Raw genomic sequence first — 40,488 nt, forward strand, 5'->3', positions numbered from 1 at the left:
GGATGGAGCTGTTCGGCGTTTCCGTGAAGAACCGTTCTAGTCCAGGGCTGCGTCGGGTGGAGGGGGGGTATCACGTCCCTCTGGTGGTGCCGATGACCGCTCGCGCATTTGCCTGACGGTCTGGAGGACACGATCGGCAAGAGATGCAAGCGCACCCTGTGCCGTGCGCGTCCCGATGACGGATTCCAACGTAACCGCCTGCGTTGAGAATTTGTGTTTGAACGACTCTGCTCCACAGAGGAAATCGACCATGCTCAAGCCGTGATCGATCGACCACTGCACGTAATCCATCAACAGGATCACACCCGGCGACGCCCGGGCGAAATCCGGATCGAATGTCGTCACGAAGGCCATCATTACGTCGTGCTGGACGAAGTTGATCGACACCGCGACCATCACGCCATTGCATTCGAGGACGAAGATATGCAGCACGCCGGCGCGAGCCAACGCATCGACGAGCGCGGCGAGTACCGGCACGCCCTCTTCGAACAGGTCTGACTCACGCATGCGCTCGGTCAGCCATTTCCGCTTCAAGGCCGCGAGGCGCTCCAGTACCGGTTGCAGCGGCTCGTCGGGGGCAAGCAGGCGAAATCTCACCTCTCCGGTTTCTTCCAGCGCTTTGATGCCGCGCCGATAGTTCTGGCGCGTCTTTTTCGACTGGTCCGCGAACCATGCCGCTCCGCTTTCCCATTGTCCGGCAACGCGATAGCTGACTTCCGTTCGGTGAAAGTGACGAAGCCTGATGCCGCCGAAAGCTCCCGGCGTGAAAATTTTGCGGGCCGCCGCATCCGGCGAGAGACGACTGATCAAGGCAAGATCGAAGCCGCCTGCATCGCAGAGTTGGGTCCATAGCTCCTGCAACGCCGATAACGAGCATTCTGGAGCAACGAGAATATCCCCATAGTCGGTATAGCTGCCGGCCGCCCATTCGAGAAACCGCAGCCCCCTGCGCCTGCCGATCGCCAGCGGAACGACGGCAACGAGTTTCTCGCCCTTCCAGACCAGGCCGATCCGCAACGCACGCTGGTCACGGCGTTGTACGGTACTCCACCATGCCGAAATCCAGGCATGGCTTTGAAAGATCAGCCCGTCGGTACGATGCCAAAGGTCCATCCAAGCGGCTTCGACCGCAGCCAGGCGATCCGCCGACCGGACGATTTCCAGGCGCTCCGCGCCTAGGACGTCGATGGAAACAACAGTGTTCATGAAGGAGAACTGTCCTGTGGCTGCGCGACTACATTGGGCCGCCTGTGAAACAGTCGCATGACATGCCTTGCCATCTTCTTGAGCGGCAGGATGTAGAGCCCAAAGAGCGACTGATAATCGCGCACATCGCGATCGATCAGGCCAAATTTCAGGTCTTCATCCGGTTCCGGGACAAATTGCGTTCCGAACAGACGATCCCAGAACGAAAAAAGCAGGCCGAAATTCTTGTCATAATGACGAGGGTCGATGCTGTGATGCACCTGGTGCCAGTGCGGACACAGAATGATGTTGTTCAACGGGCCGAACGAGATCTTGAGATGCGTATGACGAACAAAGTCCATCATCAGGATGTTACGGATGACGTAGACGTTGATGCCGAAGATAGCGACCTCTACCGGATCGAGTGCGATCAGGCTCCAGATGCCGAAGCAGATGCCCGGAATGACGCCATCCCACATGCGGTTCATCAGATCGTCCAGCGGATGAACCCGGTCCTTGGTGATCCCCACCATCACTTCGGCCGAATGATGTACCTTGTGCAATTCCCACAGGAACGGGAAACGGTGCTGGGCGACGTGGTAGAGGTAGTATGAGATATCATAGGCGACCAGCATGGTTGCGGTGAAGATGACGATCGTCACTGGTCCCGCCGGGCCGCCGAGAAGCGGCGCGTGGATGTTAAGGAGCCAGCCGATTGCCTCGCGTGTGCCATAGCCCATGGCGACGACGAAGGTGACGCCGGCAGGAATAAGCAGGAAAGGCATCATCGCCCGTTTCGTGATCCAGAACAGGGCGTCGGCTCGCGCCGACGGGTGCAGGATGACTTCCTGGGGGAAGGCGAAGTCGAAAAAATCCCTGAGAGACTTATGTTCGGCAGTTCGCCAGTAGGCGACCACCGCGCTGCCCAGTGCGGTGAGGAGAAGCAGGCCGAGCGTGGTCAGATTGACGTTCGACAGCTTTTCCACAATCGCTCTGGCAAATTCGGAAAACATCGTTGCAGCGGCTCCTGGTCGTAAGAAGGCAGTCTGGGGTCGTACGAAGGCGATCTGGCGAATAGCAAAGCACAAAATTCCCGCCAAACCCGCTACGCCGCCTGCAACCAGTGGCTGTTGCGGACGCAGCGGGCAAAGCAGGCTGGATGGTGCGAGACTAGCAGATCAACGGTAACGAAACCGCTAAATGTCCAAACGTAATTAATGTCGAATACGGCTGGAACTCGCCCGGCAACTCTACGTTGGCGCCGGTTTTTGCCGTTGTGGCGGGTGAATTGGGGCAAGATGGATATGGATTCCGGCTTCGCCCACTTCACCGTGCCAGGCGAGGCGTTCGGCCTGCTGCCTGGTGCCAAAGCGCAGTGAAACCCAACCGCCTTGCCCCGGCATGTCACCGCCGGCGCCGACGTCGAGCGCAGCGTCAGGAAAGCGGATGGCCAACAGCGCCTCGTCGCCGCGCAATACCGTGACCGTATCTTCGTGCCGGTCGGCATGGAGGCCGGCGGCCAGTTGGAAGACGATCTCGGACTGACGCCCGCCGCCGAGCAGTTGGTCGGTGATGAGGATGCCATCGGCCTGGCGCGCCAAAGTGCGCTGATGCACGACGCCGAAGCGGCTTCTGTAGCCATCATGCCGGGCGCTCAGCCTCCAGTGCGGTCCCGGCTCGCTCTCCACCAGCGCTGCGACTGCCTTGTGCGACCAGTTGAAATTTCCAGCGATGGTACTTTGGCTCTTGCCCTCGATGTTCAGCGTGTTGTGCGCTGGTGTGGAGCGGAACCAGTCGCGCCATGCGCCTCCCGAACCGTAGAGCCAGGTGCCTGGATCGACCAGCACCGGCTCACCGTCGATGCACAGGGTGAGCGACAGCGCGTCGGCATGGCCGTGCGCCGCTATCGAGAGATATCCGAGCGGTCCATGGTCGAACGTCACTTCGACATTGCGGCCATTCATTGCTCCGCGCCAGACTGAGAGCCCGCCTTGCGCGAATGTCTGCAAGCCATGCACCGCGGGCGCCGGACCCGACGGCGTACCAAAGAAAAGCGAACGAAAGTCGTCGGGCTCCGGCGCGTTGCCCGGCGTCCCCAGTAAGCCTTGGATGGCGGACGCGACGGATCGGATATAGTTCGGCTCGTCCCCCAGCTTCAGCACGTGGCCCTCATCGTCGTCGCCGAAGCGGGCGGCTTTCTGTGGCAGCCAGCCGACGAAATTGGCGAAGGCGCCCAGACGCGCTTCGACAGCCGAGGGAAACGGCGTTCCCGCCTGGCGTGCCGCGGCGGCGCACAGCAAGATGAGTTCGGCGCTGAAGGCTGCATAGGTCGGTGTTTGCTCGGCACCTGCGCCATCGGCAAGTATCTGCTTGTGCGTCTCATTCAGGAGGGCGCCGCGGGCGATTTCGGATCCGGCCCCGAGCGCCAGGCCGACCAGATATTCGCCGGCCAACTCTGCGACCAGATGGTTGTTGGCGGAGGAATATCGCGACGGAAACCGCGGCAGCCAATAGGCGCTTGCCGCTAGTATCTCACCAGCTTTCCGCAGCGTCGCCGGGTCAAGCTGGTCGCCGACGAGGTCCAGGGTGACGATCAGGCTGATGGCCCGCAGCGCTACTTCGATGCCGGACGCCCAGCCGATGCCTCGGAACGGTGGATTGGCGGAGTGCCAACTGCCGATTGCCGCCTCGATGGCACTCCGGGATAGATCGTCCTCGCAGAGGAGCAGGTGTGCAGCCAGTGGCGGCAATTGCTGCAGCCGGTTGATCTCCCATACATACTTTATATCGCCAAGGTCGCCGCCATGGCGAAAATCGATGTCGAAAGTATGAGCCTCGGGGCCAGGCCAAAGCCTGCCGGTCACCGGATCAAGACGCCAAAGCTCGGCAGGAAACAACAGTTCAGGCTCACGCTTTGGCCATGTCCGCCCGAGTGCAGAAAACCGGCCATGAAGCATCTGTTGCGCGGCCGCCGCTATGGCTTGCCGTTGAGCGTCGGTCGCTGCCAGCGCAGCATGGCGAAATCCGGGCAGCACTGGGTGCAACCGCGGCGATGGATAGCGCTCCCACCCATCATCGCGGCGGCGCGACGCGATCCTTCGACGTTGCTCCACCAGCCGGTGCAGCACCTCGGCCGGTTCCATGCTGCGCAATCGGTTGATGTACCAGCCGATTCTCATGCACGCCCCGTCAACGTTTCGGTCCTTGTATACCATGCCGTCGAAAAGCTGCGGGCCGGCAATCTTCTTTCCCGTTCGTTGCGGTTAATATCTCCGGCGACCATACGGAGAGAGCGATGCGAAAAGCGGCGTGTGTTGTTGCCTGGGTGCTCGCCTTGCTTGTGGCGGCCGACGCAGCGCCCATCCCTCTCAAACGCGGCATTGGCGTGCATCAGTGGCTCAACTGGTCGCCGGTGGAGAAGGACGGAACCTACGTTTGGCCGCCCTATCGCAGCGAAAAGGAGTGGCTTGCGGAAAGCAGGCCGCTCACCGACTGGCCGTCGGGGGAGGTGTTTGCCCACATCCGATCGATGGGCTTCGACTTCGTCCGGCTGAGCGTCGATCCCGGCCCGCTGCTTGCCAGCGAGGGCGTCAAGCGGCAACAGGCGCTGGACATACTTGCCGCCGCCGTCGAGCGGATCACGTCGACCGGCCTCAAGGTGGTTTTCGACCTGCATGGCGTCACTCAGGTTCCCGACTACAGCATGGAGATGATCTATGGCGGTGCCGACAGCGAGGGCGTTGCCCGCTATCGTCAAATGGTTGTGGCGGTCGCCGCCATGCTGGTCAAGATAGGCACCGACAAAGTCGCCCTCGAACCTTACAACGAGCCCGCATACTACCCTTGCGATGCGAGCGGCAGCGATGACTGGCAGCGGATCATGGCAGGGACCGTCCACGACATTCGATCGGTCAGCAGTGAACTTACCATCGTTGCAACCGGCGCCTGCGGCGGCAGCATTGCCGGATTGGTCAACCTCACCCCCGGCTTTGATGACCCCAACCTCTATTACAGCTTCCATATGTATGAGCCGCACAGCTTCACCCACCAGCGGCCCGATGACACGATCAGCTTTGCTTCGGGACTTCCCTGGCCGGCCGACAGCAGTACACCCGAAGTGGTGTCCGAAACCCTTAAAGCGCGGATGGAAGCTGCCGGCTTGAGCCGGGTGGAGCAGATGATGAACATGGCCACCGCGCGCCAAGCAATCGCGAAGTATTTCGAGCAGAACTGGGGCCAGGGCCAACTGAAGGCGAGCTTTCGCCAGGCTGTCGACTGGGCTGAAGGCCATGGCATTCCCAGCCGGCGGCTCTTCATGGGCGAATTCGGCGCTATCCTCATGTCCGCGGACGGCCGCATGGGCGCCTTTGAGGCCGACCGTTCGCGCTATCTCAAGGCAGTGCGCGGAGAGGCCGAACGCTTTGCGATCCCATGGTCTGTCTGGGAGTTCTCCAATCCCTATGGGATGAGCCTCATCCTGCCCGATGGCCCCCCGGTACCCGACCCGGAGATGCTGCAGGCATTGGGCCTGCCATAGGTGCCGTCACTCGCCCTCACCAACGAACAACCGGTGGCAACCCCTGACCGCCAGGCTCCATCGACGATGGCCCGTGGCAGCTTTCTCCCGGTTGGGTTGTGTCGGCACGAAGTGTTTAACACATTTGTTGTACTGAAGTGAGGAATGCGCGCGCCTAGGGGGAACAATGTGTGGAATTGCCGGATGGATCGGTCGAAGGGCTAAAAATCCACAAGAGCGGGCCGCCAGAATGTCAAACGCATTGCGGCATCGCGGTCCCGATGCCGAAGGCACCGAGATATTGGACCTGAATACCGGCGAGCAACAATTGGCATTGGTCCATCGCCGCCTAGCGATCATTGACTTGGCGCCCGAGTCGAATCAGCCGATGCAGATTGAGGACGGCCGTCTCAAAATAATTTTCAACGGAGAGATATATAACTACATCGAGTTGCGCCAGGAACTGATCGGCCTTGGCCATCAATTTCGAACGCGCTCCGATACCGAGGTGCTGCTCCGAGCCTACGATCAATGGCGCTTGTCCATGTTCGACCGGCTGAGCGGCATGTTCGCCTTTGCACTCTGGGATGCTCAGAGGCAGGAATTGATTCTCGCCCGGGATCCCTTCGGGGAAAAGCCGCTTTACCTCATGCAAAGCGAAAAATTGCTGCTGTTTGCCTCGGAAATCAACGCATTGTTGTCGGCGCAGCAAGATGCGCAGCAACTCGATCTGGATGCCGTGGACGAGTATCTGAACTGGCGTTACGTGCCGGGACCACGCACGCTTTTTAAACAGATCCGCAAGCTCAATCCCGGAAGCTATGCTGTCTGGTCGCAAGGGGTAGTCAAGGAAACGCGCTACTATACGCCTCCGGACCAGGCGGCCGTGACCGAGCGGGTCGACGGAAAAACCGCCAAGCGGCGATTTCTGGAACTGCTCGACCATTCCGTCGAGATCAGGATGCGCAGCGATGCACCTTTTGGGGCCTTTCTCTCCGGAGGGCTCGACTCCTCGGCTATCGTCGCGCTGATGGCCAGGCACAGCGCCACGCCCATTCGCACGTTTTCTGTCGGGTTCGACGACGCAGCCTATAGCGAATTTGCATTCGCCCGACGCGTTGCCGATCATTTCAAAACCGATCATTGCGAACTTGTAATCCAGCCAGGCGATCTGATGGATCACCTGCCGGCGATGGTTCGCCAACGCGGGGCACCTGTTTCGCAAAGCAGCGATATTCCAATTTACCTAATGTCGGAGCGAGCCTCGCAAGACGTCAAGATGGTGCTCACCGGCGAAGGAGCCGACGAGATTCTCGGCGGCTATCCCAAGCATCGCGCGGAATCACTGGCCGGGATCTACCAGTCGCTTGTCCCAGCCTCGCTGCACGATAACGTCCTTTCCCCTGTGGTACGCGCGATGCCGGGCGCGTCGGCCAAGGTCGATACGTTTGCCCGCACCGCGGGCGAAAGGGACTTTGCCGCCCGGATGGTCTCCTGGTTTGGAGCCGTTTCCGCGCAGCAGCGCGCTTGCCTGATCGGTGCGTCCGCAAATCGCCGTTATGAGCGCAACGAGTTTCCGTTCTCGTCAAGCGCTGCGGCCTCCCATCTTCGCCGCGTGCTGTTTTTCGATCAGACGTCGTGGCTGCCTGACAATCTCCTGGAACGAGGCGACCACATGATGATGGCCGGTTCAATCGAAGGAAGAATGCCGTTCCTCGATCGCGACCTGGTTTCGTTCGTCAGCAAATTGCCCGATCGCTACAGGCTGGGTTGGTTGCACAGCAAGCAGATCCTGCGCGACAGCATGGCCAATATCCTCCCGGAGGAAATTCTCAGCCGCCGCAAGGTCGGGTTCAAGGTACCGGTCGCCGAATGGTTTCGCGGATCGATGAGGAACTACGTGCATGACCATCTTTGCTCGCCTCACTCCGTCATTCGCAGCTATCTGAGTCCGAAACAGCTTGATCAAATCGTCTCCGAACACACCACGCGTGCCGCTGACCACGAAAAACTGATATGGGCGCTGTTGAATTTGGAGATATTCCACCGCGAATTCAGGCTCGAAGCGCCGCCGCGATCGTCGGCCTCAGCGCTTGACCGGTTGACGGCTTGACGCGGCCGACCGCCAGACATCGCAGATTGCGCCGACAAACGGGGCGAGCTCAAGCCGTTCCCGATGCACGGCCATGGCACCGGCACCAAGCCTTGCCCTCAGTGCCGGGTCCTCCACGAGGCAGCTCAACGCGTCGGTCAACGCTGTAACATCGCCTGGCGGCACCAGCAGCCCGGATTGCCCGTCGGTGATTATGTCTTCGACCGCGCCAACCGGGGTCGCCACCACCGCCAAACCGGCTGCCATGCCTTCGATCACCGACATCGGCAGATTTTCGGCGAAGGAGGGAAGAACCAGAATATCGGCCGAAGAAATCAGCGATGCGACATCGTCCGGTCCCACCCAACCCGGAAAGGCGATCCGGTCTGCAATCCCCAGCGCGGCTGACTTTGTCCGTGCCGCCTCGACCTCGCCATCGCCGGCAATCGTGGCGCGCCAATTCTTGACAGGGCTCATGCGGTGCAGTGCCTCCAGCAATTGCGGTACGCCCTTGCGGTCGCCGATGCGGCCCAGGAACAGGATATGCACATGGTCGCCGCCGCCGACATGCGCCAGCGAGGGGACTTCGGTCGCATTGGGCACGATCACGATATTGCCGGCTGCGCCCGGCGCCCGGCTGGCGACGAAATCGCGCCAAAGCCTGCCCAAAACGATCACCCGATCGGCGTGCTCGAACAGAGCTTTGATACGGCGGCTTATGACACCGCGGTCGGCTTTCCAGAATGTCTGATACTGCGCCCCGTGCAAATGCAGGACATAGGGTATCGACAGCAGCCGTGCGCAGGCGGCGATCACCATCTTGCGGTAGGTGCTGCCGGAAACTGAGATGTTGATGTGAATGACATCGGCACGTCCAGCCACACGCGCTTTAAGCATCCGTAAGCAAAAGCCGAGCATATAGAAGATCGAAAGTCCGACATGCCCCGGGCCACGGCTGGCAAGGAAGCACACATCGATGTCGGCGATTTCTTGCCGTTCGAACTCCTGCTTCAGCGCCCCCATGATGCGGTCGATGCCGCCCTGCCCCGAAACGCCCGACGGCGTCGCGACCAGGACATGTATTTTTCGATCGGATATGAGGCGCTGCAACATGATGGTACCCTAAATAACACAGACCGGGTAACTGCAAAGCAAACGTTCCCAATAAGGTTTACGGCAAATCTTTTAGTTCAAACTGAATCTGTTCACCCTTCGCCGTCATCGCGCTGGATTTTCCGCCAGTCGGCGGCTAGTCGAAGGTGAGTTTTCCAGGGACACGCCCTTGCTGCTCCGTTCCACGCTCATTTATGCTCCGGCGATCCTGCTGACGCGAATTTCGGCGCTGCTCCTGCTGGTCGTCGTGACCCGTTTAATCGACCAGACCGAGTATGGCCTGCTCACCCTGGTGGTGACCGTCGGTGAAATGACCGACATTGCCGTCACCAACTGGCTGCGTATCGCCTTGCTCAGGCTTGGCGGAAAGGGCGAGGTCAGCGGCGGCAGCCTGATGCTGGCGGGGCAGGTGTTGCTTGCGACCACGGCCCTGGCGCTGGTCATATCGGTAGGCGCGTCGGCGGTGATCGTGCCTGAACGCTGGGTCGAGTTCGCGATCGCGGTCTGCGGCTATCTGGTCGCTGGGTCCATCAGCCGCTTCGCCTTGACGGTGCTGCAGATGCAGCAGCGCCATTCGGTCTATTCGATGCTAGAAGCCCTGCGTGCCCTGCTGCAACTCGCGTTACCGATCGGCGCTATCCTTGTCTTTCAGGACAGCTTTCTGACGGTGTCGCTCGGTTCGAGCCTCGGCGCCTTGATTGCCGGCATCGTGGCGGGGATCATGGCATCCCGACGCGTCGTTACCGGTCCGCCGCGTTTCACCCACAGAGACTTCTTTGCGCTCGGTGTGCCGCTGATCATCATGGCGCTGGTTGGGTTCGGGCTCAACAGCGCGGAGCGTCTGTTCCTCAAGTTCTATTACGATGCCAGCGCCGTGGCGATCTTCGCCGCAGCCTATGCGTTAGCCCGCCAACCGATCGACATGGTCGCCAACGCCATCAACATGGGCGCCTTTCCCGAGGTGGTCAGCCGCTTCGACGAGGACGGGCCCGCGGCATCGGGTCTGCTGCTGTCGCAGTTGATGGCCTTGATGATGCGGCTTTGCCTGCCGATTGCAGCGATGCTGGTCGCGCTCAGCAGCGATATCACCGAGCTCATGCTGCCCTCGCAATATCACGGCCGCTTCGGCCTGCTGTTTCCGATCATTGCCTTCAGCGTGCTGTGCGCCAACCTCACCAGCTTCGTCTATGGCGTCGTGGTGCACGCGCACAAGCGGCCGTGGCTGCTGATCATCGCCAATCTCTTCGGCTCGGTGGCAACAATCGCATTGTCCCTGCTGTTGATCCCCCCGATGGCCGAGATCGGTGCGGCTTTGGCGCTTGCGGGCGGCTCGGTGGTTGGCTCCATAACCTGCATCATCATCAGCGAGCGGCTTACGCCGGTGCCGGTGCCGTGGCGCGACATCGGTGTCTCGGTGATCATCTCGCTCAGCACGGGGGTGGCCGCCAAGCTTGCCAGCATGGTGGCCGGCGACGTGCCGGCAATCTTCCCGCTTATCGCCGGCGGCACCGTTGGCGCTGCGGTTTTCTTCGGACTGACCTCGTTGTTCCATCCTGTAGCAGCGACGCAATTCGTCGCCCAGCTGCGGGCGCGGCTGCGGATCGCGTAAGGCGGAGTCCAGGGCCGACGCCTGTTTGTGAGGGAACGCGAATCTATAAACCGGCGTTTCGGCGCCAGCGACGCTCCCAGAACTCCCGGCAGAGCAGCCCGGCATAGGCGGTGTTGGCATCGTAGTAGCGGCGCCACAAGCGTCGCGGCTCCTGGACGACGCGGAACAGCCACTCCAGGCCGGCCGCTTGTATCAGCCTCGGCGCACGGGCAACCTTGCCGCCATAGACGTCGAAACTGCCGCCCACGCCCATCACGAAGCTTGGGGCGAGTTCATCGCGGTAGCGTTTGAGAAAGCGTTCCTTCCGCGGTGTCGGCATGGCCACCAACAGGCAGTCGGCATCAGAGGCGTTGATCGCCGCGACGATCCCGGCCTCGTCCTCCGGCTTGAAATAGCCGTTGCGCGTTCCCGCTATGCTGAGGCTCGGATGCTCATTGGCAAGTCTCGCTACGACCGCATCGAGAACGTGCTGTTCGGCCCCCAGCAGATACGGCCTGAATCCACGCATCGCGCAGAGGCTCAGCAGATTGATCATGATGTCGACGCCCGCCACCCGCTCGGGCAACGCGACGCCGCACAAACGCGCGCCCCAAAGCACGCCGATGCCATCGACATTGACCACGTCCGCCCCGGCCACGTCCTCGCGCAGTTCGGCATTCTGGCGCATGGTCACCAGCTTGGCGACGTTAACCACCACATGATGCAGCGGCCGCCGCAGGGTCATCGCCTCTTCGGCGATGGCCAGCGTCTCTGCCATGGTCAGCGCATGGATAGGTGCGCCAAGGAACTCCCGGCGCCGTGACGCCAACAGGGAATGCTGCGCCCATGCCGGGGCGTGCGCGCTCATGCGGCCTGCTCCCTTGCAAGCGGCACTTGTGCGATCTCTGGTTTCTTGCCTTCGATGCGGGCGTCCGGCTTGCGCGCCTTGCGCCACGTCCACAGGCCCCTCGTATCGACGAGCTTCTTGTCCTTGAGCGCTTCGGGGTCGACCAGATTGAATTGCCGATGGTCGACCAGCAGGACGACGATATCGGATTTGTCGATGGCTGAAAGTGCATCGGTGAACACGATGCCTCTGCCCTCGAGCTCGTGCGGCAGCGCATTTGTGTTGGGTTCAGCCGCAATGATCTTCACATTGGGGATATCGGACAGAAGCTTCACCACTTCGACGGCCGGGCTCTCGCGCAAATCGTCGATGTTGGCTTTGAAGCTGAGGCCAAGACAGGCGATCGTCTGTTTGCAGGAGGGATCGAGCAAGGCCTCGATATCCCTGACCACCGACATGGGCCGCTCGGAATTGATCCGGCGTGCCGAAGCCATCAACCGCGTGCTGTTGGGTGCGGCATCGATGATAAAATATGGATCGACCGCAATGCAGTGACCGCCAACGCCCGGGCTCGGCTGGAGGATGTTCACGCGAGGGTGCCGATTGGCGAGATCGATCACTTCCCATACATTGAGAGACAGATCCTGACACACTGCGGCAAGCTCGTTGGCAAAGGCGATGTTGACGTCGCGGAATGCGTTCTCCGTCAGTTTCACCAGCTCAGCACTTTCGGCCGTTGTCATGAACAGGTCGCCGGTGACGAAGGTCGAATAGAGTGCCGCGGTCCGTTCCGACGATTTGCGGGACAATCCACCGATCGAGCGATCATTGTTGATCAGCTCGGTCAGCACCTTTCCCGGCAGCACGCGCTCCGGCGAATAGGCGACCAGCACATCGGCGTCTTCGCCATGCTGGACAGGAAATTTGAGATCGGGCCGCAATTCGGCAAGCAGCCCGGTCATGATCCGCGTGGTTCCGACCGGCGATGTCGACTCCAATACCACAAGGTCTCCCCGCTTCAGCACTGGGGCGATGCTTCGTGCCGCCGCGAGCACGTAGGTGACGTCCGGCTTATGGTCGTGGGTCATCGGGGTCGGCACGGCGATGATATAGGCGTCCGCCGGCTGCGGCGTGCTGTAGGCCATGAGCTTGCCGTTCGCCACGACCTTCTGGATCAGACCGTCAAGGTCCGGCTCGACGATGTGGATTTCGCCGCGGTTAACCTTCTCGACCACCGCTCCGTTGACATCGACGCCAATGACGTTGAGCCCGCGGCTGGCGAAAATGGCGCAGGTCGGCAGGCCGATATAGCCCATGCCGATTACGGAAACGGTTTTGATTTCAGCCATGATGCAGCAGTTCCTCAACAATCCGGTTACTGGCCCGGCCATCGCCATATGGGTTGTGTCGTTCCGCCATGCCGCGATAGGCAGCCTGATCGTCGAGCAGGCGATTGGCGTTGAACAGGATTTTCTCGACATCGGTGCCGACAAGACGGGCGGTGCCGGCCACGATCCCCTCGGGTCGCTCGGTATTTTCGCGCATTACCAGCACCGGCTTGCCGAGTGAAGGCGCTTCTTCCTGCACGCCACCGCTATCGGTAAGCACCAGATAGCTCTGCTTCTGCAGGTACAGGAACGGCAGATAGTCCTGCGGCTCGATCAGGTGGATGTTCGGCACGCCTTCCAGGTCTGCGTTGACCACTGAGCGCACATTGGGGTTTGGATGGACAGGGTAGACGATCTGCACGTCTCCGCGCGCCGCCAATCCCTTCAACGCCGTACAGATGCGCTGGATGCCGCCGTCGAAATTCTCGCGGCGATGGCCGGTGACGAGGATCATCTTCTTGGAAGGGTCGAGGAAAGGGAAGCGGGCAGCGAGCTTCGCGTTCATCAGCCTGTCGGCATCGATCGCGCTTGAAAAATGCAACAGTGTGTCGATCACCGTGTTACCGGTCACGAAGATGGTGCTTTCGGCTTTTCCTTCGGCGATGAGGTTGTCGCGCGCCTGAACGGTCGGCGCAAAATGCCAGGTGGCGATGTCGCCGGCAATCTTGCGGTTCAGTTCTTCAGGAAACGGCGAGTTGATGTTGTGGCTGCGCAATCCTGCTTCGACATGAGCGACCGGGATACGCTTGTAGAAAGCAGCCAGAGCCGCGGCCATCGCCGTGGTGGTGTCGCCCTGTACCATGACGATATCGGGCTTGGCCTTGTCCAGCACCTCGGCCATGCCCAGGAGCACGCGCGAGGTCACGTCGAACAGCGACTGGCCGGGTTGCATGATGTTGAGATCGTGATGCACAGGCAGGCCGGTCAGCTCGACAACCTGGTCGACCATTTCGCGATGCTGGGCGGTTATGCATATTTCGGTGATGAAGCCTGGATGAGCAAGGGCGGCACGCGCCACTGGAAAGCATTTGAGTGCCTCCGGCCTCGTGCCGAACACGATCAGCAGTCTCTGCCTCGATGGCAGTTTTGGACGGGAAAGGACGTTCATCGCTGATCCTGGTCGCCTGCAGCCTTCGGGACATGCCGACTATTGCCCGCACGAGTTATAATAGCGTCGAGAAGCGCCTTCGTGATCTCAATTCTTAATATATGATTAACAACCAAGGCCGCGTTCTCCCGGGTTAACTCTTGTGAAAGGGTTGGGCTGACAAGTAGTCTATGGCAGTAGTCTTGAAAAAGAATATATTGGATTGACTAATATTTTAATCATCGGCCACGCCGACGCATCCCGGCGCTGGGAAAATGAGCTTCTGGCGCGGTTGAGTGCGGCTGGACATGCGGTTTCGAGCAGCCGCGCGCCGACGCCTGAACCCAATGCGCGCACGATGGATAATGTGCTGGCGCTCGAGGGCCGGCGCTTCGGCCCCTCACTGGCAAGCCGTTCCCGGCCGTTGCCATCCGGCGACACCGGCCCAGTCGATCTTATAGTCGATCTCACCGCTAGCGCCGCACGACGGGGCACGCCTGTCCTGACGCTCGAATTTTGCGGCCACAGCAGCTTTGCCGCGGGCATGACCGAGATGCTGGCGAGCGGGCGGTTGCCCGAACTCACCGCGCGCCTCGACGGCGTTGCCGTCGCCAGGGCACGGCCGATGATCAGCGATCGGCTATGGCTCTCCCGGACCAGCAACGACCTGCTCGCCGGCGCCATCTCCGTGATTGCCCAATGTATCGCCGGCTTTTCCGCGGGCAAACTTGCGCCGATTATTGAGAGGCCGGCGCCGCCCCTGCAGAAGGGCGGATTTATCAGGCACTATCTGCCCTTTTTCGGCAGGGGAATGGTCGACCGCGCGGTGCAAAAACTGCGACGTGGTCGGCGCCCCTTCTATTGGCAGGTTGCTTACCGGCTGATCGACGGTCCAGGCGTCGCCGAAACCGGTCGACTCGACGGTAAGCCGTTCACCGTGCTTGCCGATGACGGGCAGCGCTTCTACGCCGATCCGTTCGTTCTCGAGCGCGACGGCCGCCATTTTCTGTTTGTCGAGGAATTTCCCTATGCCACGGGCCGCGGCGTGATTTCGGTAGCCGAACTCGGCACCGACGGCACTTTCGGCGTGCCGAAGGTGGTGCTGGAGGAAGCGCATCACCTGTCATATCCGCAGGTGTTCGCTCACTCCGGCGAGATTTTCATGATCCCGGAAAGCGCTACGGCGCGCGAACTGGTGCTCTACCGTGCCGTGCAGTTTCCGGATCGCTGGGTACGCGATACGGTGCTGATGACGAACAGGGATTTCAACGACGCCACGCTGCTCGAATCCGACGGCCGCTTCTGGCTGTTGGGGACTGAGCGGTTCGGTCACGGTAGCGCGTCTGACACGATGGCGGTCTATTCCGCCCCGGCATTGCGTGGGCCGTGGGCTGCGCACGCGCTCAATCCCGTCGCGGTCGACCACTCCGCCACTCGGCCAGGCGGCGCCTTTATCCGCCAGGAGGGCTCGCTGCTGCTGCCGGTGCAAAACGGCTCAAGAGCCTATGGTGGCGGCCTGGGGTTAATGCGACTGGATCGGCTTGATGATTTCGATATCCGTTTCGAACTGCCCCGCCCAATCGATCCGGGGCCGGCATGGGCCCGCGCGGGCATTCACACGCTCAACCGCGCGGGACGTGTCGAGGTCGTGGACAGCGCCGGCTGACCGGATTTGAGGCCCGTGCTTAACGAGATCCAGCCGGCTTCAATGCCGCGACCGAAGACTGGTCCCTGTAGGCAAGCAGCAACACCACGATGATCGTCATGTCCGGCGTTTTTGACGAAAGCGCGTTGTTCGACAGCGCAGCAAGCAAGAACGTTATGGTGCCGATCCATGCCGGCAGCGGCGCCCCTCGCAGCAGCCGGAAGACAAACCAGAATATCAGCGCTGTAAACAGCAGGGCTATGGGCAGGCCGAAGAGCAAGATGATTACCACAGGCGCGCTTTCGATGTAGGGCAGATGCAGCTTCTGCCTGACGATCGCCAGCAGGTCGTCAACGTTCATGCCGAACAGGATGTCGTTCCAGCTGACTAGTCCGAACACCTGGTAAATGGTCACCCGGGCCATGAAGTTTTCGTCGAAGATGGTGTTGCTGAACCGATTCAGCAGACCGCCCGCAAACAGTACAGCTACGAGCACCGCACCACCGGCGACGGTGAACATCAGTACGACAAATTTGGCCTGCCGCTCGTATTTGAGCGATAGGCCCGGCCAGGGCACGAACAGCAGCAGAATGAGGATTTCCGCCGTCGCGAGCATCAGCGCAGCGCGAGCGCCTGACGCAGCGCAACCGATGAATAACAGCAAGATCGCCATCACCCGCGCCCAAATGCGCCAGTGCGTCAGCGGCACAAATCCGATGGTCGTGGCGCAGAGCGCGCCCAGTGCCAGCGGATGAGCCGACAGGCCAGTTGGCCTGAATTGCAGTTCGTTCAAGCCATAGGGCAACAACCGATGTTGAGTCACCGCCTCGATGGTGCCGATGACAGCGCTCAGGACCGCCATTCCAAGCACGACGTCTCCCAACGCCCGCCGCACCTCTGCATTCAATGCCAGCATCAGCAGGCCTGTGGCGCCGGCCACCAGATAGGTATCGATGATGAAGCCGGAGGAGCCCGCACGGCCGGTAACGAACAAATAAGGCACCAGCGCGAACATCAGCACCGAATAGCGGATCAAAGCCTTGAATATTCCAATTTCATCGCCGTGCAGCAAAAACGGCCGGCTGAAAAGAACGATAGGAAGCAGTAGGATGATCGCATAGGTGCCGAAATGCAGCTTTTCGTAGAACGAGCCTCCCTGGGCCGTATAGTCGACGACCATGTTCATCACTTGCGGCGACACCGTAAAGCGAAGCAGGAGCGCGAACGCTGCACATAGGAAAAACAGCAGCGACAGCGCGTTCTGACGGCGCGCTCGACTGGACAACACTCGTTCCGAAGTGGCAGCGGGATAGCTCATGGCCCATCCAAATGGCGATATTCGAACGGCATTCTGGGCAACGAATCCCTTCAGCGTCCGCCAAGCGGACCGTGTGAACGGCAAAATGGGCCAACTTGGAAAATAAGATGTTAACGATGTTTCTGTAGAGCAGGCCAAGCGTAATGATTTAACAAGGGTTGTCACCATGTCTGCCGGTTCCGGCACCCCCCCTATCTCCGCGGCGGCTTCCAACAACAGTGCATTCGAGCGTATTGCCAATGCACGGCGCAGGGCATTGCTGCAACAGCATGGCCCAGTCGCGGCGCTAAGCTCCGCACCGGTGACGCCGCAACCTCCGGAGCCTGTCGCCACGGTGACCCTGGACAAGATCGGCGATTTCCTCGAGCTCGATTTTCGACGCCTGTTCGTCTGGCTGCGGGCCGGCCTGGCCCTGGCGCTCATGCTGGCGGTAATCGGCGGCATTGTCGGCGGCGCCTATGCATTGCTGAGCAAGCAGCGTTACACCGTCACGACGGAGGTCCTCATCAACCCTTCCAATTTGCAGGTTGTGGAAAACGACCTCTACTCGCAACCGGGCCAGGTCGATAGCCAGCTGCTCAGCACACGCAGCAAGCAGCGTATCCTGACCTCGGGCAACGTGCTTTCCCGTGTGGTGGACGAACTGAATCTGACTCACGATCCAGAATTCTTCGATCCGGACCGGAGCACATCCTCGTCTGGCGCTGTGCCGAAGCCCGACCCGAGGCTCATCGCGTTGAAGAATCTGGCGGACCGGGTAGACGCCATAGCGGACCCGACATCGTTCGTCACAACCCTCTCTGTATCTGCGGAAACCACCGCCAAGGCGATCCTGATCTCGCAGGCCATAGTCAAAAACTTCCAGGAAGAACTGGCCAAGGCCGAAGCTGCCGGCGCCAGCCGTGCCGCGGCAGCCCTCGACAGCCGGCTTGGCCAACTCAAGAGCGACGTGCAGGCAGCCGAAGAGAAGGTCGAGAGCTACAGGCGTAGCCACAATCTGTCCACCAGCAATGGCCAGCTTGTCAGTTCGCAGACAATGACGCAGCTCAATGGCGAAATCGTCGATGCGCAATCGCGCGTCATTGCCGCGCAGGCAAGCTACGACGCCCTGGTTGCCTCCGGCATCAATGGGGCAAATCCCGACCCCACGGTTTCGGAAGCGTTCGCAGCGCTGCGCGACAGGTCAAACAGCCTGCGGCAGCAGATCGATTCACAGTCGATGACCTTCGGCCCGCGTCACCCGACGATTGTCAGGCTCAGGACGGAGCTCGAGACCGTCAACTCGCAACTCCGGGCCGAGTTCTCCCGCACCGTCGGCACGGCAAAGGCCAGCCTGGACAAGGCCAGGGCCTCGTTGGCTTCTCTCAACGCCAGGATGAACGATCTGAAGAGCAATGTATTCACCGACAGCGAGTCCGAAGTCGCCCTGCGTGAACTTGAACGCGATGCCGCCTCGAAGAGAGCCGTCTATGAGAGCTTCCTGTCACGTGCACGCCAAATCAGCGAGCGCGAGCAGATCGACACGACAAACGTACAGGTGATTTCGACCGCGGTGCCCCCGCCCGCGCGCTCATGGCCCCCGCGCACTGTCCTGGTAGCAGGCGCAGGAGCGTTCGCAGGCTTTGCCCTGGGCATGCTGCTGGCCATCGGCATGGGCATCATCCGCGACATGCGCCGGCCGCCGAACCGATCAGGCCTTGCCGCCAGCCGAGCCTGAAGCAAGGCATGGTGAAGCGCATCGTTTTCCACATCGCCAGCCTGAGGGGCGGCGGCGCCGAACGTGTCTTCGTCCTGATGGCAAATGAACTGGCGTCGCGTGGCCACGAGGTCACGCTTTTTACCTGGAACGCGGAAGGCCCTAACGCCGCGCTGCGTTCCGCTGCCGTGCATCTGGTCGACTTCGGCCTTCTCTTGCGCGGCGAGGGTTACGCCAAGTCGGCGACGCTGAAAGGCATCGTGCGAAGCGCAAATTTGTTCCGCCGCCTTGATCCTGATGCGGTCTATAGTGCCCCGGAATTCGCCAATCTGGTGATGGCGCTGTCACTCATGTTGGCCAGAAGCCGGGCAAAATTCTTTCCAAGTTTCCACGCCGCCGCCTCGCTGCCTGCCAGCGGCCTCGGCGCGAGACTGGCGATCGGGCTTTCCGCGCTGGTTGGCGCGCGTGCAACCAAAGCCATCGCCGTTTCGGCGGGTGTCGGCCGTGACATCATCGCCCGCGGCTTCCCCAAATCCAAGGTCGTCGTCATCAACAACCCGCTGCCGCCGGCTGAAGCACCGCAGAGGAATTCCTATGCCTGGCAGGCAGCGTTGGCGGCGATGGGCGATGGCCCGGTCATCGCCGCCGCCGGACGCCTGGTGCCGGTCAAGGACCACCGGACTTTGCTGCGGGCCTTCGCTGCCCTGCGCGCCGGCCGCCCTGCCCGGCTTGTCATCTTCGGCGAAGGTCCGCTGGCTGCCGAATTGCACGCCTATGCCGAAGAGACCGGCATCGGCGCGCACGTGCTCTTTGCCGGCTACGTCAACGACCCCGCAGCTTGCTATGCCGCAGCCGATCTGTTCGTTCTGTCATCGACCAGCGAAGGCTTTGGCAACGTGTTGGTCGAGGCCATGGCTGCAGGTGTCCCCGTAATTTCCACCGATGCTCCGCATGGCCCGCGCGAAATACTCGGTGACGGCCGCTTCGGCACCTTGGTGCCGGTCGGTGACGCCGCAGCCCTGGCAAAGGCGATGGCCGAAATGCTGGATCACCCCATCCCTGCTGCCGTGCTGAAAAACAGGGCGGTGGATTTCACAGTCGACAAGATCGGCGATCGCTACGAAGCGTTGCTCTAGTTGTCGCGCACGGCCAGCAGATCGCTGTTGGATGCGATCGACGCGGTCGGGTTTTGATTGCCGTAATCTCTTCACAAGCTGAGGCGCAACGATTCATGGTGAGGCGTCCCGTCGTTCCTTGAGTTGCTGGGCGAGGAAGTCCTTGACCGAATCGAGAACCGCGTCCCGTTCATGAGATACGCCTGGCAGCAAATCGAAGCGCACGCGCGCACCCGCCTCCTCGAACGATCGACACAAGGCCATGAGGCGTTCCGGCCGTGTTCGCCCGGCATCGTTGGCGCCTGGCATCCAATGGGTGCTGCCTTGGACATGAGTGATTTCCCAAGTCTCCAGGTCAGCGTCGCCGACGATCATCTGGAAAGGCACTTTTGCCAGCGCTGCGGCATCGAAGGTGATGCCGAACTTCTCCGCCAGATCGCGAATGCCCACCCACCAGTCATGCGTCGGATCGAGTAAGGTCACCGAGCCTGGCGCGCCGATTGAGGCCGCCCAGAGCCTGTCGGGATGCAGGATAGCAAAACGATGCGTGAAATGCCCGCCGCCGGAAAATCCGAACATGGCAAAGCGGCTCCAATCCTGACTGTATTTGGCGCTGACCTCCTCAATCATGGCGAGCAGCACCTGATCGTAGCGTATGTTGCCCTCAAGCATATATTTGTACCCGCTGCGGGCATCATCCCCGAGAACGCCGATCGGGAACAGCGGACACAAAACGGCGCAGCCGTTCCAGCGTCCGAACTCGGAAAACGCGTCGCGGAACCCAAGAAAAGAGGTGCGGCCGGTGCCATGAACGGCGACCATCAGGTCGACTTTGGCCCCTTCTCCAACCGCGGGAGGCACATACAGGCAGTAGTGAAAGCGCGGGTCTGATTTGGAAGCAAAGATGGCGGTCGCGCCAAGGTCATAGGTAGCGCGACCGCGATCCGCGACGGGCCCCTTGGCAACGCTTGTCAAACCGATAACTCCTTAATAGGCCCGGCATTCCGACAACAATATACCGGTCGGCCGACTTCGTGAACTGGAGGCGCCTCCAGGCAGCCGCGAGGAGGACCTCGTCTTGCACCGGAAGCAGGGCGCCGGCGGGACGATCGGAGACAAAAAGAATGCCTCCGCCAACGCCTCGGGCAGCCGCCATTAACTTTTCGTTAACCATGCCGGGCTAGCCTTAACCAATCAGTAAGGACTCGCCTCTGTGACCTGCGTCGCTCCCATCCAAAACAAGTCCATACGCTTTCGAGCGCGCTCGTTTGTAGCCTTCACCCTCACCCCTGAGGCCCCGCTAGGGGAATGGCTGCAAAGCCTCGATCACTGGACCGAAAACTCTCCCGGCTTCTTTGCCGGCCGCCCGGTTGTGCTCGATCTGACTATGTTCAAGCCCGAGGTGGGCGAGATGCGGGATCTGGTCTCACAACTCGCGGAGCGCGGGATTCGCATTTACGCGATCGAGGCCGATGGCAACGTTGCTCTTGATGCCGATCTGCCGCCGCTCCTCGTTGGCACCAAGGAGGCCACCGCTGATACGCTTTACGCGCAGCCGAACCCGAAGGCCGCCGCTGAGGCCAAGACGAAAGAGCCGCAGGCGCCGAACTCATTGATGATCAAGGCACCGATCCGCTCCGGCCAGTCGATCTTTCACCCCGATGGCGACGTGGTCATTGTCGGCTCCGTCAGTTCCGGATCCGAGATCATCGCCGGAGGATCGATCCACGTCTACGGCACGTTGCGTGGACGTGCGTTCGCCGGCGCCACGGGAAATCCCGCAGCTCGCATCTTTTGCCGGAAAAATGAAGCCGAACTTCTGGCGGTAGACGGCTGGTACCGCACCGCCGAGGAGATGGACGCCTCCTCGCGAGGAAGGCCGGTACAGGCCTTTCTCGAGGACGGCGCACTTTGCGTCGCACCGCTCAACTAACAACATTGGAGGCACAAATATGGGCAAGGTAGTGGTTGTCACATCCGGCAAAGGGGGTGTCGGAAAGACGACCTCGACGGCCGCTCTCGGCGCCGCGGTCGCGAAAACCGGCAAGCGGGTGGCCCTCGTCGACTTCGATGTCGGCCTGCGCAACCTCGATCTGATCATGGGCGCCGAGCGGCGCGTTGTTTTCGATATCGTCAATGTCATTCAGGGAACCGCCAAGCTCTCGCAGGCGCTGATCCGTGACAAGCGGCTCGAAACGCTGTTCCTGCTGCCGGCCTCGCAAACGCGCGACAAGGATGCTCTCACCGAGGAAGGCGTCGCCGATGTCATCGACAAGCTGCGCTCGGTTTTCGACTACGTCTTCTGCGACAGCCCGGCCGGCATAGAGCGGGGCGCGCAACTTGCCATGCGCTTTGCCGACGAGGCGGTAATCGTCACCAACCCGGAAGTGAGCTCGGTCCGCGATTCCGATCGCATCATCGGCCTGCTCGACTCCAGGACGATGAAAGCAGAGCAAGGTGAATCGATTGCCAAACACGTCCTCGTCACGCGCTACGACGCTGCCCGCGCTGCCCGCGGCGAGATGCTCAGCATTGATGACGTTCTCGAGATCCTGTCCACGCCTCTGCTGGGAATAATTCCCGAGAGCCAGGACGTGCTGCGCGCATCCAATGTGGGCGCGCCGGTTACGCTCAGCGAAAACACCAACCCCGCCGCACGCGCCTATATCGACGCGGCAAGAAGACTCGAGGGCGAGGACCTGCCGGTCATTCTGCCTTTCGAACGGAGGGGCCTCCTCGACCGGCTGTTGGGAAGGAGGGCAGCATGAACCTGCTCGATATCTTCAAGCGCCGCGGCAGCGCGCCCGTGGCGCGCGAGCGCTTGCAACTGCTGTTGGCCTACGAGCGTCGAAGCCGCAACCAGCCCGATCTCGTCTCCGTGTTGCGCGAGGAGATCATGGCGGTGATCGCCCGGCATGTTCAGGTCGACCAGGATTTCCTGCAGGTAAGCATGGATCACGGCGAAACGACGTCGAGATTGGAGATCGACATCCAGATCCCCAACAAAGTCGCAATGCCCATGGCCGCGGCGTTCTAACGAAACCCTCCAGTCAGGGCTTGCGTCGGCTGCTGCCGAAATTGCGGCGCCGTGGTTGGTGTGCTTGAGCCGGTCGCCGGCAAGTTCTCGCAATTCGAGGACAATAACCACTCCCTCACCAAAACCCCGCGGCCGTTTCCAGCCGCGGGGCGCCTTGGGAGGGCCTTTCGAAATCCGTGATCAAATGTTGGCGAGCAATTCGTTGACGCGGCTTTCCATGTCGGCAAGGGCGGTGTCGACGTCCTTCTGGCCACTGATTGCTGCACTCATCTCTTCGCCGATAATGTCCTGGATCGCAAACTGACGCTGTACGGCGGACGGCAGCGGCTTGCCGAGATCAGCGACGGCAGAGATCGTGTTGCGATGCGGCAGTGCCTTGAAGGCGTCCGAGGTGATGACGGCCTTGTAGGCCGGCAAGTGGCCGGTGCGCGACCATTCGAAGTCGTTGTCGGCGAAGAACTTCAGGAATCTACCGATAGCCGCGATCTGTTCAGGCGTGCGGTCTTTCTGCGAAACGGCCCAGGTGTGGCCGTCGGCATATTGCGCATGGGCGCCGCCAAACAGCTGCGGATACGGATAGACCGCATATCCGCCCTTGTTGAGCGCCGTCCCCTTGGTCTCGGACTGGGCGTTGTAATCGCCGACCACCCAGGTGCCGTTGAGGTGGACGCCACCCTCGCCGGCAAGGAAGGCGTTGATCGAGCCGCCATAGTCGAGATCCTTGGTGGTGTAGCCCTTCTCGAAGATCGCCTTGTACATCTCGACGACCTTCCTGGCTTCCGGCGTATTCAATTTCACGTGCTTCGGATCGGCAAAGAAATCGGAATCCTGCTGGAAAAGATAGGTGTAGAGGTTGCGTGTGTAGAGTGCAGTCTCATTGGCCAGGTTCTGGACGAAATAAGGCTTGCCCGTCTTCTGCTTGAACTGTTCGGCCTGGGCGAGCAGTTCCTCGGGCGACTTTGGAAAAATCGGCGTGCCGTCGGCATTGACGAGGCCGGCTTGTTTGAAAAGATCCATGTTGACGTGATAGAGCATCGTCCAGCTGTCGGTCGGCAGGCCATAGATCTTGCCGTCTTTGGTGGCGCCATTGCGTGCCGCGTCGGTGAAAGCGTCGGGTGTCACGCCGACCGACTTCAAGAGATCGTCGAGCGGCATCAACAGGCCCTTCGACTGATAATCCGACAGTACGGATTCATGGATCGTGACGATGTCCGGAGCGTCGCCTGAAGCGAACTGGGCGGTCAGCTGATCATAGCCGGGCCATTCCACGGTGGTGACGTTGACGTGGACATCGGGATTGTCGGCGTTGAACTTGTTGATCAGCGAGGTAATGATGCCGCATTCGCCAACGGCCTTGGTGGCATCGGTGTTGGTGCCGAAATCAGCATCGCAGGCGCCGAAAAAGCGCTGCACGCTCAGTTCCGTGGCCGCAAAGCTTGGAGCTGCGAGCAGCATTGCGCCCGCAGAGACTGCGGCAAACAGTATTTTCTTCAGTTTCATATCAGTTCCTCCTACTGAGTTTCCGCCGCTCCACCCTGGATTGGCTTTCGTGCTTCAATCGCTGCGCATTCCCCCGGCCGTCAGGCTATCTTCGTTATCTCACCGCAGCGCCGGAGACCGCCGTGACGATGTATTTCTGGAAGAACAGGTAGACGATCAGGATCGGGGCACCGGCGAACACCGCCTGCGCCATCAGGAAGCCGATGCCTTCGGACTGGGCGAAATTGGTCTGAGTCGAGGCCATGCCGACCGTCAGCGTGAACATGTCCTTCCTCGTCGCCGAAATCAGCGGCCAGAAGTAGTCGTTCCACGCGCCGAGAAAGGTGAAGATGCCAAGCGTCGCCTGCGCAGGCAGCGTGAGCGGCAGAAGCACCTTCCAGAAAATCCTGAGCCGGCTGGCGTTATCGAGCATGGCGGCTTCGTCCAGCTCCTTCGGGATGGCCTTGAAATACTGGGTCATCAGGAAGACGCCGAACGGAGCCGAAAGGCCCGGCAGAATGAGCCCTTGATAGGTGTTGTGGAACTTCAGCATGCTGAAGATCTGGTGGCGGGCGACAAGCACCGCCTGTTCCGGAACCGCCAGGCCGAACAGCACGATCACGAACAGCACATCTCGGCCGGGGAAATTCAGCCGTGCAAAGCCGTAGCCGGCGAGCGACGACAGGATCAACGTGCCGAGCGTCAATCCGCCCGAGACGATGATGCTGTTGCGCACCCAAATGAACACCGACGAGGTGCCGACGGTGTTGATGTAGTTCTTCAGCGTATAGGGCGCGTGAAACACCGAATTCGGATCGGCCATCAGCTCCGTATTGTCCTTAAGCGACAGGCCGATGACCCACAGAACCGGCGCGATCATGACGATCGAAAGCAGGATGACCAGGGCCAATAACAAATGGTCGCCAAATGCCCGGCCCTCGATGGAAGCTGTGGCGCTCATGCCTGGTCTCCCCTGCTGCGCGTCACCAGGTACTGGGCCATGGCCGCGACCAGGATGAGGATGAACAGGATTTCCGATGCCGCGGCGCCCAGGCCGAGATCCCAGCGACGGAATGCGGTATCGTAGATGTAGAGCACGATCGGCTTGGTCAGGTTGTTCGGACCGCCGCGCGTCATCAGCCAGGCCTGGCCGAACAGCTGGAATTGCAGCACGATCTGGATGATGATCACCAGGATGAAGGTCCGCTTGATCGACGGCAGCGTGATCGAGCGTAGCGTCTGCCAGCGGTTGGCGTTGTCCAGCGCTGCCGCCTCGTAAATATCCTGTGGAATCTGCTGAAGCGCCGAGAGAAAGAGCATCATCGGCAGGCCGATGCACCACCAGATGGTGGCAATGGCGATGCCGATCATCGCAAGGCTGGGGTCGGAAATGAAGGCCGGTGCGGTTGCGCCGAACCATCCGTAGATCGTTGACAGCAGCCCGACATTCGGAATGAAGACGATGCGCCAGATCAGCGTGACGATGGTGACCGACAGCACCGACGAGGAAAAGAACAGCGTCCGCAAAACCGCGGCAGTGCGCGTGCGGCGGTTGAGGCAAAGCGCCAGGAAAAGGCCGATCAGCGCCAGCGTCGGCACCGTCAGAAGCGCGAAGTAGAAGGTGTTCCAGATCGATTGCAGGAAGACCTTGTCGTGATACAGCCTGGCGTAATTGCCGAGACCGACAAAATTTCCGGACGAAAACGTGTCGGCCTTGTGGAAACTCAGCCACATCCCCCAGAGCAGCGGGAAGAGCAGCAGCGTGGTGAAGAAGAACAAGAATGGCGCAACGAAAATGAAGTTTCGCCATTGCGGCGCATAGATGTCGGCGGTAGGGGCTCTGACGCCGACAGCAAGCGTCGCGGTCGGGGACGTCGCCAGCCGGTCAACCATCTCAGGCCTCCCTCGCATGCCAGGCGCGGCCGGTCTCGTTGAACAGATGCGATTTCTGGCCGTCGAAGGCGAGCCCGATTCTGTCGCCGACGGCGACGCGGCTGTTGCCGGCATCGGAGCCGACGATCTGCTGGCCATCGCCCAGCCGCGCGTAGATCAGGGTGCGTTCGCCGAGCCGCTCGAGCACATCGACGACGCCGTCGGCATTGCCCTGTCCGGCGGCAACGATGCGCACGTCTTCCGAACGGATGCCGAAAGTGTAGTTGTCATCGGTCAATTGGCTGGAGGCGATCTCGGTCTGCACCGAGATGCCGTCCGCAAATCTGGCCGTGGCGTTCTTGCCCGATCTGTCGAGTGTCGCATCGACGAAGTTCATCGCCGGCGCACCGACGAAACCCGCGACGAATTTGGTCGCCGGGCGCTCATAGATCTCCATCGGGGTACCGATCTGGTCGATCTTGCGATTGTTCATGACGACAATACGGTCGGCCAGCGTCATTGCCTCGACCTGGTCGTGGGTGACGAAGATCATCGTCGATTGCAGCCGCTGGTGAAGCTGGGCAAGCTCGATGCGGGTTCGGGTGCGCAGCGCCGCATCGAGATTGGAGAGCGGCTCGTCGAACAGGAAGGCCTTCGGCTCCTTGACGATCGCACGGCCGATCGCAACGCGCTGCCGCTGACCGCCGGAGAGCTGGCCCGGCTTGCGATCGAGCAGATGCGGCATTTCGAGGATGCGGGCGGCTTCGTTGATGCGCGCCTCGATGACCTTGCCTGGTACGCCGATATTCGCAAGGCCGAAGGCCATGTTGTCGCGCACCGTCATATGCGGATAAAGCGCATAGGACTGGAACACCATCGCAATGCCGCGCTTGCCCGGCGGCAGATGATCGATGCGCTCGTTGTTGATGGCAATCTCGCCGCTATCGACAGCTTCAAGACCGGCGATCATCCGAAGAAGCGTCGATTTTCCGCAGCCGGACGGCCCCAGGAACACGATGAATTCGCGTGCCCTTATGGAGAGCGACAGATGATCCAGCACCGTCATGGCACCGAACTGCTTGCTCACGTTCCTGATCTCGATATCGGCCGTCACGTCGACGCTCCTCCTCAGCGTTTGCGCTTTCTCGATGATCCGCCCGAACTCAGAGCCTCAGGCGTATGAACTGGTAGGAATACGCCGGCAGCGACAGGTTTAGTTTGCCGCCGGCGACTGCGGCGCCCTCACCCTTCCTGGGGCTGACATTGCCAGGGTTTTCGGCCGAATTGACGGCTTTCAGATCGGCGTGTGCCATCACCTGGTGATCGACGATCTCCGCCGCGCCGAAGCCGGAGAGGTCGACCACTGTTTCGATTGCCTCGCTCGAATGGCGGTTGACGGCGAAGAAGGTGACGTGGCCGGTTTGCCTGTCGTGCACGCCGGCAACATCGACATAGGCGACGTCGCCCGCAACGCTGGATCTGTAGGTCGGGCTTTCCACCTTGAGATCCAGCGCATTGCCGCGGCCGTAGTTGGAAGCAAACAGATACGGATAAAAAATCGTCTGCCGCCATGCCGGGCCATTCGGAACGGTCATGATCGGCGCGATGACGTTGACCAGTTGTGCCAGGCAGGCGATCTTGACGACGTCGGAACGGCGGATGAAGGTGTTGAGGATCAGGCCGACCTGCAGCACATCCTCGAAATTATAGATGTCTTCGAGCAACGGCGGGGCGAACGGCCAACCGTCGCTGCCGCCGAGTATCTTCTTGTCCTGTTCCTTGGAATGGTACCAGACGTTCCATTCGTCGAACGAGATGTAAACCTGCTTGTTGGAGCGCTTCTTGGCCTTGATATAGTCGATGACGCCGGCGACCGAGACAATGTAGGCGTCGAGCTTTTCGCTCATGGCGAGATAGTTCGGAGCGTCGTTGGCTTCGTTGTCGAAATACATGTGCAGCGAGATGTAGTCGACCTCGTTGTAGGTATGGTCGAGAACCGTCGCTTCCCATTCAGGGTAGGTGGGCATCTTGGCGTTCGAAGAGCCGCAGACCACCAGTTCGAGTGACTTGGAGAAGGCGCGCATGGCCTTGGCCGTCTCATGCGCCAGGCGGCCATACTCGTCCGCGGTCTTGTGGCCGATCTGCCAGGGGCCATCCATTTCATTGCCGAGGCACCAGAGCTTGACGTCGAAGGGCTCCTTGCGGCCGTTGGCGATGCGCCTGTCGCTCCATTTGCTGCCGCCGGGATGGTTGGCATACTCCAGAAGGTTGCGGGCTTCGTCGAGACCGCGCGAGCCGAGATTGACGGCAAGCATCATCTCGGTGTTGGCGCAGGTGCACCAATCGGCAAATTCATGCAGGCCGACTTCGTTGCTTTCCGATGTGTGCCAGGCAAGGTCGAGGCGGACTGGGCGCTGTTCCTTGGGGCCAATGCCGTCTTCCCAATTGTAGGCCGAGACGAAATTGCCGCCGGGATAGCGCACAATCGGAACATTGAGTTCCCTGACGAGATCGATGACGTCCTGACGCATGCCGTTGGCATCCGCTGTCGGATGGCCGGGCTCATAGATGCCGGTGTAAACTGCCCGCCCCAGATGCTCGATGAAGGATCCGTAGAGCCTCGGATCGATTTCCGAGACAACATAATGCGGATGAGCCGTAACGGCTGCCTTCATGCATTCCTCCCATCGATATCAAAAATGATGATTTAAATCATCTTGCCAGATATCAAAGCGGGATTGACAGCCCTTCGTCAAGCCAAAATACCCAAATGTAGGACAATTAGACGAACGCTTTGGCGCGGCAGAAAGCCAGCTAGTTGAAATTGCTAAGTTATCTTCAGAACCCGGTTTCATGATATCAACCAGTTTTGATCCTGAGCAGGATGTCCTGATCGTAATTTCCAAAGCCCTTGCCGAAAATGTTGATCCCGCCGGGGCGCTCGGCATCGTCCTTGACGCCGATACGGACGCGGATTGAATGATGGCTCTTCAGATCGAGTGCGGCGAGACCGGTTTCGGAAATCCTGAGGCCGTCGACATAGGTGCCGTCATTGGCAATTCGCCAGTTCTTCAGCTTACCGTATTGCGAGCCCTTGAGCTTCCACCAGGAGGGCGTGAAGACGCCGCGCTTGTCGCCGAAATCCCCCGGCGACGTCCATGTGCCGACATCGACACCATTGATCGTCAGCGTGATGTCCGAGGGCCAATCGGCGCTAGTGCCCGGCACTTCCGAAGACAGCTCTATCGCCACTTCAACCCCGGTGATCTCGGCATTGGCGAGCTTCGCATTGTTGGGGAACTGGTATTCGACATAACCGCGCGTGAACCATAGCAAACCGGCTTTCATGCGATCCGGATCAAGGAAAGTGTTGGGAACATCGAGCAAGCCGATGATGCCGTCCGGCGAACAAAGGCCGCAGGGCGCGGTAACCTCGAAGCCGGTGTAAAGCCCGATCGGCATCGACACTTCTATCGCATCGTTCTTGACCGCACGGTATTCGCTCTTGAACACGACAAGCACTTCTTCGGCCGTCGGATAACAGATTTTCTGACTGCCTTTCTTCGCTTTCAGGTTCTCGGTTCGGATCAGCCCCGCATCCTCCAGCACCTGGATGTTGGTCGAGACGGTCGACTGCGGCAGCGACAGCACGGCGGCGATTTCGTTGATATTCATCGGCCCCTTCTCATGCAGCAGTTTCAGCATCGAGATCCGCGCCGAGGAGGCAAGCCCCTTGAGCACGGCAATGCCTTCCTCAGGTTCAATCACCAGAAAATTGCGACTCATGAAATTGCCCGGCCCATGCGAAATCCATATCCGAAATTTACCCTGTATATCGAGATAACTGATTTAATCAATGCGCAGGCGGAACGCCGGGCAATTTGTTGAATCCGGCAGGGCGAGGGTCAACCGGTGGCCCTGCACAGAGTTTGTACTGGAGTCACATGCAGAGTGGACACCTGAACGCCGATCGCCCAATCTAGTCCCGAGCCGAGCCCCGGTTATGGCGGCTTGCACATAAATTGGTGTGGACGGGTCGTGACCAAAGGGTGGAAATTATACGATCAGCGACTGGCCTGGGTCCTCGTCGCGCCTGTGCTTATACTGCTTACCCTGCTTCTGCTGCTGCCGATCGCGATGATGACGGTCTACACGTTTTTCACCTTCGTCACCGCCGGAGTTGAGTCGGCGGTGCTGACCTTCGATAACTGGAAGGAATTCCTCACCGACAGCTACTATCACGGCTTTCTTTGGAAGACCGTTCGCGTCGGCGCCATCACCGCGGTGATCTGCGCGATCCTTGGCTATTTCCCCGCCTATTTCATCTGGGCCACGACCTTCCGGCACAAATGGCTGCTGTTGCTACTGCTCATCGTGCCGTTCTGGATCAGCTTCACCATCCGGACGTTCTCGTGGATCCACATCCTCGGCGAACAGGGGCTGATCAACGTCGCGCTCATTAGGCTGGGCGTCATCAACGAGCCGTTGCCGATGCTCTACACCGAGGGCGCCGTCATCATGGGGCTGCTGCATTTTCTGCTGCCCTACATGATCCTGAACGTCTATGTCAGCCTGGAAAGTATCGACCGCACGCTGATCGCCGCCGCTCGCTCGATGGGCTGTACCAGCGCGCAGGCGTTCCGCGAAGTGACCTTGCCACTATCGATGCCGGGGCTGGGCGCCGGGCTGCTGCTCTGCTTCGTGCTGGCGGCCGGTTCCTATGTGACGCCGCAGCTGCTCGGCGGTAGCCGCGATGCGCTGTTCGGCAACCTGATCTACGATACCATTATGGGGCAGCTCAATTGGCCGATGGGCGCAACGCTTTCCATCGTCCTGTTCGTCCTGCTCGGCGCCGCCGCTGCCGCCTACAGCCGCTATATGGGCCTGTCGCAGATCATGAAGGGCCTCAGCGCATGAGAGCGGATCATCCCGATCGCGAAGGCAAATGGGCGTGGCGGCTGACCGGCGTGGTCACGGTGTGCGTCTACGTCTTCATGTTTGCGCCGATCCTCGCCACGGTCGTGCTTTCCTTCAACGCCTCGATGTTCGGCGGCTTTCCCCTCACCGGCTTCAGCCTGAGATGGTATGAGAAGCTGCTCACCAACGAGCCGGTTCTCGACGCCTTCCGGACATCGATGTGGATTGCCCTGGTAACGGCGACGGTGACGACGCTGCTCGGCATCATGGCGGCATTGGCGCTGGTGCGCTTCGAGTTTCGTGGCAAGCAGGCGATCAACACGCTTGTCATTCTTCCCGCGCTGGTCCCTGAAACGATACTCGGCGTCGGCCTGCTGGTCATGATCAAAGCCGTCGACCAGCCGCGCAGCATGACGCTGCTGGTGCTCGGCCACATTCTGCTCACGCTCCCCTACGTGGTGCTGATCGTCCAGGCGCGCATGGTCGGCATAAAGCGTTCCTATGAGGAGGCGGCGCTGTCGCTCGGGGCGCCGCGTGTGTCGACATTCCGCGAGATTACGCTGCCGCTGCTCATTCCCGCAGTGCTTGCCAGCGTCCTGCTCGCTTTCACGATTTCGTTCGACAACACTTCGGCCAGCCTGTTCTGGCGGCCGGCGGGCGTCGAGACCATGCCAACGCAAATCCTTTCGATGCTGAAGATCTCGATCAGCCCCGAGGTGAACGCGCTCGGAACCGTCATGATCCTTTTGACGGTCGGCATTCCCTTGGCTGGCGGGCTCATCCTGCAAAGCCTCACCTGGTTCAAGGCAGGCAAGTGAAAATGAAAATGGGAGAACGGAAATGAAAGTGACAACCACCAAACGACTGGAACGGCTCAACGAACGATATGCCGATGGCGACATCAGCCGGCGATCATTCCTGACGCTGACGGCCGCCGCTGCCGCCGCCACCGGACTTTCCATGCCCTGGATGGGACGGGCGCTGGCCGCGGTTTCGGAAGTGCGCTTCGACGGATGGGGCGGCGTGGTGCAGGAAGCGATCGATAAGTACGCGTTCCAGCCCTACACCGCCAAGTCCAAGGTCAAGGTCGTCCAGGGCACCTTTGGCGACGAGAACGAGATCATCACCAAGATCAAGACGTCGAAGCCGGGCGACTTCCAGATCGTCCATTCTTCCGGCGTCAACTACTACATCAAATACGTCAATGGCGGTTTCAATTCGGAGATCAACGAGGCGAACATCCCGAACATGGCAAATGTGCTGACCGCCATGATCGAGCCGTTCCGCAAGATCACGCCAAAGCTGTCGGCTGTGCCCTATGATTACGGCACCACCGGCATCGCCTACAACAACAAGGTCATCTCGCCGGAGGAAGCCAAGGAAAAGGGCGCCAACCTGCTTACCGACAAGAAATATGCCGGCAAGATCGGCGGCTACGCCGATATGACGACGCGCGTCTGGTATGCGGCGCTGCAGACGAAACAGGATCCCAACAACATCCAGGACATGGATGCCATCTGGGCCAAGGTTCGCGAGACCCGCGACCTGGCCAAGAAGTTCTGGAGTTCCGGCGCGGAACTGATGGACCTCCTGTCGCGAAACGAGATCGTCGTCACCGACGCCTGGTCAGGACGTGTCGCCGCCCTGCAGCAGCAGGGCCAGCCAATCGGCTATCTCGACCCTGCCGGCTCATACGCGTGGATGGAGGACATGCTGGTGCTCAAGGGTTCGCCCATGGCCGAATGCGAGGAACTGATCAACTTCATGCTGGATCCGGCAACGTCGATCGCCGTCGCCGAGGGCCAGAACTATCCGCCATCGCTTGACCCGACCAAGGTGAAGCTGACCGACAAGATCGCGGCACTTCCGGCCTTCGACCCGACCGGATCGATGAAGTCGTTGACCTTCGCCGATCCGCTCTACTGGGCGAAGAACGAAGACGCCTGGACCAAGCAATGGGACAGGGTGTCGAAAGGTGCATGACGACGACAGCCACGACCAGCGGCCCCGGCCGGCTTCGGCCGGGGCCGCTGGCGACCCGCTTGCCCAAGGCGAGAGGCAGCCGACAGGAAAGCCTGCGGTCGAGTTTCGCGACATCGATATTTTTTACGGCAAGTTCGCCGCTGTGCGCGATTTTTCACTGGCGATCGGCAAGGGTAGTTTCGTCACCTTGCTGGGGCCGTCCGGGTGCGGCAAGACGACGATCCTGCGATCGATCGCGGGCCTGGTCGACATCTCCAGTGGCCAGATCTCGATCGGCGGAAAGCGGGTCGACGACATCCCGATCTACAAGCGCAACATTGGTCTGGTGTTCCAGAACTACGCGCTCTTTCCGCACAAGAACGTCTTCGACAACGTCGCATTCGGCCTGAAATATCGAAACGTGCCGAAACCGGAAATCGTGCGCCGGGTCAAGAAGGCGCTGGACATGGTGCGGCTGCCCGGCAGTGAGACAAAGCTGCCATCACAGCTCTCTGGCGGCCAGCAGCAACGCATCGCACTGGCCCGCGCCATCGTCTTCGAGCCGGAAGTGCTGCTGCTGGACGAGCCCTTGTCGGCACTCGACGCCAACATGCGCGAGGACATGCGCGTTGAGATCAAGAAAATCCAGAGGGAGACGGGCATCACCGCTATCTTCGTGACGCACGACCAGGAAGAAGCTTTGTCGATGTCCGACTACATCGTTGTCATGAATGCCGGCCTGATCGAGCAGATCGGCTCCCCCGCGCAGGTCTATGATCAGCCGGCCACCGCATTCGTCGCCAATTTCCTTGCCAAGGCCAACATGCTGCCCGGCAGCGTGACACTGATGGACGGCAAGATTGCGACGATCGCGCTGGCCAGCGGCCATGTCGTAAAGGCGGCGGCGCCGAAGGCGCTCGCGACCGGCAGCGCGGTCACCGTCGTCGTTCGCCCGCAGAAGCTTACCGTCGGTACCGTCGGTGCTGCCAACAGGCTGGCGGGACGGATAGTCTCGACCTCCTATCTGGGCGGCAATGCGGTCTACGAGATCGACATCGGCGCCGGCACGCTGGTGCGCGCCAACACGCTGATCGACGGCCAGCCGCTGCGTGAAGGCGAAATTGTCGATGTCTGCTTCGATCCGCTGGGCTGCGTGCTTCTCGACGCGCAAGGCTTACGCATCGCGTAGCGAGGCGGAACTGAACCGTTCAGTCTTTCGCGTCACCCTTTGGCCCGAGAAACCGCGCATAAACCTCACCGACAATACCGCGCCGGAAAACCAGCACGCAGACCATGAAGGTCAGGCCGGTGGCGATGGTCACCGGAAAACTCGAGGTGGCGAGCGTGTTTTCCAGGCCGACGACCAGACTGGCCCCGATGATCGGCCCGACCATGGTGCCGATGCCGCCGAGGAGCGTCATCAGGATCACCTCGCCCGACATCTGCCAGGTGACCTCGGTGAGCGTGGCAAACTGAAAAACGATCGCCTTGAGCGCGCCGGCCAGCCCGGCCAATGTCGCCGACATGACGAAAGCCGCCAGCTTGTAGTTGGCGACGGAATAGCCCAGCGAAATGGCCCGGCCCTCGTTTTCCCGGATGGAACGCAGGATCATGCCGAAAGGCGAGTTGATGATGCGCCAGATGGCGAAGACGCCGATCAGGAAGACTGCCAGCACGAAATAATAGATGTTGACCGAGACGTTCAGGTCGAGCATTCCAAACAGCCTGCCACGCGGCACGCCCTGGATGCCGTCCTCACCTCCGGTGAACGGTGCCTGCACGCAGAAGAAGAAGAACATCTGCGACAGCGCCAGCGTGATCATGGCGAAATAGATGCCTTGCCGGCGGATGGCAAAGAAGCCGATCACAAGGCCGAGCAGCGCGGCACCCAGGACGCCGAGCAGGATGCCGGCTTCCGGCGGCCAGCCCAAGACCTTGACCGCGTACGCGGTGAAATAGGCCGCCCCGCCGAAGAACGTCGCATGGCCGAAGGACAACAGGCCGGTGTAGCCGAGCAGAAGGTTGAACGCGCAGGCAAACAGCGCAAAGCACAGCATCTTCATCAGGAAGATCGGATAGACGAAGAAAGGCGCCACCAGCAGCGCCAGGATGCCGAGCCCGACCAGCGCCCATTCAAGCCGTGCGGAATTCTTGGCACGCGTCTCGCGAAGGGTCAGTTCGGCCATCTCAGGCATCCCTTCCGAACAGGCCGGCTGGCCGAACCAGAAGCACGATGGCCATGATGACGAAGACGACCAGATTGGAGGCTTCGGGATAGAAAACCTTGGTCAAGCCTTCGGCGAGGCCAAGCATGTAACCGGTGACGATGGCCCCGAGGATCGATCCCATGCCGCCGACCACGACAACGGCGAAAACGACGATGATGAGGTCAGATCCCATCAGCGGGCTCACCTGATAGATCGGCGCGGCGAGAACCCCCGCAAGCCCGGCAAGAGCGGCGCCGAGGCCGTAGGTAAGGGTCAGCAGCAACGGCACGTTGACGCCGAAAGCCTGCACCAGGCCGGGGTTCTCCGTTGCCGCGCGCAGATAGGAGCCCAGCCTGGTCTTCTCGATCAGCGCCCAAGTGCCGAAACAGACGATCATCGAGGCTACCACCACCCAGCCGCGATAATTGGGCAGGAACATGAAGCCGAGATTGGTGCCGCCGGAGAGCAGCGGCGGCACGGAATAAGGACTTCCCGATACGCCATAGTAGTAACGGAATACCCCTTCGAGCACGAGCGCGAGGCCAAAGGTGAAAAGCAGCCCGTAGAGCGGGTCGATGTCGTAAAGCCTCGACAGCGCCAGGCGCTCGACCACGACGCCGAAGCCGCCGACGATCAGCGGCGACAGGATCAAAGCCGGCCAGTAGCCGATGCCGAACCGGGTGAGAAGCAGGTAGCCGATGAAGGCGCCGAGCATATAGAGCGCGCCGTGAGCGAAATTGATGACGCGCAACAGGCCGAATATGACAGCAAGGCCCAGGCTCAACATTGCGTAGAACGAGCCGTTGATGAGGCCGACCAGCAATTGGCCGAGGAATGCCTGAACGGGTATTCCGAAGATCATCGTCATGGCGCCATCATACACCCAGCACTTCATGCAGCAGCGTCATACGATCCGGCAGTTCGCCGACCGGAAAGGCCGCCACGACCTTGCCGTGCTCCATCAGGTAGAAACGGTCGGTGACGCGGCTGGCAAAGCGGAAATTCTGCTCGACCAGCAGGATCGTCATACCGCGCTTTTTCATCGTCGCCAGCAGATCGCCGATGCGCTGCACGATGACCGGAGCCAGGCCCTCGGTCGGCTCATCGAGAAGCAGCATTTTCACGCCGGTTCTGAGCATGCGCGCAATCGCCAGCATTTGCTGCTCGCCGCCCGAGAGCCTGGTGCCGGGGCTGTTGCGGCGCTCCTTCAGATTGGGGAAAAGATCGAATATTTCCTCCACGCTCATGCCGCCTTCGGCGACGATCGGGGGCAGCACCAGATTCTCGTCCACGGTTAGCGTCGCGAAGATGCCGCGTTCCTCCGGCACGAGGCCGATGCCTTGCTGCGCGGTCCGGTGCAATGGCAGGCGCATCAGATCCTTGCCGTCGAAAAAAATTTGGCCGGTTCGTTGGCGGATCAGCCCGATAATGGCGCGCAATGTCGTGGTCTTGCCGACGCCGTTGCGGCCCAGCAACGTTGCAGTTTCACCTGCAAAGACCTCCAGATCGACGCCGTGCAGCGCATGGCTCTCGCCATACCAGGCGTTGAGATCGCGGACTGCAAGAAGCGGCGCGGCGTCAGTCATCGGTGGTGCCCATATAGGCGATCCTCACCCGCTCGTCGCGGCTGACCGTGGCGTAGTCGCCGGCGGCAAGGATTTCGCCCCGTTGCATGACGGTTATCCAGTCGCAAAGATCGGCCACCACCGTCAGATTGTGCTCGACCATCAGCACGGCGCGATCCCTGGCAACGGAGCGGATGATGTCGGAAACCGTGCGCACATCCTCATGCCCCATGCCGGCCATCGGCTCGTCGAGCAGCAGCACTTTCGGCTCGAGCGCCAGCGTCGTGGCGATCTCGAGCACACGTTTCCTGCCATAGGAGAGATCGGCGGCGGGCCTGTTCTTGGCATCGTCGAGACCGACAGACCGCAAAAGCTCCTCGGCGCGCGGCGTCAATCTATCGAGCGCCGACAGCGAGCGCCAGAACTGAACGCTGAGCCCGCCCGGTCGCTGCAATGCAACGCGCACATTGTCGAGCACGCTGAGATGCGGAAACACTGCCGATATCTGGAACGAGCGCACCAGGCCCATCCGCGCGACCTTGGCCGGCGAGGTGCGGGTGATGTCGTGGCCGAGCAGTTCGATCCTGCCGCTGGTCGGCGGCAGGAACTTGGTGAGCAGGTTGAACACGGTGGTCTTGCCGGCGCCGTTGGGTCCGATCAGCGCGTGAATATTGCCGTGGTAGAGGTCGAGATCGACATTCCTGACCGCAACAAAGCCGGCGAAGTCACGCCGCAAACCGCGGGCGGAAAGCACTACCCGCGGCCGATCCGGTTCAGGCGGCGCCATCGGTCCGCCAATCACTCGCCGGCCGTGGGACAGCCGCTCTCTTTGGCGCTCAGGAACGCCTCGTTACCGGGGATCGTGGCCAGGGGTTTGTAATAGTCCCACTCCTTGGTGCTCTCACTCGGAGACTTGACCTGATAAAGATACATGTCGTGAACCATGTTGCCGTCGGGCTGCACTTTGCCGTTCGCCGTAAAGACGTCGTTCACCGGCATCGAATGCAATTCCTTGGCGACCGCCTCGGTTCCATCGGTGCCGGCTTGGTCGATCGCCTTCAAATACTGTGTCACCGCTGAATAGGTGGCGGCCTGGATCATATTCGGCATGCGGTTGGTGCGCTTGAAGAACCGCTGGGCGAACTCGCGGCTCTTGTCGTCGCGATCCCAGTAGAAGCCTTCGGTCAGCACCACGCCTTGCGCCGCCTCGAGACCGAGCCCATGCACCTCGGCCAGCGTGAACAGAAGTGCTGCAAGCCGCTGGCCGCCCTGCACGATACCGAATTCGGCCGCCTGCTTGATCGAGTTAGAGGTGTCGAGGCCGGCATTCGCCAGGCCGATGACCTTGGCGCCCGACGATTGCGCCTGCAGCAGGAAGGATGAATAGTCGGTCGAGCCGAGCGGGTAACGCACCTCGCCAACCACCTTCCCGCCATGGCTCTCGACGAACTTTGCGGTCTGCTCCTTGAGCGAATATCCGAATGCATAATCGACGGTGACGAAGAACCAGCTGTCGCCGCCTTGCTGGACGAGAGCGCCACCGGTCCCCACTGCCTGCGAATGCGTGTCGTAGGCCCAGTGGAAGCCATAGGGCGAGCACTGTTTACCGGTTAGCTCGGTCGTCGCGGCGCCGGTGACGATATCAATTTTCTTCTTTTCCTTGGAAATCCCTTGGACGGCGAGCGCCACCGAGGAGGTGGTGAGTTCCATGATGGAATCGACCTGTTCGGTGTCATACCACTGCCGCGCAATGTTGGAGGCGATGTCCGGCTTGTTCTGGTGGTCGGCGCTGACGATCTCGACCGGCGCCCCTTGCACCTTGCCGCCGAAATCCTCGACCGCCATTTTGGCGGCCTCGGCCGACCACTTGCCGCCGAAATCGGCATAGACGCCCGACTGGTCGTTGAGAATGCCGATCTTGACCTTGCCGTCGGAAATCTCGGCGGCTGCGGCAGGCATCGCAGTCGCTGCAAGAAGCGCGGCCGAGACCAGGTACGATAGCTTCATTGGTGACTTCCTCCCTTATGGTCGACAGCCGAGCAACATGTCGGCGGCTGCCTGCTGCGGCACGAAGAGTGGCCTCCCATATTCCATCCTCTCCAGCGCAAAATCACGCAGCGCTGTACGGCCACCGTCCTTCAAATCGTAACATCGCTCGGCAACGCGAGAACAGTTACTTTAGTATTAGGCATCCGCGATGCCCGGCCGCCGAAGCGCAACATAGCGCCGGATCGTGCGGCGTCCAGATCGGCCTCTATTCTCGCCGAAGCAACGATTGCGGCTGACGGTCCGGATATCGTTGAACGAGAATTCCCCTCGTCAACCGTCGGCTGGATGATGGCACGCGACCAGGCGGCCCTCGCCAATGCTTTGGAGAAGCGGGCGCTCGCTGCGCAGATCGGGGTGGCAGCTGGGCAACGGGCGTGGAACCGGCACCCCGAGGGTGGGTTCATCGGGCTGGGCAGGTCACCCTTGAGCACCAGCCGGCCGCGCCGCGCCCGGTCGATGCCGGGTATCGGCACGGCGGAACGCAGCGCCGCGGTGTAATGGTCGCCCGGACATTTGCGGCAATCGAGGAAGATCCGACCGTCTATCACACCATGAATGGTCCCAATGAGTTCCACGTCATCGGCACGATGCGGGACTGGACCATCGTCGACCGCCTGCATCGGATCGAGGCGCCGACCCTGGTTTTCCGCGGCTTCTACCATGAAGCGACCGAGGCCTGCGTCCAGCCCCTTCTGGATCTTATCCCGCGCGTCGAAGGCCTGGTCTTCCCGAATTCCAGCCACATGCCGCATGTCGAGGAAAAGCACGACTGCCTCGCCGCCGTCGGGCGCTTCCTGGCCAAATACGATTGACGTTGCAGCACCAGGCCTTCTCCTCCAACGGATCGTCGACACGGCGCAGTGGTCATGAAGGCCGGCATGGCCGGAATCAGCCTGCCTTCACCTGTACTGGCTTCCCGTCGCTGAAAAAATCTGACGGATACGGAGTGGGAGGGACCCCCGGCGCCGGTGGGTATGGAAACTATCGCCTCCAAGTTTCGCAAAACACGTTGCAACCGAATTGATTAGCCCTCGTTAAAGTGCGGGTGATCTAGCGGGGCATGGGGAGGCTTTCATGCAGACGTATCTCGTCGAGCGTATGGACGGCGACGATGTTATATCGGTGCGCGTTGTCAACGCGCCGAGTCCGTTCAGAGCCGCAGCTATGATGACGGGCGGGCGTATTACCTTCCGAACGTGGGAAAAGGATTGGATTCGCGTGACCGACGAAAATCGGGGACAGATCTATGCATATTGTTTCGCCCCCGGCAGCTATTCCGACACCGAAGCATCGCCTGTATCGCCCGGGAGAAACACAGAATAGGCAATATGCCTGCGTAGCGGCAATTCCGTCTTCAACCTACCTTGGTCTTCGATCCCGCCTTGGCATGTGTCCAACAGGCGTTGCCAACTTGGCACAAACGCCAGTGCTCGCCGTGTCATGCGCACCACGGCAGTCAGCGAGCTCGGCATGATTGGCTCGGCCCGCGGCTTGCGAAACAGGCGAAGGGCATCATCAGAATGATCGATGAAAAGATCGGGGCGGGGGGCGATAAGTGACCCTAATCTTAGCGTAGGCAACTCATGTCTTCGGCATATTTGGGATCAGAAGTCGCGGATCAGGATCTAGCGGTGGATTGTCAGACAACGACCTCCGATAATTGGTCAAGTGTCCCACAATACCCACTGGATCAGGGTGGTCCCGTACTGCGCCCATTTCAAAGATTGGGCGCCGATTTTGCCAACATTGCGGCCTTCGAGCACCTGAGAAATATCGTCCGCCAGTACCCCGACAAGCTTGCAATCAGCGA

The 40,488-nt window shown here is 60.7% G+C and carries 35 protein-coding genes and 1 pseudogene; 15 read left to right on the forward strand and 21 right to left on the reverse strand.

Annotated elements, in window-relative coordinates; translation table 11 throughout:
- Window positions 1–36 precede the first annotated feature (36 nt).
- The 3 genes from NMG46_RS21065 to NMG46_RS21075 form a co-directional block, all read right to left on the reverse strand.
- Window positions 37–1,206 carry a GNAT family N-acetyltransferase gene (locus NMG46_RS21065; RefSeq protein WP_254819499.1) on the reverse strand — a complete coding sequence of 390 codons (1,170 nt, stop codon included), beginning with the start codon at window positions 1,204–1,206 and terminating at the stop codon, window positions 37–39.
- Window positions 1,203–2,198 carry a sterol desaturase family protein gene (locus NMG46_RS21070; protein WP_254819500.1) on the reverse strand — a complete coding sequence of 332 codons (996 nt, stop codon included), beginning with the start codon at window positions 2,196–2,198 and terminating at the stop codon, window positions 1,203–1,205. The genes NMG46_RS21065 and NMG46_RS21070 overlap by 4 nt, the downstream gene beginning before the upstream one ends.
- A 237-nt stretch (window positions 2,199–2,435) precedes the next feature.
- Window positions 2,436–4,364 carry a heparinase II/III-family protein gene (locus tag NMG46_RS21075; RefSeq protein ID WP_254819501.1) on the reverse strand — a complete coding sequence of 643 codons (1,929 nt, stop codon included), beginning with the start codon at window positions 4,362–4,364 and terminating at the stop codon, window positions 2,436–2,438.
- Between the two features lie 116 nt (window positions 4,365–4,480).
- Here NMG46_RS21075 and NMG46_RS21080 point away from each other — a divergent pair, with 116 nt between their 5' ends.
- Both NMG46_RS21080 and asnB read left to right on the forward strand, forming a co-directional pair.
- Window positions 4,481–5,722, forward strand: coding sequence for a glycoside hydrolase family 5 protein (locus NMG46_RS21080; RefSeq protein ID WP_254819502.1), 1,242 nt, complete (start codon window positions 4,481–4,483; stop codon window positions 5,720–5,722).
- 166 nt (window positions 5,723–5,888) lie between these two features.
- A complete protein-coding gene (asnB, locus tag NMG46_RS21085; protein WP_302896820.1) occupies window positions 5,889–7,814 on the forward strand; it encodes an asparagine synthase (glutamine-hydrolyzing) in 1,926 nt (641 codons plus the stop codon).
- On the opposite strand, the gene NMG46_RS21090 is transcribed toward asnB, so the two are convergent.
- Entirely contained in the window at window positions 7,788–8,906 is a 1,119-nt protein-coding gene (locus NMG46_RS21090) for a glycosyltransferase family 4 protein (protein WP_254819504.1), read from the reverse strand. The two genes, asnB and NMG46_RS21090, sit on opposite strands and share 27 nt — an antisense overlap.
- 169 nt (window positions 8,907–9,075) lie before the next feature.
- On the opposite strand from NMG46_RS21090, the gene NMG46_RS21095 reads away from it, so the two are divergent.
- On the forward strand, window positions 9,076–10,515 hold the full coding sequence (locus tag NMG46_RS21095) for a lipopolysaccharide biosynthesis protein (protein WP_254819505.1): 1,440 nt from the start codon (window positions 9,076–9,078) through the stop codon (window positions 10,513–10,515).
- Between the two features lie 43 nt (window positions 10,516–10,558).
- On the opposite strand, the gene NMG46_RS21100 is transcribed toward NMG46_RS21095, so the two are convergent.
- From NMG46_RS21100 to wecB, 3 genes are read right to left on the reverse strand one after another with little or no spacing between them, the layout of a single operon-like run.
- Window positions 10,559–11,362: a WecB/TagA/CpsF family glycosyltransferase gene (locus NMG46_RS21100; protein ID WP_254819506.1), complete on the reverse strand. Its 804-nt coding sequence runs from the start codon at window positions 11,360–11,362 to the stop codon at window positions 10,559–10,561.
- Window positions 11,359–12,690 carry a UDP-N-acetyl-D-mannosamine dehydrogenase gene (gene wecC, locus NMG46_RS21105; protein WP_254819507.1) on the reverse strand — a complete coding sequence of 444 codons (1,332 nt, stop codon included), beginning with the start codon at window positions 12,688–12,690 and terminating at the stop codon, window positions 11,359–11,361. Before wecC ends, NMG46_RS21100 begins: the two co-directional genes overlap by 4 nt.
- Entirely contained in the window at window positions 12,683–13,837 is a 1,155-nt protein-coding gene (gene wecB / locus NMG46_RS21110) for a non-hydrolyzing UDP-N-acetylglucosamine 2-epimerase (RefSeq protein WP_254819508.1), read from the reverse strand. The genes wecC and wecB overlap by 8 nt, the downstream gene beginning before the upstream one ends.
- A 202-nt stretch (window positions 13,838–14,039) precedes the next feature.
- Here wecB and NMG46_RS21115 point away from each other — a divergent pair, with 202 nt between their 5' ends.
- Window positions 14,040–15,482, forward strand: coding sequence for a hypothetical protein (locus tag NMG46_RS21115; RefSeq protein ID WP_254819509.1), 1,443 nt, complete (start codon window positions 14,040–14,042; stop codon window positions 15,480–15,482).
- Window positions 15,483–15,501: 19 nt separating this feature from the next.
- Here NMG46_RS21115 and NMG46_RS21120 read toward each other — a convergent pair whose 3' ends face one another.
- Window positions 15,502–16,779: a VpsF family polysaccharide biosynthesis protein gene (locus tag NMG46_RS21120; RefSeq protein ID WP_254819510.1), complete on the reverse strand. Its 1,278-nt coding sequence runs from the start codon at window positions 16,777–16,779 to the stop codon at window positions 15,502–15,504.
- A 166-nt stretch (window positions 16,780–16,945) separates the two neighbouring features.
- Here NMG46_RS21120 and NMG46_RS21125 point away from each other — a divergent pair, with 166 nt between their 5' ends.
- Both NMG46_RS21125 and NMG46_RS21130 read left to right on the forward strand, forming a co-directional pair.
- Entirely contained in the window at window positions 16,946–18,496 is a 1,551-nt protein-coding gene (locus NMG46_RS21125; protein WP_254819511.1) for a GumC family protein, read from the forward strand.
- A gap of 8 nt (window positions 18,497–18,504) precedes the next feature.
- Window positions 18,505–19,611, forward strand: a complete 1,107-nt coding sequence (locus tag NMG46_RS21130; protein WP_254819512.1) for a glycosyltransferase — start codon at window positions 18,505–18,507, stop codon at window positions 19,609–19,611.
- A 93-nt stretch (window positions 19,612–19,704) separates the two neighbouring features.
- On the opposite strand, the gene NMG46_RS21135 is transcribed toward NMG46_RS21130, so the two are convergent.
- Window positions 19,705–20,565: an alpha/beta hydrolase gene (locus tag NMG46_RS21135; RefSeq protein WP_254819513.1), complete on the reverse strand. Its 861-nt coding sequence runs from the start codon at window positions 20,563–20,565 to the stop codon at window positions 19,705–19,707.
- A gap of 238 nt (window positions 20,566–20,803) precedes the next feature.
- On the opposite strand from NMG46_RS21135, the gene minC reads away from it, so the two are divergent.
- The 3 genes from minC to minE are packed head-to-tail and all read left to right on the forward strand — an operon-like array spanning window position 20,804 to window position 22,627.
- Window positions 20,804–21,523 (forward strand): septum site-determining protein MinC, encoded by a 720-nt coding sequence (gene minC, locus NMG46_RS21140; protein ID WP_254819514.1) that lies wholly within the window; start codon window positions 20,804–20,806, stop codon window positions 21,521–21,523.
- Between the two features lie 19 nt (window positions 21,524–21,542).
- Window positions 21,543–22,358 (forward strand): septum site-determining protein MinD, encoded by an 816-nt coding sequence (minD, locus tag NMG46_RS21145; RefSeq protein ID WP_254819515.1) that lies wholly within the window; start codon window positions 21,543–21,545, stop codon window positions 22,356–22,358.
- A complete protein-coding gene (gene minE / locus NMG46_RS21150) occupies window positions 22,355–22,627 on the forward strand; it encodes a cell division topological specificity factor MinE (RefSeq protein ID WP_023677151.1) in 273 nt (90 codons plus the stop codon). Before minD ends, minE begins: the two co-directional genes overlap by 4 nt.
- 180 nt (window positions 22,628–22,807) lie before the next feature.
- Here the strand turns inward: minE and NMG46_RS21155 are convergent, their stop codons facing one another.
- The 6 genes from NMG46_RS21155 to NMG46_RS21180 all read right to left on the reverse strand — a co-directional run bounded on the left by NMG46_RS21155 (window position 22,808) and on the right by NMG46_RS21180 (window position 29,764).
- On the reverse strand, window positions 22,808–24,127 hold the full coding sequence (locus tag NMG46_RS21155; RefSeq protein ID WP_254819516.1) for an ABC transporter substrate-binding protein: 1,320 nt from the start codon (window positions 24,125–24,127) through the stop codon (window positions 22,808–22,810).
- 94 nt (window positions 24,128–24,221) lie between these two features.
- Entirely contained in the window at window positions 24,222–25,067 is an 846-nt protein-coding gene (locus tag NMG46_RS21160; RefSeq protein ID WP_254819517.1) for a carbohydrate ABC transporter permease, read from the reverse strand.
- Window positions 25,064–25,999, reverse strand: coding sequence for a carbohydrate ABC transporter permease (locus NMG46_RS21165; RefSeq protein ID WP_254819518.1), 936 nt, complete (start codon window positions 25,997–25,999; stop codon window positions 25,064–25,066). The genes NMG46_RS21160 and NMG46_RS21165 overlap by 4 nt, the downstream gene beginning before the upstream one ends.
- A 1-nt stretch (window position 26,000) precedes the next feature.
- Window positions 26,001–27,092 (reverse strand): sn-glycerol-3-phosphate ABC transporter ATP-binding protein UgpC, encoded by a 1,092-nt coding sequence (locus NMG46_RS21170; protein WP_254819519.1) that lies wholly within the window; start codon window positions 27,090–27,092, stop codon window positions 26,001–26,003.
- 49 nt (window positions 27,093–27,141) lie between these two features.
- Window positions 27,142–28,653: an alpha-N-arabinofuranosidase gene (locus NMG46_RS21175; protein WP_254819520.1), complete on the reverse strand. Its 1,512-nt coding sequence runs from the start codon at window positions 28,651–28,653 to the stop codon at window positions 27,142–27,144.
- A 184-nt stretch (window positions 28,654–28,837) separates the two neighbouring features.
- Entirely contained in the window at window positions 28,838–29,764 is a 927-nt protein-coding gene (locus NMG46_RS21180; protein ID WP_254819521.1) for a transcriptional regulator, read from the reverse strand.
- Window positions 29,765–30,016: 252 nt separating this feature from the next.
- Here NMG46_RS21180 and NMG46_RS21185 point away from each other — a divergent pair, with 252 nt between their 5' ends.
- From NMG46_RS21185 to NMG46_RS21200, 4 genes are read left to right on the forward strand one after another with little or no spacing between them, the layout of a single operon-like run.
- Window positions 30,017–30,895 (forward strand): ABC transporter permease, encoded by an 879-nt coding sequence (locus NMG46_RS21185; protein ID WP_254819522.1) that lies wholly within the window; start codon window positions 30,017–30,019, stop codon window positions 30,893–30,895.
- Window positions 30,892–31,713 carry an ABC transporter permease gene (locus NMG46_RS21190; RefSeq protein WP_254819523.1) on the forward strand — a complete coding sequence of 274 codons (822 nt, stop codon included), beginning with the start codon at window positions 30,892–30,894 and terminating at the stop codon, window positions 31,711–31,713. Before NMG46_RS21185 ends, NMG46_RS21190 begins: the two co-directional genes overlap by 4 nt.
- A gap of 22 nt (window positions 31,714–31,735) precedes the next feature.
- On the forward strand, window positions 31,736–32,878 hold the full coding sequence (locus NMG46_RS21195; protein WP_254819524.1) for an extracellular solute-binding protein: 1,143 nt from the start codon (window positions 31,736–31,738) through the stop codon (window positions 32,876–32,878).
- A complete protein-coding gene (locus NMG46_RS21200; protein ID WP_254819525.1) occupies window positions 32,871–34,046 on the forward strand; it encodes an ABC transporter ATP-binding protein in 1,176 nt (391 codons plus the stop codon). Before NMG46_RS21195 ends, NMG46_RS21200 begins: the two co-directional genes overlap by 8 nt.
- A 19-nt stretch (window positions 34,047–34,065) precedes the next feature.
- Here NMG46_RS21200 and NMG46_RS21205 read toward each other — a convergent pair whose 3' ends face one another.
- The 6 genes from NMG46_RS21205 to NMG46_RS29955 form a co-directional block, all read right to left on the reverse strand.
- Window positions 34,066–35,043, reverse strand: a complete 978-nt coding sequence (locus tag NMG46_RS21205) for a branched-chain amino acid ABC transporter permease (RefSeq protein WP_254819526.1) — start codon at window positions 35,041–35,043, stop codon at window positions 34,066–34,068.
- Between the two features lies 1 nt (window position 35,044).
- The gene (locus tag NMG46_RS21210; protein WP_254819527.1) at window positions 35,045–35,932 is read right to left on the reverse strand and encodes a branched-chain amino acid ABC transporter permease; all 888 of its coding nucleotides are present in this window, start codon (window positions 35,930–35,932) and stop codon (window positions 35,045–35,047) included.
- A 7-nt stretch (window positions 35,933–35,939) separates the two neighbouring features.
- Window positions 35,940–36,650 (reverse strand): ABC transporter ATP-binding protein, encoded by a 711-nt coding sequence (locus tag NMG46_RS21215; RefSeq protein WP_254819528.1) that lies wholly within the window; start codon window positions 36,648–36,650, stop codon window positions 35,940–35,942.
- Window positions 36,643–37,416 carry an ABC transporter ATP-binding protein gene (locus NMG46_RS21220; RefSeq protein ID WP_254819529.1) on the reverse strand — a complete coding sequence of 258 codons (774 nt, stop codon included), beginning with the start codon at window positions 37,414–37,416 and terminating at the stop codon, window positions 36,643–36,645. The genes NMG46_RS21215 and NMG46_RS21220 overlap by 8 nt, the downstream gene beginning before the upstream one ends.
- 11 nt (window positions 37,417–37,427) lie before the next feature.
- Window positions 37,428–38,636, reverse strand: coding sequence for an ABC transporter substrate-binding protein (locus NMG46_RS21225; protein WP_254819530.1), 1,209 nt, complete (start codon window positions 38,634–38,636; stop codon window positions 37,428–37,430).
- Between the two features lie 131 nt (window positions 38,637–38,767).
- The gene (locus NMG46_RS29955; RefSeq protein ID WP_368389310.1) at window positions 38,768–39,298 is read right to left on the reverse strand and encodes an oligopeptide/dipeptide ABC transporter ATP-binding protein; all 531 of its coding nucleotides are present in this window, start codon (window positions 39,296–39,298) and stop codon (window positions 38,768–38,770) included.
- Between NMG46_RS29955 and NMG46_RS21235 the strand changes: the two are divergent.
- Together NMG46_RS21235 and NMG46_RS21240 are read left to right on the forward strand one after the other, a co-directional pair.
- Window positions 39,179–39,490 (forward strand): annotated as a pseudogene (locus tag NMG46_RS21235) (alpha/beta hydrolase); the annotation flags it as partial. The gene NMG46_RS29955 and the pseudogene NMG46_RS21235 overlap by 120 nt on opposite strands.
- 262 nt (window positions 39,491–39,752) lie before the next feature.
- Window positions 39,753–40,001, forward strand: a complete 249-nt coding sequence (locus NMG46_RS21240) for a hypothetical protein (RefSeq protein WP_254819531.1) — start codon at window positions 39,753–39,755, stop codon at window positions 39,999–40,001.
- Window positions 40,002–40,488: the final 487 nt, after the last annotated feature.

Origin of the sequence: Mesorhizobium sp. LMG 17147 (assembly GCF_024297145.1) — a bacterium.
In the GTDB taxonomy this organism is placed as follows: domain Bacteria; phylum Pseudomonadota; class Alphaproteobacteria; order Rhizobiales; family Rhizobiaceae; genus Mesorhizobium.

Coding starts and splice junctions, on each gene's coding strand:
- NMG46_RS21180 (WP_254819521.1), bottom strand. CDS start 29,764: ATGAGTCGCAATTTTCTGGTGATTGAACCTGAGGAAGGCATTGCCGTG.
- NMG46_RS21205 (WP_254819526.1), bottom strand. CDS start 35,043: ATGGCCGAACTGACCCTTCGCGAGACGCGTGCCAAGAATTCCGCACGG.
- NMG46_RS21225 (WP_254819530.1), bottom strand. CDS start 38,636: ATGAAGCTATCGTACCTGGTCTCGGCCGCGCTTCTTGCAGCGACTGCG.
- NMG46_RS21195 (WP_254819524.1), top strand. CDS start 31,736: ATGAAAGTGACAACCACCAAACGACTGGAACGGCTCAACGAACGATAT.
- wecB (WP_254819508.1), bottom strand. CDS start 13,837: ATGAACGTCCTTTCCCGTCCAAAACTGCCATCGAGGCAGAGACTGCTG.
- asnB (WP_302896820.1), top strand. CDS start 5,889: ATGTGTGGAATTGCCGGATGGATCGGTCGAAGGGCTAAAAATCCACAA.
- NMG46_RS21160 (WP_254819517.1), bottom strand. CDS start 25,067: ATGAGCGCCACAGCTTCCATCGAGGGCCGGGCATTTGGCGACCATTTG.
- NMG46_RS29955 (WP_368389310.1), bottom strand. CDS start 39,298: ATGCAGGCGGTCGACGATGGTCCAGTCCCGCATCGTGCCGATGACGTG.
- NMG46_RS21075 (WP_254819501.1), bottom strand. CDS start 4,364: ATGAGAATCGGCTGGTACATCAACCGATTGCGCAGCATGGAACCGGCC.
- wecC (WP_254819507.1), bottom strand. CDS start 12,690: ATGGCTGAAATCAAAACCGTTTCCGTAATCGGCATGGGCTATATCGGC.
- NMG46_RS21155 (WP_254819516.1), bottom strand. CDS start 24,127: ATGAAACTGAAGAAAATACTGTTTGCCGCAGTCTCTGCGGGCGCAATG.
- NMG46_RS21240 (WP_254819531.1), top strand. CDS start 39,753: ATGCAGACGTATCTCGTCGAGCGTATGGACGGCGACGATGTTATATCG.
- NMG46_RS21215 (WP_254819528.1), bottom strand. CDS start 36,650: ATGACTGACGCCGCGCCGCTTCTTGCAGTCCGCGATCTCAACGCCTGG.
- NMG46_RS21125 (WP_254819511.1), top strand. CDS start 16,946: ATGTCTGCCGGTTCCGGCACCCCCCCTATCTCCGCGGCGGCTTCCAAC.
- NMG46_RS21080 (WP_254819502.1), top strand. CDS start 4,481: ATGCGAAAAGCGGCGTGTGTTGTTGCCTGGGTGCTCGCCTTGCTTGTG.
- NMG46_RS21090 (WP_254819504.1), bottom strand. CDS start 8,906: ATGTTGCAGCGCCTCATATCCGATCGAAAAATACATGTCCTGGTCGCG.
- NMG46_RS21065 (WP_254819499.1), bottom strand. CDS start 1,206: ATGAACACTGTTGTTTCCATCGACGTCCTAGGCGCGGAGCGCCTGGAA.
- NMG46_RS21100 (WP_254819506.1), bottom strand. CDS start 11,362: ATGAGCGCGCACGCCCCGGCATGGGCGCAGCATTCCCTGTTGGCGTCA.
- NMG46_RS21190 (WP_254819523.1), top strand. CDS start 30,892: ATGAGAGCGGATCATCCCGATCGCGAAGGCAAATGGGCGTGGCGGCTG.
- minE (WP_023677151.1), top strand. CDS start 22,355: ATGAACCTGCTCGATATCTTCAAGCGCCGCGGCAGCGCGCCCGTGGCG.
- NMG46_RS21070 (WP_254819500.1), bottom strand. CDS start 2,198: ATGTTTTCCGAATTTGCCAGAGCGATTGTGGAAAAGCTGTCGAACGTC.
- NMG46_RS21120 (WP_254819510.1), bottom strand. CDS start 16,779: ATGAGCTATCCCGCTGCCACTTCGGAACGAGTGTTGTCCAGTCGAGCG.
- NMG46_RS21175 (WP_254819520.1), bottom strand. CDS start 28,653: ATGAAGGCAGCCGTTACGGCTCATCCGCATTATGTTGTCTCGGAAATC.
- NMG46_RS21210 (WP_254819527.1), bottom strand. CDS start 35,932: ATGACGATGATCTTCGGAATACCCGTTCAGGCATTCCTCGGCCAATTG.
- minD (WP_254819515.1), top strand. CDS start 21,543: ATGGGCAAGGTAGTGGTTGTCACATCCGGCAAAGGGGGTGTCGGAAAG.
- NMG46_RS21220 (WP_254819529.1), bottom strand. CDS start 37,416: ATGGCGCCGCCTGAACCGGATCGGCCGCGGGTAGTGCTTTCCGCCCGC.
- NMG46_RS21165 (WP_254819518.1), bottom strand. CDS start 25,999: ATGGTTGACCGGCTGGCGACGTCCCCGACCGCGACGCTTGCTGTCGGC.
- NMG46_RS21130 (WP_254819512.1), top strand. CDS start 18,505: ATGGTGAAGCGCATCGTTTTCCACATCGCCAGCCTGAGGGGCGGCGGC.